This window comes from Streptomyces sp. NPDC001351 (genome assembly GCF_042896045.1).
GTDB lineage: Bacteria > Actinomycetota > Actinomycetes > Streptomycetales > Streptomycetaceae > Streptomyces.
Genome location: NZ_JBIAWS010000001.1, coordinates 1,051,057 through 1,106,241 on the forward strand (window position 1 = coordinate 1,051,057; position 55,185 = coordinate 1,106,241).

The 55,185-nt window shown below is 70.3% G+C and carries 52 protein-coding genes and 2 pseudogenes (2 of these 54 cut by a window edge); 28 read left to right on the plus strand and 26 right to left on the minus strand.

Annotated features, from left to right (window positions below):
- Positions 1–383, plus strand: partial view of an SRPBCC domain-containing protein gene (locus ACFY1U_RS04840; RefSeq protein ID WP_390692689.1) — the 3' portion only. The gene continues 352 nt to the left of window position 1, outside the view; only the last 383 of its 735 coding nucleotides appear in the window; its start codon lies off the left edge, out of view; the stop codon is at positions 381–383.
- Positions 384–397: 14 nt separating this feature from the next.
- Here ACFY1U_RS04840 and ACFY1U_RS04845 read toward each other — a convergent pair whose 3' ends face one another.
- Positions 398–2,224, minus strand: a complete 1,827-nt coding sequence (locus tag ACFY1U_RS04845) for an endonuclease/exonuclease/phosphatase family protein (protein ID WP_390692690.1) — start codon at positions 2,222–2,224, stop codon at positions 398–400.
- A gap of 278 nt (positions 2,225–2,502) precedes the next feature.
- On the opposite strand from ACFY1U_RS04845, the gene ACFY1U_RS04850 reads away from it, so the two are divergent.
- The gene (locus ACFY1U_RS04850; RefSeq protein ID WP_390692691.1) at positions 2,503–3,939 is read left to right on the plus strand and encodes a hypothetical protein; all 1,437 of its coding nucleotides are present in this window, start codon (positions 2,503–2,505) and stop codon (positions 3,937–3,939) included.
- Between the two features lie 108 nt (positions 3,940–4,047).
- On the opposite strand, the gene ACFY1U_RS04855 is transcribed toward ACFY1U_RS04850, so the two are convergent.
- The 3 genes from ACFY1U_RS04855 to ACFY1U_RS04865 are packed head-to-tail and all read right to left on the minus strand — an operon-like array spanning position 4,048 to position 5,971.
- On the minus strand, positions 4,048–4,488 hold the full coding sequence (locus tag ACFY1U_RS04855) for a hypothetical protein (RefSeq protein WP_390692692.1): 441 nt from the start codon (positions 4,486–4,488) through the stop codon (positions 4,048–4,050).
- 37 nt (positions 4,489–4,525) lie between these two features.
- The gene (locus ACFY1U_RS04860) at positions 4,526–5,683 is read right to left on the minus strand and encodes a hypothetical protein (RefSeq protein WP_390692693.1); all 1,158 of its coding nucleotides are present in this window, start codon (positions 5,681–5,683) and stop codon (positions 4,526–4,528) included.
- Positions 5,684–5,740: 57 nt separating this feature from the next.
- Positions 5,741–5,971, minus strand: coding sequence for a hypothetical protein (locus tag ACFY1U_RS04865; RefSeq protein ID WP_390692694.1), 231 nt, complete (start codon positions 5,969–5,971; stop codon positions 5,741–5,743).
- Positions 5,972–6,285: 314 nt separating this feature from the next.
- On the opposite strand from ACFY1U_RS04865, the gene ACFY1U_RS04870 reads away from it, so the two are divergent.
- From ACFY1U_RS04870 to ACFY1U_RS04885, 4 genes are all read left to right on the plus strand, one after another.
- Entirely contained in the window at positions 6,286–7,731 is a 1,446-nt protein-coding gene (locus ACFY1U_RS04870) for an alkaline phosphatase PhoX (RefSeq protein WP_390692695.1), read from the plus strand.
- Between the two features lie 455 nt (positions 7,732–8,186).
- Positions 8,187–9,767, plus strand: a complete 1,581-nt coding sequence (locus ACFY1U_RS04875) for a TROVE domain-containing protein (RefSeq protein WP_390692696.1) — start codon at positions 8,187–8,189, stop codon at positions 9,765–9,767.
- 83 nt (positions 9,768–9,850) lie between these two features.
- Positions 9,851–10,498 (plus strand): GntR family transcriptional regulator, encoded by a 648-nt coding sequence (locus ACFY1U_RS04880; protein WP_390692697.1) that lies wholly within the window; start codon positions 9,851–9,853, stop codon positions 10,496–10,498.
- Positions 10,499–10,518: 20 nt separating this feature from the next.
- Positions 10,519–11,535 carry a 1-aminocyclopropane-1-carboxylate deaminase gene (locus ACFY1U_RS04885; protein WP_390692698.1) on the plus strand — a complete coding sequence of 339 codons (1,017 nt, stop codon included), beginning with the start codon at positions 10,519–10,521 and terminating at the stop codon, positions 11,533–11,535.
- Here ACFY1U_RS04885 and ACFY1U_RS04890 read toward each other — a convergent pair.
- Positions 11,532–12,980, minus strand: coding sequence for an MFS transporter (locus ACFY1U_RS04890; RefSeq protein WP_390692699.1), 1,449 nt, complete (start codon positions 12,978–12,980; stop codon positions 11,532–11,534). The two genes, ACFY1U_RS04885 and ACFY1U_RS04890, sit on opposite strands and share 4 nt — an antisense overlap.
- A gap of 161 nt (positions 12,981–13,141) precedes the next feature.
- On the opposite strand from ACFY1U_RS04890, the gene ACFY1U_RS04895 reads away from it, so the two are divergent.
- Positions 13,142–13,708 carry a TetR/AcrR family transcriptional regulator gene (locus ACFY1U_RS04895; RefSeq protein ID WP_390692700.1) on the plus strand — a complete coding sequence of 189 codons (567 nt, stop codon included), beginning with the start codon at positions 13,142–13,144 and terminating at the stop codon, positions 13,706–13,708.
- Between the two features lie 9 nt (positions 13,709–13,717).
- Here the strand turns inward: ACFY1U_RS04895 and ACFY1U_RS04900 are convergent, their stop codons facing one another.
- The 7 genes from ACFY1U_RS04900 to ACFY1U_RS04930 all read right to left on the minus strand — a co-directional run bounded on the left by ACFY1U_RS04900 (position 13,718) and on the right by ACFY1U_RS04930 (position 21,296).
- Positions 13,718–14,902, minus strand: coding sequence for a TerD family protein (locus ACFY1U_RS04900; protein WP_390692701.1), 1,185 nt, complete (start codon positions 14,900–14,902; stop codon positions 13,718–13,720).
- A 257-nt stretch (positions 14,903–15,159) separates the two neighbouring features.
- On the minus strand, positions 15,160–16,149 hold the full coding sequence (locus ACFY1U_RS04905) for a zinc-dependent alcohol dehydrogenase family protein (protein WP_390692702.1): 990 nt from the start codon (positions 16,147–16,149) through the stop codon (positions 15,160–15,162).
- A complete protein-coding gene (locus ACFY1U_RS04910) occupies positions 16,146–16,994 on the minus strand; it encodes a carbohydrate ABC transporter permease (RefSeq protein WP_390692703.1) in 849 nt (282 codons plus the stop codon). Before ACFY1U_RS04910 ends, ACFY1U_RS04905 begins: the two co-directional genes overlap by 4 nt.
- Positions 16,991–17,929: a carbohydrate ABC transporter permease gene (locus ACFY1U_RS04915; protein ID WP_390692704.1), complete on the minus strand. Its 939-nt coding sequence runs from the start codon at positions 17,927–17,929 to the stop codon at positions 16,991–16,993. Before ACFY1U_RS04915 ends, ACFY1U_RS04910 begins: the two co-directional genes overlap by 4 nt.
- The gene (locus ACFY1U_RS04920) at positions 17,926–19,299 is read right to left on the minus strand and encodes an ABC transporter substrate-binding protein (protein ID WP_390692705.1); all 1,374 of its coding nucleotides are present in this window, start codon (positions 19,297–19,299) and stop codon (positions 17,926–17,928) included. Before ACFY1U_RS04920 ends, ACFY1U_RS04915 begins: the two co-directional genes overlap by 4 nt.
- 113 nt (positions 19,300–19,412) lie before the next feature.
- The gene (locus ACFY1U_RS04925) at positions 19,413–20,192 is read right to left on the minus strand and encodes a DeoR/GlpR family DNA-binding transcription regulator (RefSeq protein ID WP_390692706.1); all 780 of its coding nucleotides are present in this window, start codon (positions 20,190–20,192) and stop codon (positions 19,413–19,415) included.
- A gap of 294 nt (positions 20,193–20,486) precedes the next feature.
- A complete protein-coding gene (locus ACFY1U_RS04930) occupies positions 20,487–21,296 on the minus strand; it encodes an NAD-dependent epimerase/dehydratase family protein (protein WP_390692707.1) in 810 nt (269 codons plus the stop codon).
- A 242-nt stretch (positions 21,297–21,538) separates the two neighbouring features.
- Here ACFY1U_RS04930 and ACFY1U_RS04935 point away from each other — a divergent pair, with 242 nt between their 5' ends.
- Complete coding sequence (locus ACFY1U_RS04935; protein ID WP_390692708.1) at positions 21,539–22,480, plus strand: 5-dehydro-4-deoxyglucarate dehydratase; 942 nt, start codon at positions 21,539–21,541, stop codon at positions 22,478–22,480.
- A 30-nt stretch (positions 22,481–22,510) separates the two neighbouring features.
- Positions 22,511–23,674 (plus strand): hypothetical protein, encoded by a 1,164-nt coding sequence (locus ACFY1U_RS04940; protein WP_390692709.1) that lies wholly within the window; start codon positions 22,511–22,513, stop codon positions 23,672–23,674.
- Positions 23,675–23,745: 71 nt separating this feature from the next.
- Here the strand turns inward: ACFY1U_RS04940 and ACFY1U_RS04945 are convergent, their stop codons facing one another.
- Positions 23,746–24,981: an MFS transporter gene (locus tag ACFY1U_RS04945; RefSeq protein WP_390692710.1), complete on the minus strand. Its 1,236-nt coding sequence runs from the start codon at positions 24,979–24,981 to the stop codon at positions 23,746–23,748.
- A gap of 155 nt (positions 24,982–25,136) precedes the next feature.
- Between ACFY1U_RS04945 and ACFY1U_RS04950 the strand changes: the two genes are divergently transcribed.
- From ACFY1U_RS04950 to ACFY1U_RS04985, 8 genes and pseudogenes are all read left to right on the plus strand, one after another.
- On the plus strand, positions 25,137–25,730 hold the full coding sequence (locus ACFY1U_RS04950) for a TIGR03086 family metal-binding protein (protein ID WP_390692711.1): 594 nt from the start codon (positions 25,137–25,139) through the stop codon (positions 25,728–25,730).
- Between the two features lie 69 nt (positions 25,731–25,799).
- The gene (locus ACFY1U_RS04955; protein ID WP_390692712.1) at positions 25,800–26,552 is read left to right on the plus strand and encodes an MBL fold metallo-hydrolase; all 753 of its coding nucleotides are present in this window, start codon (positions 25,800–25,802) and stop codon (positions 26,550–26,552) included.
- A 173-nt stretch (positions 26,553–26,725) separates the two neighbouring features.
- Complete coding sequence (locus tag ACFY1U_RS04960; RefSeq protein WP_390692713.1) at positions 26,726–27,406, plus strand: GntR family transcriptional regulator; 681 nt, start codon at positions 26,726–26,728, stop codon at positions 27,404–27,406.
- Positions 27,403–28,314: a dihydrodipicolinate synthase family protein gene (locus ACFY1U_RS04965; RefSeq protein WP_390692714.1), complete on the plus strand. Its 912-nt coding sequence runs from the start codon at positions 27,403–27,405 to the stop codon at positions 28,312–28,314. The genes ACFY1U_RS04960 and ACFY1U_RS04965 overlap by 4 nt, the downstream gene beginning before the upstream one ends.
- Positions 28,311–30,041: an L-arabinonate dehydratase gene (gene araD, locus ACFY1U_RS04970; RefSeq protein ID WP_390692715.1), complete on the plus strand. Its 1,731-nt coding sequence runs from the start codon at positions 28,311–28,313 to the stop codon at positions 30,039–30,041. Before ACFY1U_RS04965 ends, araD begins: the two co-directional genes overlap by 4 nt.
- A gap of 15 nt (positions 30,042–30,056) precedes the next feature.
- A pseudogene (locus ACFY1U_RS04975) lies at positions 30,057–30,254 on the plus strand (pectate lyase); the annotation flags it as partial.
- Positions 30,251–31,396 carry a Gfo/Idh/MocA family protein gene (locus tag ACFY1U_RS04980; RefSeq protein ID WP_390692716.1) on the plus strand — a complete coding sequence of 382 codons (1,146 nt, stop codon included), beginning with the start codon at positions 30,251–30,253 and terminating at the stop codon, positions 31,394–31,396. The pseudogene ACFY1U_RS04975 and the gene ACFY1U_RS04980, both read left to right, overlap by 4 nt.
- A gap of 265 nt (positions 31,397–31,661) precedes the next feature.
- Positions 31,662–32,459 carry an HAD family acid phosphatase gene (locus tag ACFY1U_RS04985; RefSeq protein WP_390692717.1) on the plus strand — a complete coding sequence of 266 codons (798 nt, stop codon included), beginning with the start codon at positions 31,662–31,664 and terminating at the stop codon, positions 32,457–32,459.
- Between the two features lie 242 nt (positions 32,460–32,701).
- Here the strand turns inward: ACFY1U_RS04985 and ACFY1U_RS04990 are convergent.
- The 3 genes and pseudogenes from ACFY1U_RS04990 to ACFY1U_RS05000 form a co-directional block, all read right to left on the minus strand.
- A pseudogene (locus tag ACFY1U_RS04990) lies at positions 32,702–33,248 on the minus strand (polysaccharide lyase family protein).
- 322 nt (positions 33,249–33,570) lie between these two features.
- Positions 33,571–34,404: a hypothetical protein gene (locus ACFY1U_RS04995; protein ID WP_390692718.1), complete on the minus strand. Its 834-nt coding sequence runs from the start codon at positions 34,402–34,404 to the stop codon at positions 33,571–33,573.
- On the minus strand, positions 34,401–34,967 hold the full coding sequence (locus ACFY1U_RS05000; protein WP_390692719.1) for a SigE family RNA polymerase sigma factor: 567 nt from the start codon (positions 34,965–34,967) through the stop codon (positions 34,401–34,403). Before ACFY1U_RS05000 ends, ACFY1U_RS04995 begins: the two co-directional genes overlap by 4 nt.
- 239 nt (positions 34,968–35,206) lie before the next feature.
- Between ACFY1U_RS05000 and ACFY1U_RS05005 the strand changes: the two genes are divergently transcribed.
- Entirely contained in the window at positions 35,207–36,658 is a 1,452-nt protein-coding gene (locus tag ACFY1U_RS05005) for an NCS2 family permease (protein WP_390692720.1), read from the plus strand.
- 14 nt (positions 36,659–36,672) lie between these two features.
- Here ACFY1U_RS05005 and ACFY1U_RS05010 read toward each other — a convergent pair whose 3' ends face one another.
- From ACFY1U_RS05010 to ACFY1U_RS05020, 3 genes are all read right to left on the minus strand, one after another.
- Positions 36,673–38,124: a peptidoglycan D,D-transpeptidase FtsI family protein gene (locus ACFY1U_RS05010; RefSeq protein ID WP_390692721.1), complete on the minus strand. Its 1,452-nt coding sequence runs from the start codon at positions 38,122–38,124 to the stop codon at positions 36,673–36,675.
- Between the two features lie 93 nt (positions 38,125–38,217).
- A complete protein-coding gene (locus ACFY1U_RS05015) occupies positions 38,218–38,688 on the minus strand; it encodes a GNAT family N-acetyltransferase (RefSeq protein ID WP_390692722.1) in 471 nt (156 codons plus the stop codon).
- 18 nt (positions 38,689–38,706) lie between these two features.
- Positions 38,707–39,480 carry an IclR family transcriptional regulator gene (locus tag ACFY1U_RS05020; protein ID WP_390692723.1) on the minus strand — a complete coding sequence of 258 codons (774 nt, stop codon included), beginning with the start codon at positions 39,478–39,480 and terminating at the stop codon, positions 38,707–38,709.
- A 163-nt stretch (positions 39,481–39,643) separates the two neighbouring features.
- Here ACFY1U_RS05020 and ACFY1U_RS05025 point away from each other — a divergent pair, with 163 nt between their 5' ends.
- Both ACFY1U_RS05025 and ACFY1U_RS05030 read left to right on the plus strand, forming a co-directional pair.
- Entirely contained in the window at positions 39,644–41,173 is a 1,530-nt protein-coding gene (locus ACFY1U_RS05025; protein ID WP_390692724.1) for an aldehyde dehydrogenase (NADP(+)), read from the plus strand.
- Between the two features lie 40 nt (positions 41,174–41,213).
- Entirely contained in the window at positions 41,214–41,822 is a 609-nt protein-coding gene (locus tag ACFY1U_RS05030; RefSeq protein ID WP_390692725.1) for a DUF1349 domain-containing protein, read from the plus strand.
- An 80-nt stretch (positions 41,823–41,902) separates the two neighbouring features.
- On the opposite strand, the gene ACFY1U_RS05035 is transcribed toward ACFY1U_RS05030, so the two are convergent.
- Entirely contained in the window at positions 41,903–43,270 is a 1,368-nt protein-coding gene (locus tag ACFY1U_RS05035; RefSeq protein WP_390692726.1) for an MFS transporter, read from the minus strand.
- A gap of 70 nt (positions 43,271–43,340) precedes the next feature.
- Between ACFY1U_RS05035 and ACFY1U_RS05040 the strand changes: the two genes are divergently transcribed.
- The 4 genes from ACFY1U_RS05040 (at position 43,341) to ACFY1U_RS05055 (ending at position 46,802) form a co-directional block, all read left to right on the plus strand.
- Complete coding sequence (locus ACFY1U_RS05040; protein WP_390692727.1) at positions 43,341–44,336, plus strand: GlxA family transcriptional regulator; 996 nt, start codon at positions 43,341–43,343, stop codon at positions 44,334–44,336.
- The gene (locus ACFY1U_RS05045) at positions 44,333–44,857 is read left to right on the plus strand and encodes a GNAT family N-acetyltransferase (protein ID WP_390692728.1); all 525 of its coding nucleotides are present in this window, start codon (positions 44,333–44,335) and stop codon (positions 44,855–44,857) included. Before ACFY1U_RS05040 ends, ACFY1U_RS05045 begins: the two co-directional genes overlap by 4 nt.
- Positions 44,858–44,936: 79 nt before the next feature.
- The gene (locus ACFY1U_RS05050; RefSeq protein WP_390692729.1) at positions 44,937–45,653 is read left to right on the plus strand and encodes a DsbA family oxidoreductase; all 717 of its coding nucleotides are present in this window, start codon (positions 44,937–44,939) and stop codon (positions 45,651–45,653) included.
- Between the two features lie 99 nt (positions 45,654–45,752).
- Positions 45,753–46,802 (plus strand): aminotransferase class V-fold PLP-dependent enzyme, encoded by a 1,050-nt coding sequence (locus ACFY1U_RS05055; protein WP_390692730.1) that lies wholly within the window; start codon positions 45,753–45,755, stop codon positions 46,800–46,802.
- Positions 46,803–46,883: 81 nt separating this feature from the next.
- Here the strand turns inward: ACFY1U_RS05055 and thpD are convergent, their stop codons facing one another.
- The 6 genes from thpD to ACFY1U_RS05085 all read right to left on the minus strand — a co-directional run bounded on the left by thpD (position 46,884) and on the right by ACFY1U_RS05085 (position 52,098).
- The gene (thpD, locus tag ACFY1U_RS05060; RefSeq protein ID WP_390692731.1) at positions 46,884–47,771 is read right to left on the minus strand and encodes an ectoine hydroxylase; all 888 of its coding nucleotides are present in this window, start codon (positions 47,769–47,771) and stop codon (positions 46,884–46,886) included.
- 7 nt (positions 47,772–47,778) lie between these two features.
- Positions 47,779–48,189: an ectoine synthase gene (locus ACFY1U_RS05065; protein ID WP_030933607.1), complete on the minus strand. Its 411-nt coding sequence runs from the start codon at positions 48,187–48,189 to the stop codon at positions 47,779–47,781.
- A 30-nt stretch (positions 48,190–48,219) separates the two neighbouring features.
- Positions 48,220–49,491 carry a diaminobutyrate--2-oxoglutarate transaminase gene (gene ectB / locus ACFY1U_RS05070; protein ID WP_390692732.1) on the minus strand — a complete coding sequence of 424 codons (1,272 nt, stop codon included), beginning with the start codon at positions 49,489–49,491 and terminating at the stop codon, positions 48,220–48,222.
- A gap of 92 nt (positions 49,492–49,583) precedes the next feature.
- Positions 49,584–50,090 carry a diaminobutyrate acetyltransferase gene (gene ectA, locus ACFY1U_RS05075; protein WP_390692733.1) on the minus strand — a complete coding sequence of 169 codons (507 nt, stop codon included), beginning with the start codon at positions 50,088–50,090 and terminating at the stop codon, positions 49,584–49,586.
- A 318-nt stretch (positions 50,091–50,408) separates the two neighbouring features.
- Positions 50,409–50,927: a DinB family protein gene (locus ACFY1U_RS05080; protein WP_390692734.1), complete on the minus strand. Its 519-nt coding sequence runs from the start codon at positions 50,925–50,927 to the stop codon at positions 50,409–50,411.
- Positions 50,928–51,021: 94 nt separating this feature from the next.
- The gene (locus tag ACFY1U_RS05085; RefSeq protein WP_390692850.1) at positions 51,022–52,098 is read right to left on the minus strand and encodes a pyridoxal-phosphate-dependent aminotransferase family protein; all 1,077 of its coding nucleotides are present in this window, start codon (positions 52,096–52,098) and stop codon (positions 51,022–51,024) included.
- A 189-nt stretch (positions 52,099–52,287) separates the two neighbouring features.
- On the opposite strand from ACFY1U_RS05085, the gene ACFY1U_RS05090 reads away from it, so the two are divergent.
- The 4 genes from ACFY1U_RS05090 to ACFY1U_RS05105 all read left to right on the plus strand — a co-directional run.
- Complete coding sequence (locus ACFY1U_RS05090; protein WP_390692735.1) at positions 52,288–53,145, plus strand: transporter substrate-binding domain-containing protein; 858 nt, start codon at positions 52,288–52,290, stop codon at positions 53,143–53,145.
- 3 nt (positions 53,146–53,148) lie between these two features.
- The gene (locus tag ACFY1U_RS05095) at positions 53,149–53,985 is read left to right on the plus strand and encodes an amino acid ABC transporter permease (protein WP_390692736.1); all 837 of its coding nucleotides are present in this window, start codon (positions 53,149–53,151) and stop codon (positions 53,983–53,985) included.
- Positions 53,982–54,773, plus strand: coding sequence for an amino acid ABC transporter ATP-binding protein (locus ACFY1U_RS05100; protein WP_390692737.1), 792 nt, complete (start codon positions 53,982–53,984; stop codon positions 54,771–54,773). Before ACFY1U_RS05095 ends, ACFY1U_RS05100 begins: the two co-directional genes overlap by 4 nt.
- 81 nt (positions 54,774–54,854) lie before the next feature.
- Positions 54,855–55,185, plus strand: partial view of an amidohydrolase family protein gene (locus ACFY1U_RS05105; protein WP_390692738.1) — the start only. Its footprint extends 761 nt past the window's final position; the window shows 331 of its 1,092 coding nt (coding positions 1–331); the start codon lies at positions 54,855–54,857; its stop codon lies beyond the right edge, outside the window.

The following is a 55,185-nucleotide window of genomic DNA, read 5'->3' on the forward strand; positions in this document are numbered from 1 at the left end:
ACTTCTATCTGCACACCCTGCGCGAGTACCTGGTCCACTTCGCGCCTCGGCCGGCCGCGTTCGCCACCTTCGACGGGCCCGAGGCCTCGCAGGCCGCCGACGCCCTCGCCGTCGTCGGGCGGGCGCTCGGTGTCGGCGAGGACGTGGCCGCCGGCACCCGGGTGACGGTCCATGGGCCCGACGAGTTCGACGCCGTGGTCGACTTCCGCAACCCGTACTTCATCGGGCTGCGCACGGACCGGGGCCTCACCCGTTTCTTCGGGCGCAACCACTGGGGTCACCGGGTCGGCATCTCCCTGCACGACTTCACACCGGGCGCCGACATCAAGGAGTGCGAGGCCGCCTGGCAGGACTGGCTGAACGGCGTGTTCGGCCAGTCCTGAGCAGGACCCGCCCGTTACGGGCGGAAGCGCAGCACCTGCGGGTCGTGGTCGCTGATCTGGTCGTTGAACTCCGAGTTGACGTGCACGCTGTCGTACTCGAACTTGCAGGACTTCCGGATCGACGGGCTGATCAGGATCTGGTCCAGGACCTGCTGGTTGCCCTGGTAGTCGTAGGTGTAACGCTCGTTCTTCGGCAGCGACTTGATCGCCGACCAGAGCTCGCCGTCACCCTCGAGGATCTTCGCGGTGTCGGAGAACTCGAAGTCGTTCATGTCGCCGAGCGCGATCACGTCCGCGTTCTTCTGGACGTCCAGGATGCTCTTGACGAACGCGTTGACCAGTGTCGCCTGGGCGTGGCGCTGGGTCTCCGAGCTGCGCGTCGGGGGCTGGTACTGCGAGGTCAGCCCCTGGTCGCCGCCCTTGGAGTTCAGGTGGTTGGCGATCACGAAGACCGTGCGGCCGCGGAAGACGAACTCGGCGGCCAGCGGCTTGCGGCTGGACTTCCAGGCCTCGTTCGCCGGGTCGATGCGGCCGGGGGAGGCCGTCAGCTGCGCCTTGCCGTGCACCTTGGTGACGCCGACCGCGGTGGTGGAGTCGCCGCCCGCGCGGTCCACGAAGGACACCCGCTCCGGGTTGAACAGGAGCACCTGGCGGATGTTGCCGCCGGGCTCGCCGCCGTCCTGGTCGTTGACCGGGTTGATCGAGCGCCAGTCGTACTTCGGGCCGCCCGCCGCGACGATCGCGTCGATCAGCTTGTTCACCGTCTGGCTCGCGTCGACCGTGCCGTCGTCCGTCGCGCCGTTGTTGTCCTGGATCTCCTCCAGGGACACGATGTCGGGCGACTGCAGGTTGTTCACGATCGCGGCGGCGTGCGCGTCGAAGGTCTTGTCGGACGGGTCGAGGTTCTCGACGTTGTACGTCGCGACCGCCAGCTCGCCGCGCGACTGCTTCTGCGTCGTCTCCCGCTGCAGACCGCCGCTCTTCAGCGTGCCCAGCTGATTCGCGACCAGGGTGTAGCCGCCGAACTGGTTGAAGTCCAGCGGGCCTGTCGTGGTGCCGGTCAGCGAGTCGCCGACGTTCGCCTTCGGGAAGTCGGCCGTCGCACCCAGCGACTGGATCTGCAGCCGGCCGGTGTTCTGCGACTCGTAGGAGCCGTAGAGCGTGCCGCCGCTGGGGGTCCGGTGCTCGTGCGGCTTCACCGTGACCCACAGCTCGGAGTACGGATCGGTGGCCGTGACCACGCGGGCGTCGGCGACCTGGACGTTCATGCCCTCCAGGGACTCGTAGTAGTCCAGGGCGTACGTCGACGGCTCCAGCGTCAGACCGTTGATCGAGCCGTTCGCGGCGGGGTCGCCCGCCGGGGTGTAGAGCGCGGGCACCGACTTCGCGTCGATCACCGTCGGGGCCGGGACAGCGTTGCCCGTGGAGACGGTGGTGACGGTCGGCTTGGTGATCTCGGTGACCGACTGGTTGCCGGACGAGGCGCCGCCCGGGACGTACTCGGAGACCGTGCCGGTGACCGTGACGGAGTCACCGACGGCGGCCTTCGGGGTGGAGCTGGTGAAGACGAATATGCCCTCACTGGTGGCCGGGTTGTCGTCCGGATTCGGATCCTGGATCCAGAAGCCTCTGGAAGAGCCGTAGGTGCGCACGCCGGTGACAATTCCGGCCACGTCGGTGACCTTCTGGCCGGCGTACGGAGAAATGCGCGTAGTGCCCTGGATGTCATGGATGCGCACGGAGTCGGCGTGCGCCGGCGAGGTCAGGGCTACGGCGGACGCCGCGGAACAGACGGCGGCGACGGTGAGCGCGGCGAGACGCGCGGAAGACTTGCTCGGCAACGGGATCCCTCCGGGGACATGCGTGGGTGCCGGGACGAGGGTGGTGCGTGGGACGGTCCGAGGCCGCGACCTGTGGGGCGGTGGCGACGCGCGTAGAAAATACAGTGAACATGTGTCCGCTTCGTTTCTACGCGCGTCAATCTCCTGTGTGCGCACGCCAGTTGTCAAGGTTTCGGCCATGTACGGACAGGGTCCGGGAGATGAACCGGGCGGCATGGGTGGAAATCCGTCTAGGCTGAGCGTTTGAGTGGTACGACACGCCCGAGGAGAACCAGCCGATGTCAGACAGCTCCCCCCTGCCGCCGGTGCGGCTGCATCCCGAAGCGGAGCTGGCGCGGGACGCGTTGGCCACACCGCTGCTCTCCCGGGCCGCCCGGCTCGCCCGCTGGGCCGGACCGGACACCCGGATCGACGCCGGGGGCGGGCTCGTCGAGGAACAGCTGCCGGCCGCCGCCGAACTGCTCGGGCTGAGCGGGGACGACGCGGCGGCCTTCGCGAGCGAGGCCTGGCGGGTCGCCGTGGACACCGGGCTGGTCGAGATCGTCGACTCCGAGGACGAGGACGAGGGCACCGTCACCGCCGGGCAGGACCTGGCACTGCTCACCCAGGGCTCGCCGCACGAGGTGCTGGCCGTGTGGCAGGAGGCCCTGGAGACGGTGCTCGCCGACGCGAGCGTCCCCGACCTGGACGACCTGGAAGGCGCCCTCGACGAGAGCGGCGAGATCGACTTCTCCCGGCTTGAGTGGGACCCGGAGGCGGAGGCCGAGTTCCTCGACGGCGTCCTCGGCAACCTCTATCTGCTCACCGTCAGCGAGGACGGCCCCGGCGACGGGCCCGTGCCGCTGCCCGCCCTCGCCGCGTCGATGATCGTGCCCAGCGACATGGGGGAGCCCACCAACGACGTCCTGGAGCAGGTCTCCGACGCGATGATGCGGCTCGACGACCAGTTCCGGCTGCTGGAGCCGGTGGGACTCGTCGAATACCAGCCGGTCGACGAAGCCCTGATGGCGGACACCGAGGAGGAACCCGCCGCCCGCGCCGACGACACCGACGTCTCCCGCTACGGCATGGTGCGGCTGACCCCGCTCGGCCTGTACGGGCTGCGGGCCCGGCTGCTGGAGGCCGGGGTCACGGCGCCCGCGGTCGGCGACCTCGTGGACAAGGGGGCCGACGCGCTGCTCGACGGCACGGCCACCTTCCCCCAGGCCGCGGCGCAGGCCGAGACCGAACAGTGGCTGGCCCGGCGAGAACCCCTCGCCGCCGCACGGGAGTTGCTGGCCGCGGCGCGTGGCGCGGACGCCGGCGCACCGCTGCGCCGGCTGCGCTGCCAGCAGGCGCTGTCCCTCGTCGGCACCGAGGCCGAACCCGCACTGCGCGAGGTCCTCGACGACCCGGAGCTGGGCGGCCTCGCCCGGGTCTGGCTGACCGAGCACGGCGCCTCGGACGTGCCGGCCCCGTCCGAGACGATGATCTTCTGGCTGACCATCGACACGATTGCCGCGCAGCTGGCTGCGGAGGGCAACTCCGAGGAGTTGCGGGCGCTGGTGCAAGGGTTGGCCGCCCAGCACGGCGGCTTCTTCGCGGCGGCTTGGCGGGTGGACCACCCTGCCACGGCGGACGTGCTGGAGGCGATGGGGCGGTTGCATCCGGACAAGCGGATCGCCAAGGAGGCCCGGAAGGCGGCGTTCAAGGCGCGGTCGCAGCACGGGGGGTGAGCGGCGCGCCCCGCTGGGTGTGCCGCGAAGCATCGATCGTCTGCGGGTCCGTCGTGGCTGGTCGCGCAGTTCCCCGCGCCCCTTTGGGGGCGCGGCGAACCGCATTGCTTAACAGTGATAGACCGTCGTGTGCTTGAACGACGACGTCGCTCCGTTGAAGCCGTACGTCCCCCGGTACGCCGGCGGGTTCTGGTACTCGCCCACGATGGTGACCGTCGTGGTGCCGTTGTGCTGCTTGGCGTCCAGTCGGATCGTGTCGCCGATGTAGCCGCCCGTGATGTCCCAGGGCGGACTGGCGATGGTGCCCGTGATCTGGCCGCCGAGAACGACGTACGGGTGGGTGTTCGGGTTGTACCGCACCTCCAGCTCCCAGGTCACCGTCGCCCCGTTGTGCAGCTCCAGCCTCGCGGTGGCGGCCACCGCCTCCGGCGACACCTCCTGTTGCGCAGCGAACGCCTCGTCGCGCGTCTTGACCTCGGCGCCCTGAGCGTTGTGGAAGCGGTGCTCCACCGACGCCGGGGTCCTCTGCCTGCGTGCCTGCGTGGTCATGGGATGAGCCTCCCCTCGTACGGAAATCGGTCGACCGTCAGGCCAGCTGCTCGGCGATCTCGATGCGCAGCAGCGCGCGGACGTTCTCGACGTGGTTGGCGATCGTGACGGTAGACGAGCCCGCGAACAGCAGGCCCACCGCGACGTTGTCCAGCGAGGTGACCAGGGAGCCCGAGTCGCCGCCCGCCGAGATGTTCGTCGTGAGGATCTGGTCCTTGAAGCGGGCCGTGCCCGCCGTGCCGTAGTTGACGTCGATCGTCGCGTCGACCGCCATGATCCGGCCGAAGCTGATGTTGGTCGTCCGGCCGGTCTTCTTCACCAGGTCGCCGACCGCGACATTGGCCTTGCGCCGCCAGGCGCGCGGCGCGCCGCTGAAGTACTGCTCACGGGTGGCGTCCTGGAACTCCACCGCGCCGAGCGCACAGTCCACCACGTTGTTCTGCCGCTCCAGCGGGATCTGCGGAGCGAACTGGATCGTGATGAAGCGGTCCAGCGTCGCGATCCGGTCCGCCGGGTCGCTGCCGCCGTCGAACACACCCGGCTGCACGATCGGACTGCCCAGCTGCGCCCGGTTGGAGTCCGCCAGCACATGGTTGTTGGACAGCACGTAGAACTTCGCGGGCGTGCCGAGGCCGGGGCCCGGCGGGTCGACCGTCGCGCCCGGCAGGAAGTCGTACACCACGCTGCCCAGCGTGCCCGCGGTCACCCGGACGTTGCCCACCGAGAAGCCCGAAGGGCACGGCCGCATACGGCGCTTGAGGATCTGCGGCTCGAACGCGGCCGGGGCGCCGCTCAGCTCCTCGAGCAACGGCTGGGTCAGCCGCGCCAGTTGCTCCTCGACGCTGCCGTCCGGCCCGTACGCCGTCCCGCGCCGCTCCTCACGGCGCGAGGCCGTCTGCCGCTGGGCGGCCACATGGCCGACCGCCACCACGTCCGTGGGCGTCCCGTCGTCCATCCGGTACGGCACCACGTCCCGCTCCGGCAGCATCGACTCCGGAACCTTCTGCGTCACGAACACCAACACGGCCTCCCTGCCGGTGGGTTCACCGCCGCTCCACTTCACGCCGTGGCCGAAGCCGACCACGTTCGCCAGCGGCTGCTCCCGGCGCAGGAAGTCCGACAGCGCCTGCTGCCGTGAACTGTCGCTGAGCTGTCCGCCGGTGGGTCCTCGCATCAGTTCGGGCTGGCTCGTCACGGCCAGACCACCTACTTCCCCGGTGTCGTCGCGGTTCCGGGGCCCGACAGCGCGGCGCTACTCCTGCGCGGAGACCTCGCCGATCGCGAGTACGCGCACGGGTACGCCCTCGAGTTCCTCCGGAACCACTTCCTCGTCCCTGAGCCGGTCCCGGGGCACCTTGCGGGTCACGAAGACGATGATGACGTCCCGGCCCGTGGCCTCGTCCTTCCCGGTTCCGACCCCCGTCACGTTGGGCAGGCCCATCAGCCGGCCCTCATGGAGGCTGCGCGCACGACGTGCGTCCACTTCGGCTCGCCTCCCCCGGGTTCTCCAGGCATCTGGGTGTCTATTGCCGTGCACACCGGCGGTCAAGGTGTCCTGCCTTAAATCATCGGATCGGTGACGACAAGCGGCATTCGACCTTCCTTACGAAGATTCGTCCGACCAATTACCCGGACACAAGGGTTTTTTGAATCCCGTGGTGCTGTGCGTACGGATTCATGGAAGAGAGCCCGTAGGTGTCGTCCGGTGTTCAACTCCCGTTCAGGCACGGGCGAAACGGTGGCGCCGACCCGAGGTCCGCCACCCTCCACGGCACACCCACCGTCACAGGAGACACCATGTCGCTCACCCGCAGGGACTTCGCCAGAAAATCCGCGATCACCGGTGCCGGTGTCGCGCTGGCGGGCAGCGTCGGCGCCCTGGCCACCGCCCCGGGCGCCCTTGCGTCCACCGACACCGAGGAGGCGGGCGAGGAGTCGGCCGGCACGCACACGGGCGTCGGCTACGGACCGCTGATCCCCGACCCGGACGGCATCCTCGCCCTCCCCGCCGGCTTCACGTACCGGATCATCACCTACAGCGGCAGGACCAAGCTGGAGTCGGGCGAGTTCACCCCCTCCAACCACGACGGCACATCCACCTTCGCCGGCCCCCGCGGCGCCACCCTCCTCGTCAACAACCACGAGCTGAAGGGCCCCCGCGCCAACTGGCCGCACCCCGTGCCCCTCACCGAGGGCCTCGTCTACGACCCCGCCGCATCCGGCGGCTGCACGGTCGTCGAGGTGCGCCGCGACCACGTCGCCGAGTGGGTCGGCATCGCCGGCACCTCCACCAACTGCGCGGGTGGCAACACCCCTTGGGGCACCTGGCTCACCTGCGAGGAGACCGAGGACAAGGCCGGCCAGAACGGCATGACCAAGGACCACGGGTACGTCTTCGAGGTCGACCCCGCCGACCGCCGCGCCAACCGCGACCCGAAGCCCATCAAGGCCCTGGGCCGTTACGCCCACGAGGCGGTCGTGGTCGACCCCAGGCGCGGCCACCTCTACCTCACCGAGGACGCGTCGACCCCCAACGGCCTCCTGTACCGCTGGACCCCGCCCGAGGGCTTCCGCCACGGCCGCGGCAAGCTCCGCACCCTCGCCGACGACGCCGGTGTCCTCCAGGCCTTCAAGTGCTTCGACTCCGGCGGCAAGTTCGTCGACGACCTCTCCCGCGCCACGAAGATCGGCACCGTGTACGGCGTCGACTGGGTGGACGTCCCCGACCGCGACGCCAGGACGACCCCCGTCCGCAAGCAGTTCACCACCGGCCAGGTCACCCGCGCCCGCAAGCTCGAGGGCATGTGGTGGGGCGACGGCGGCGCCTACGTCGTCTCCTCGTACGCCCGTGACGAGAGCCCCGTGCAGCACGACGGCGCCGTCTGGTTCTACGACCCGAAGCGCCGCACCCTCACCCTGAAGGTCCTGCTCGGCGTCAACCCCGACCCGTCCGCCGAGGGCAGCTTCGACGGCCCGGACAACATCACCGTCTCCCCATACGGCGGCCTCGTCATCGCCGAGGACGGCGAGGGCCTGCAGCACCTGTTCGGCGCGACCGACAGCGGCCGCACGTACCCGATCGCCCGCAACGAACTCAACATCGGCACCGAAGAGGAGCCCGAATACAGCGAGTTCACCGGCGTCACCTTCTCACCCGACGGCAGCACGCTGTTCGCGAACATCCAGGAGCCAGGGATCATGCTGGCGATCACCGGACCCTGGAAGCGCCAGAAGCGCGGGTAATTAATTCGGTCGCTCCTCCCGCGGCACGCCTCTTAGAGTGATGAACGTCCAGGTGCGAAGGCAGGACCTACTTCCACTCATAATGGGGCGGCCGCGGGTTCGAGTCCCGCCACCGGTACAACGCGCCGGTGTAGCTCAGGGGTTAGAGCACCTATGTCGGTTCCGCCGACCTCGATCTCTGGACACCACAACTTCATTGCACCTCCCGGTGCGAAGCATGTGATCTCGGGGAGGCGCAGCTCAAGGTGGGTGCCCGGTGCGCAGGCGGCGGATACTTCAGGGGACTGGTGGGGGAAAAGCCCTCATGCGGGTTCGAATCCCGTCATCGACCCGGGGTCGGTGTGGCGGAACGGAAGACGCGCCAGTTTATAAGCACCGCAACCGACTTCGACCTCGGACACCCTCCTTCTGCTGCGCCTCCCTCCGAAACGGAAACGAATTCGGGGGAATTCACCATGGCACGATTCAACACCAAGGCGGCGCGAGCGCAGCCCACTTCGCGCGTCACCTCGACGGGGCGCGTGCTCCGTACCTACGAGGGCGGCCGCGGCCGTGAGCGAGACGAGCGCTCCGAGCTTTTTCTGCTCGCGGTCGCCAACTTCGTGTCGCAGCAGACGTTTTACGAGAGCGGCGCCGACCGTGACGACCGGTTCGCGCGCCTCGTACGGCGCCTCGCCGTCGAGGACCCGGCCTGGACCGCCGGTCTGCTCGGCTGGCTGCGCGGCGAGGGCAACATCCGTACGGCCTCGCTCGTCGGCGCCGCCGAGTACGTGAAGGCGCGCCTCGACGCGGGCGCCACCGACGGCCCCTCGAACCGCCAGGTCATCGCCTCCGTACTGCAGCGCCCGGACGAGCCCGGTGAACTGCTCGCGTACTGGACCGCGACGTACGGCCGCAGCGTCCCCAAGCCCGTCAAGCGCGGGATCGCCGACGCCGTGCGCCGCCTCTACAGCGGCAAGTCGCTGCTGAAGTACGACACCGCCTCCAAGGGCTACCGCTTCGGCGACATCCTCAACCTGGTGCACGCCGCGCCGGATCCGGACAAGCCGTGGCAGGGCGAGCTGTTCCAGTACGCCCTCGACCGCCGGCACAACCCGGACACCGCGGTGCCGCCCGCCTCGAACCGCGTCCTGACCGCGCACCGTGAGCTGATGGCGCTGCCGGTGGCCGAGCGGCGCGCGGTCGTGACCTCGCGCCGCGGAGCGGAGCGGCTCGCGGCGGCCGGGTTGACCTGGGAGGCGCTGGCCGGGTGGCTGCAGGGCCCGATGGACAAGGCGGCCTGGGAGGCCGTGATCCCGTCCATGGGGGTCATGGCGCTCGTGCGGAACCTGCGGAACTTCGACCAGGCCGGGGTGTCCGACAAGGTGGCAGCCCAGGTGGCCGCGCGCATCAGCGACCCGGCTCAGGTCGCGCGCTCGCGGCAGTTCCCCTTCCGGTATCTCGCCGCGTACCAGCACGCGCCCTCGCTGCGCTGGTCGTACCCGCTGGAGCAGGCGCTCGGCCACTCGCTGGCCAACGTGCCGGCGCTGCCGGGCCGCACGCTGATCCTGGTGGACCGCTCCGGCTCGATGTGGGCGCGGCTGTCGGACCGCTCGGAACTCAACCGGGCCGACGCGGCGGCGATCTTCGGCACGGCGCTCGCACTGCGGGCGCAGGACGCCGACCTCGTCGAGTTCGGCACCACCAGCCGGCGGCTGTCGTTCGACGAGGGCGAGTCGGTGCTCAAGATCCTCGGCCGCTTCGGCGACCTCGGCGGCACCGACACCACCTCGGCGATCCGCGCGCACTACAGGGGGCAGGACCGCGTCCTGATCGTCACCGACGAGCAGTACGCCTACAGCCGCCACGGCCACCCGACCGAGCAGGTCCCGGCGAACGTGCCGGTCTACACCTGGAACCTCGCCGGGTACCGCGCGGGCCACGGCCCGTCGGGGACGGGGAACAGGCACACCTTCGGGGGACTTTCGGATGCGGCTTTCCGGATGGTGCCCCTGCTTGAGAGTGCTCGGGACGCCGACTGGCCCTGGGCCGCCTGAGCCGCACGATCGTGGCCCGCACCTCACGGGGGTGCGGGCCACACCCTTGCTCGCGCGGACGATTGACATCTAACATTTCAGTCGTGGAGGCCATACGACCCGTCGAGCGCACCCTCCTCAGGGACCGCGCCTACGCATCCATCCGCGACGCCATCGTGGCCGGGGAACTCGAACCAGGCGCAGTGGTGCGGGACGCCGAGCTCGCCGAGCGGCTCGGGCTGTCCCGGGCGCCGGTACGGCAGGCCTTCTCCCGGCTGGTGGACGAGGGGCTGCTGGAGAGCAAGCCGCAGAGCTATACGCGGGTCACCCCGCTCGTCACGGCCGAGGTGCGGGACGCCGCCGCCGTGGTCGGCTCCCTGCACGAGCTGGCCACACGGGTTGCCGTGCCCCGGCTGTTCGCCGCCGACGTCCAGGCGATGCGCGCGGCCAACGAGCGGTTCGCCGCGGCCGTCGGCTCGGGCGACGTCGACGGTGCCCTGCGCGCCGACGACGAACTCCACGACGTACTGGTCCGCGTCGCCGGCAACCAGGCGGCAGCCGCCACCATCGCCCGCTACACCCCCCTCATCCGCCGGCTGGAGCGCCGCCGTTTCGGCGAGAGCACCTGCCGTTCGCCCGGCCTGCACGAGCAGCTGATCGACGCCTGTGCGCACGGCAGCGTGGCTGAGGCCGTCCGCGTCACCGCGGAGATCTGGCGCACGCTCGCCGACGACCTCGCCGACGGCGACTGATCCCGACCCCGGGAGGACCCATGTCCCTTTCCTCGTACGAGCGTTACCCGCTCCTCTTCGGCCCTTCGCCCGTACACCCGCTGGAGCGCCTGACCGCCCACCTCGGCGGCGCCTCCCTGTGGGCCAAGCGCGAGGACTGCAACTCCGGTGTCGCCTACGGCGGCAACAAGACCCGCAAACTGGAGTACCTGGTCGCCGACGCCCTCGCCAAGGGCTGCGACACGCTCGTGTCGATCGGCGGAGTCCAGTCCAACCACACCCGCCAGGTCGCCGCCTGCGCGGCCCGCGCCGGGCTCAAGTGCGTCCTGATCCAGGAGAGCTGGGTGGAGTGGCCGGACTCCGTGTACGACAAGGTCGGCAACATTCTGATCAGCCGGCTCGCGGGCGCGGACGTACGGCTGGTGCGGGCCGGCTTCGGCATCGGGTTCAAGGAAAGCTGGGAGCAGGCGCTCAGGGAGGTCGAGGAGTCGGGCGGGAAGCCCTACGCCATTCCGGCCGGGGCCTCCGACCATCCGCTCGGCGGGCTCGGCTTCGCCGGATGGGCGTACGAAGTCGCCGAGCAGGAGCGGCAGTTGGGGGTCTTCTTCGACACGGTGGTGGTGTGTTCCGTCACCGGCTCGACGCAGGCCGGCATGGTCGCCGGGTTCGCCGCCCTGGAGGAGGCGGGCGGACGGCCGCGCCGCGTGCTCGGCATCGACGCCTCGGCCAAGCCCGCCACCACCCGGGAGCAGATCGCCCGGATCGCCCGGAACACCGGCCAACTCATCGGCGTCAAGAGGGAGTTGACCGAGGCGGATGTCGAACTGGACGAGCGGTACCACGCGGGCGTCTACGGCATCCCCGACGAGACCACCCTGGCCGCGATGCGCCTCGCGGCCCGCACCGAGGGGATGGTCACCGACCCCGTGTACGAGGGGAAGTCCATGGCCGGGACGATCGACCTGGTCGAGCGCGGGGAGATCGGCCCGCAGTCGACGGTGCTCTACGCCCATCTGGGCGGGCAGCCCGCCCTCAACGCGTACAGCGCCCTGTTCTAGGCGGCTTCACGCCGGGCGGCTTCCCGTCGTTGCCCCGTGATCACGAACGCCGACACCAGCAGGGCGGCGAGCGCGATCAGCGCGCCGACGCCGAACGCGCGCGCCGACCCCTCGGTGAGGATCTCGGCCGGGGTGCCCGACGCGTGCCGGGTCGCCGTGCCGAACACCGTGACCAGGACGGACAGTCCGAGGGTGCCGCCGAGCCACTGCAGGGTCTGCAGGAGCCCGGAGGCGGCGCCCGCCTCCCGCGGCTCGATCCGGGCGAGGATCGTCGCGTTGAGCGGCATGAAGCTCAGGCCGACGCCGATGCCCATCAGCAGCAGCGGCCCGAGCAGACCGGCCGGATAGCCCTCGCCGGGTTCGAGCCGCCACAGCCAGGCGGCCGCGGCGACGAGCAGGCCCATACCGGTGAGCAGGACCGGCTTGGCGCCGAACCGGGCCAGCAGCCGCGGCACGAAGCGAACGGTGGTGAACATCGCCAGGGTCATCGGCAGAAAGGCGAATCCGGCGCGCAACGGGCTGTACTCCAGGACCTGTTGGCTGATCAGCGTGAGGAAGTAGAACGCGCCGAACATGCCGGCCGGCAGCAACAGCACACCCGCGTAGCCGCCCGCACGGTTGCGGTCCGAGAAGAGCCTCAGCGGCATGATCGGCTGGGCGGCCCGGGACTCGGTGATCGTGAACCCGGCGAGCAGGGCGGCGGCCGTACTGAATCCGAGCAGCGCCTGGGTGTCGCTCCAGCCCGCCTCGGAGACCCGGATGAACGCGTACACGAGTGAGGTCATGCCCGCCGTGCCGGTCAGGGCGCCGCCCGCGTCGAACCGGCCCGCGTGGCGCGGGGTTTCGCCGACGAAGCGGGGCAGGGCCAGGGCCACCCCGATGCCTATGGGGACGTTGATCAGCAGGGCCCAGCGCCAGGACGCCCAGGAGGTGAGCATGCCGCCGAGGACCAGTCCGATGGAGGCGCCGATGCCCGCCATGGAGGAGTAGATGCCGAGGGCGTGGTGGCGGCGCGGGCCCTCCGGGAAGTTGGTGGTGATCAGCGCGAGGGTGCTGGGGGCGGTGAGCGCGGCGCCCGCGCCCTGCAGTGCGCGGGCCGCGAGCAGCCAGGCGCTGTCGGTGGCGAGCCCGCCGAGCAGGGAGGAGCCGGCGAAGAGCAGGACGCCGGTGGCGAGGGTGCGGCGGCGGCCGACGATGTCCCCGACGCGCCCGCCGAGCAGCAGCAGACCGCCGAAGGCGAGCGTGTAGGCGTTCAGGACCCAGGACAGGCCGGTGCGGCTGAAGCCGAGGTCCTGCTGGATGTCGGGCAGGGCGACATTGACGACGGTGGAGTCGACGCCGACCATCAGGTAGGCGGTGACGATGACGAAGAGGACGGTGCCGAGCCTGGCGGGGTGTGGTGGTGCGGAGAGCGTTTCGGTGGTGGTGCCGGACGGGCTGGACATGGAGTTCTCCCGTTGCGAAGCCCCGGGGCGGATGTGCGCGGGCAGCACGAAGTGATGGAGGACGGGCAGGCGAGGGCGGCCCACGGAGATAACCGGGGACTGTCTCCGTTTAACTCTCGCTAAGATACGGAGAGGGTCCCCGGTTCGCAAGGAGTATCTGGATGACGCAGGTCAGGCCCATGCGCGCGGACGCTCGGCGCAACTACGAACGGCTGCTGAAGGTGGCGGCGGAGGCCTTCGCCGAGCATGGGGAGCAGGCGTCCCTCGACGACATCGCCAAGCGGGCGGGCGTCGGGTCGGGCACGCTGTACCGGCACTTCCCGACGCGGCAGGCGCTGCTGGAGGCGGTGTACGTCGACACGATCGAGGCGCTCGGAAGCCGCGCCGACGAGATCGCGAAGGAGCTGCCGCCGGGCGAGGCGCTGGCGGAGTGGCTGTACGAGGTGTGCATCGGCACCATCGAGGTCCGCGGGCTGAAGGCCCTGCTGGGCTCGGCCGTCACGGACGGGAGCAACGCGGCGCTCACGGCTTGTGGGACCCATATGAAGGGGGCGGCGGAGCGGTTGGTCGCGGCGGCTCAGCAGGAGGGCACGCTGCGGCCGGACATCGAGCCGATCGAGGTGCTGAGGCTGGCCCACGGAGTGTCTCACGCCTCCGAGTTGGCGAACGGCGGGACGCAGCACCTCCGCCGGTATCTGTCGCTGCTGACGGAGGGGCTGCGCGCGTAGCCGCGGCGGCTAGAGAGCTTGCGCGGCCGGCTTCACCATGTTCCGGACCGTGCGCGCCTTCACGAACTCGCCCATCGCCGTCATCTCCCACTCACCGGAGAACTGGCGGATCAGCTTCGCCATCATCACGCCCGTCTGGGGTTCGGCGTTGGTCAGGTCGAAGCGGACGAGTTCCTCGTCGGTGGTCGCGTCCAGGAGGCGGCAGTAGGCCTTGGCGACCTCGGTGAACTTCTGGCCGGAGAAGGAGTTGACCGTGAAGACCAGGCCGGTGGCCTCCTGCGGGATGCGGCCGAGGTCGACCACGATGACCTCGTCGTCGCCTCCGCCCTCACCCGTGAGGTTGTCGCCGGAGTGCTTGATCGCGCCATTGAGGATCGACAGCTTGCCGAAGTAGCAGCTGTCGATGTGGTTGCGCTGCGGGCCGTAGGCGATGACCGACGCGTCCAGGTCGATGTCCTTGCCGCCGTAGGCGGGCTCCCAGCCGAGGCCCATCTTGACCTGGGAGAGCAGCGGGCGGCCGCCCTTGACGAGGGAGACCGTCTGGTTCTTCTGGAGGCTGACCCGGCCCTTGTCGAGGTTGATCTTTCCGGTGCCCGGAGCGGGCGGCGGTGTGGTGGACAGGGACGGGGCCGGCGGGGCCACCGGGGGCTGCATCGTGGGCGTCGGCGGAGCGACCGGCTGGGGCGGGGCGGCCGCGGCCGGTTCCTCCACGGTGACGCCGAAGTCGGTGGCGATGCCCGCCAGGCCGTTGGCGTATCCCTGGCCGACCGCGCGGGCCTTCCACTGGCCGCCCCGCAGATAGATCTCGACGACCACCAGTGCCGTCTCGGTGCCCAGCTGCGGGGGCGTGAACGTGGCCAGGACGGTGTTGTCGTCCGCATTGCGGATCGTGGCCGTCGGTTCGATGCCCTGGAAGGTCTGGCCCTGGGCGTCCGGGCTTGCGGTGACCACGATCTTCTCGATGCCCGGCGGGACGGCGGCGGTGTCGACGGTGATCGCGTCGGGAGCGGTGCCTCCGCCCGACCGGTAGGTCACGCCCGGGCCGGCCGGCTGGTTGTAGAAGATGAAGTCGTCGTCGGAGCGCACCTTGCCGTCGCCCGTGAGCAGCAGGCCCGATACGTCGAGCCGCACGGGGGCGGTGACGTCCACCGTCACGCGGGCGGTGGAGAGAGGGATGTTCGAGCCAGGGGTCATAGCTGTCATGCCGGGTGAACGAGCGAGACTGCTTTACCGTTCCCTTACTCTCCCCCCGATCGACCGCCTTTTACCTCGCCCCCGCCGCCCCTTCCCGTCCCTGGGGGCTGCCGCCCCCAGACCCCCGCTTCGGCCTGAACGGCCTCGTCCTCAAACGCCGGACGGGCTGAAAAACCAGCCCCTCCGGCGTTTGAGGAGCGGGGGTCCGGGGGCCGGCCCCCGGGTCGGGACGGGTAGGGGCGGCGGGGGCGAAAAACCTACGGCACCACCACGATCTTGCGGCCCACCCCCGCCGCGAACTGCTCCAGCGCCTCCGGATACCGCTCCAGCGGAATCCGGTCGCTGATGAAGACCTCCGGATCCAGCACCCCGTTCGCGAAGAGCTCCGCCGCCCGCTCAAAGCTGTGCAGAACCGCCATCGAGCCGGTGATCGTGATCTCCTGGTTGTAGATCCGGTACGGATCGATCGTCACCCGCGTCGCATAGTCCGCCACCCCGAACTGCAGGAACGTACCCGCCTTGGCGACCCGGTCCAGGCCGTCCTGGATCGCTGCCGCGTTACCCGTCGCGTCCACCACCAGGTCCCAGCCCTGGGGACGGTCTAGCTCGTCCGGGTTCGCAGCGGATGCCGAGACTCCGAGCCGCCGTGCCGTCTCCAGCCGCGCCGGGTTCAGGTCGACGACGTCCACGCTCGCCGCCCCCGTGCGCTTGGCGAGCTGCAGCATCATCAGGCCCATCGTCCCCGAGCCGTAGATCAGGACGTGCGCGCCCAGGCGGGACTGCAGCACGTCGTAGCCGCGGACGGCACAGGAAAGAGGCTCCACCAGGGCCGCGTCCTCGGTGCGTACGTGCTCGGGCAGTTTCACGCAGTTCGCCACCGGCGCCACCGCGAACTGCGCCGCGCCTCCGGCCGTCGTGACGCCGATCGCGGCCCAGCGTTCGCAGAGGTTGTTGTGGCCCGTACGGCAGTAGCGGCACTCGTAGCAGTAGAGGGACGGGTCGACCGCCACCCGGTCGTCGACCGCGACCTCCGTGACCTGGGTGCCCACCCCGACGACCCGGCCCGCGAACTCGTGTCCGGGCACGATCGGCAGCTTGGGTGCGAACTCGCCCTGGAGGATGTGCAGGTCCGTGCCGCACAGGCCGCAGGCGGCGACCTCGACGACGACCTCGCGCGGGCCGGGTGTCGGGTCGGGGACCTCGGTGACGACGGCGCGGCCCACGGACTCGATGACGGCGGCCTTCATTTGACGGCTCCCAGTGACAGGCCCTGGACCAGCTTGTCCTGGGCGGCGAACCCCGCGGCGAGCACCGGCAGGGAGATGACGAGCGACGCGGCGCACACCTTCGCCAGGAACAGGCCCTGGCTGGTGATGAAGCCGGTCAGGAAGACGGGGGCCGTCTCGGCCACCACGCCGGTCAGGACTCGGGCGAAGAGAAGTTCGTTCCAGCTGAAGATGAAGCAGATCAGGGCCGTTGCGGCGATGCCGGGCAGGGCGATGGGGGCCACCACGCGCGCGAGGATCGTCGGCAGCCGGGCGCCGTCGATCTGCGCCGCCTCGATCACCGCCACCGGCACCTCGGCGAGGAAGGACTGCATCATCCACACCGCGATCGGCAGGTTCATGGAGGTGTAGAGGATGACCAGCAGCCAGATGTTGTCCAGCATGTCGGTGTTCTTGGCGAACAGGTAGATCGGGAGCAGGCCCGCCACGATCGGCAGCATCTTCGTGGACAGGAAGAAGAACAGGACGTCCGTCCACTTCCTCACCGGGCGGATCGAGAGGGCGTACGCGGCCGGCAGGGCCAGCAGCAGGACCAGGACCGTCGAAGCCACCGACGCCACCGCGGAGTTGACCAGCGCCGGCCAGGGGCTCGCGCCGCCGCCCGTGCCGAAGAACTCGCGGTAGCCGTCGAGGGTGAGGGCGGCGCCGAAGGACGGCGGGTTGGTCGCCGCGTCCGACTCCGAGTGGAAGGACGTCAGCGCCATCCAGGCGATGGGCAGGAAGAAGACGACGCCGAGCAGCCAGGCCATCAGGCCCAGGCCGACTCCCTTGCGGCGGGGGCTCGTTCGTACGGCGACCGTGCTCATGCGCGGGACACCTCCTCGCGGAACAGGGACGACACGACGCGCAGGGCGAAGGTCGCGATGATGATCGAGCCGATGACCACCAGGACGCCCGCGGCCGAGGCGAGGCCGTTCTCGTGGGCCTGGTAGAAGCTCTGGTAGACGGTGTAGGGGAGGTTGGCGGTGCCCAGGCCGCCGGAGGTGATGGTGAAGACCGCGTCGAAGTTCTGGACGATGTAGATCGAGCCGAGCAGGGCGCCCAGCTCCAGATACCGGCGCAGGTGCGGGAGCGTGAGGTGGCGGAAGATCTGCCAGTCGTTCGCACCGTCCACGCGTGCGGCTTCGAGTTGCTGGCTGTCGCGGCTCTGCAGGCCCGCCAGCAGGATCAGCATCATGAACGGCGTCCACTGCCAGATCAGGGAGGCCTCGACCGCGAGCAGCGGGGTGTTTGATATCCAGTCCGGCTGCGGGCCGCCCACGTAGTGCAACAGCCCGTTGAGCAGGCCGTATTCGGGGTTGTAGAGGACGTGCTTCCACAGCAGGGCCGCGGCGACCGGGACCACCAGGAAGGGCGCGATCAGCAGGGTGCGGACCACTCCGCGGCCCCGGAACCTCCGGTCGAGCAGCAGGGCGAGGACCAGGCCCAGGACCAGGCTGACCAGGACCACCGTCACCGTCAGCAGGATCGTCGTCCACACCGAGTGGCGCAGGTCGGCGTCGGTCAGGACCTGCTGGTAGTTGTCGAAGCCGGTGAAGTGGCGGGCCTTGGGATACAGGGCGTTCCAGTCGAAGAACGAGATCACCAGGGTGGCCACGAACGGCAGCTGGGTCACCACGATCATGAAGACCAGGGCGGGCAGCAGTGGGGCCCGGGTGGACCAGGCCTTCAGCCGGGCGGAGTGCCGGCGTGTGCTGCGTACGGGAGTTGCGGCCAGGGGAGCCGTTGTCGTGGCGGTCATCGTCCCTCGTACTCCTTCGAGATCTTCTCGGCGAGCTGCTGGGACTTCCTCAGCGCCGAGTCGACGGACTGGCGTCCGGCGATCGCCGCGCTGATCTCCTGGGAGACCTTGGTGCCGAGATCGGTGAACTCGGGGATGCCGACGAACTGGATGCCGGGCGCGGGGCGCGGCTGCACCCCCGGGTTGTCGGGCTTCGCGCCCTCGATGGCCTCCCTGGTCATCTCCTGGAAGGCGCCGGCCTCCTTGCGGTAGTCGGCGTTGGTGTACGTCGACGCGCGCTTGCCGGCGGGGACGTCGGACCAGCCGCTGGTGTCGCCGACCAGCTGCTCGTACTGCTTGCTGGAGGCCCAGGAGACGAACTTCCAGGCCTTGTCGGGGTTGCGGGAGGCCTTCTGGATGCCCCAGGCCCAGGTGTAGAGCCAGCCGGAGGAGTCGGTCTTCTCGACGGGGGCGGGGGCGTAGCCGAGCTTGCCCTTGACGGGGGAGCCCTTGGCCTCCAGGGATCCGGCCGCGGAGGTGGCGTCGTACCACATGGCGACCTTGCCCTGGGTCATGTTGTTGAGGCACTCGGCGAAGCCGGACTGGGCGGCGCCGGACTCGCCGTGCTTGCGTACCAGGTCGACGTAGAACTTCGTCGCCTGCTCGAAGGCGGGGGAGTCGAGTTCGGCCTTCCAGTTCTTGTCGAACCAGGTGCCGCCGAAGGTGTTCACGACGGTGGTGAGGGGTGCCATCAGTTCGCCCCAGCCGGGCAGGCCGCGCAGACAGATGCCGCGCATCCCGGACTTCGCCCCGTCGACCTCGGCGGCGAGCTTCGCCACCTGGTCCCAGGTGGGGTGGGCCGGCATCGTCAGGCCCTTCTCGGCGAAGATGTCCTTGCGGTACATCAGGAAGGACGACTCGCCGTAGAAGGGCTGGCCGTAGAGCTTTCCGTCGTCGGCGGTCAGCGACTGGCGCATCGGCTTGAGGACGTCCTGCTCGTCGTAGCCGGGGTCCTTGGCGACGTACGAGTTCATCTCGTGCAGCCAGCTGTTCTTGGCGTAGATCGGGATCTCGTAGTTGCTGAGCGTCGCCACGTCGTACTGGCCGGCCTGGTTGGCGAAGTCCTGGCTGATCTTGTCGCGGACGTCGTTCTCCGGCAGCACGGTGAAGTTCACCTTGATGCCGGTCTCCTTGGCGAAGTGCGCGGCGGTGAGTTTCTGCAGCTCCACCATCTGCGGGTTGTTGACCATCAGGACGTTGATGGAATTGCCGCCGGAACCGGACCCGCCCGCCCCGACCCAACAGCCGGAGAGCAGCGGGGCGAGCAGCGTCCCTGCGGCGGCCATGGCGAGCGTGGCTCGCGGTGGCCGTCGTCGGCTCTGGGTGCGCATGGATCGCTCCTGAACATATGGGGAGATAAGGGGGTGCTTGCGGGCATGGAAGTGCCCTGGGGGAAGGTGAGTTGGGTTGTCAGACGCGCAAGGTGCGGGCGCGGACGGGTTCTCTAGACGCGGATGACCTGCGGGCCCAGCAGTGAGTAGCGGTGGGCCTCGGCCGAGGGGAGCAGGGTGCTCGTGACGATCGTCTCCAGTGCGCCGATCTCCGCGAACCGGCAGAAGCTGACCGCCCCGAACTTGGTGTGCACTCCCGCGAACACCGTGCGGCGCGCGGCCCGGATCGCCTGTGCCTTGACCTCGCCGACCGCGGGGTCGGGGGTGGTCAGGCCGTGCTCGCGGGAGATGCCGTTGGCGCCGATGTAGGCGAGGTCGAGGACGAAACCGGCCAGCATCTTCGTCGTCCAGTGGTCGACGGTGGCCAGGGTCCCGGAGCGGACCCGGCCGCCGAGCAGCAGAACGGAGACGGCGTCGGCCTCGGCGAGTGCGCCCGCGACCGGCAGGGACGCGGTGACCACGGTCAGCGGCCGGTCCCTGGGCAGTGCCTCGGCGATGAGCTGCGGGGTGAAGCCCTCGTCGACGAAGACCGTCTCGGCGTCCCCGAGCAGCTCGGCCGCTGCGGCCGCGATCCGGCGCTTCTCGGGTACGTGGCTGGTGGCGCGGAACTCGAGCGTCGTCTCGAAGCCCGCGCTCTCCACGGGGTAGGCGCCGCCGTGGGTGCGGCGGACGAGGCCGTGGTCCTCCAGGGCGCGCAGATCCCGTCGTACGGTCTCCTTGGCCACGCCCAGTGCGGCGGCGAGCCCGGTGACGTCGACCGAGCCGGTGGCGCGCGCGGCCCGCACGATCTCCCGCTGGCGCTCTTCCGCCGTCTTCGCGTAGTTCGCCGTCATCGCCGTCACCTGCCCTCGTGCCGTGCTGCCCGTTCGGGCCCGGTGGGGCCCTCGCAGGAAGTTCTACCCCTGGTGTGCGGCACTGACCAGGCCTGTTGCAGGGCCGATGCTGCCCGTGTGTGCCCGTTTGCCGAGCGGAGTGCCCGCCTCGGACCTGCGGGGCTGTGAGTGGGGGCGTGGGATCGGGCAGGTGCGGTGACCGAATGCGGGGGCGGGCGGGCCCGTTCCGTGCCCGGGCGCCTCCGCGCGGCGGAGCCGCATATGGATGCGGCCCCGCGCCCCTTGGAGGCGCTGTCAGTGCGGCCAGATCGGCGGGTCGCTCACGAAGTGGCCGCCCAGATAGGCGTGGGCGATGTTGTCGGGGTCCAGTTCGCCCTGGTCGGCGATCAGCTTTTCCGCGTACGGCTCGGAGTCGTCCTGCGGCTCGTAGCCGAGCGCCCGTGCCGTGGACAGGTCCCACCACAGGCGGGTGTTGGCCGAGGAACCGTAGACGACGGTGTGGCCGACGTTCTCGGCGGTCAGGGCCGCATGGAAGAGGCGGGCGCCGTCGGCCGGGCTCATCCAGATGGACAGCATGCGCACGCTGGTGGGCTCGGGGAAGCAGGAGCCGATGCGTACCGAGACCGTCTCCAGGCCGTGCTTGTCCCAGTAGAGCTGCGCGAGGTCCTCGCCGAAGGACTTGGACAGGCCGTAGAAGGTGTCCGGGCGGCGCGGGGTGTCGATGGGGATCAGCGGGTCGTCTGCCCTGGGGCGCGGGGTGAAGCCCACCGCGTGGTTGGAGGACGCGAAGACGATACGGCCGACGCCCTCCTCCCGCGCCGCTTCGTACAGGTTGTACATGCCCTCGATGTTCGCCGCGAGGATCTTCTCGAAGGGGGCTTCCAGGGAGATGCCGGCCAGGTGGATGATCGCGTCGACGCCCCGCACGGCCTCGCGCAGGGCCTTCTTGTCGGCGAGATCCGCGGTGACGGCGTCCGGGTCGCCCTCGATCGGGCGTACGTCGAGGAGGCGCAGCTCGTAGCCGAAGGCCGGCAGCAGGTTCCGCATCAGGGTGCCGAGCCCGCCGGCGGCGCCGGTGAGCAGAACGGTGCGGGGGGCTGGCATCCTCGCTCCTCCTTCGGTTGGCGGGGCGCATGCGTGCACGCTATTCACATCCATGGACACGCTAAGGAGCCGCGCCGTACCCCGTCAAGTGCTCTGCGAAATGCGGAAATCCGCTCATGTGATGCCGGCGGGCGCGCTTGACCGGCCGCAAAGGGGCGGCTTAGCGTGGTGGCGTTCAGAAATGTAGACGCAGATCATGAACGTGGAATCGGTATCGGAATGCATCGAAATCGGGAGTGCCCGTGACGTCAGTCCCTCTCGCCGCTCGCCTCAGCATCCCCAGCGGGCCGCTGTTCTTCCCGGTCACCGCCTACGGGCCCGACGGCTCGGTCGACCTCGACGTGTACCGCGCCCATGTGCGCCGCGGGGTCGAGGGCGGGGCCGCTGCGGTCTTCGCGTGCTGCGGCACCGGTGAGTTCCATGCGCTCACGCCGGAGGAGTTCGAGGCGTGTGTGCGGGTGGCGGTGGAGGCGGCGGACGGCCGGGTGCCGGTGCTGGCCGGCGCCGGGTACGGCACCGCGCTCGCCGTCCGGTACGCGCGCGTGGCGGAGGCCGCGGGGGCGGACGGGCTCCTCGCCATGCCTCCGTACCTCGTAGTCGCCGGTCAGGAGGGGCTGCTGCGGCACTACCGGGAGGTGGCCGCCGCGACCGCACTGCCCGTGATCGTCTACCAGCGTGACAACGCCGTGTTCACCCCGGAGTCCGTCGTCGAGCTGGCCCGCACGGACGGGATCATCGGCTTCAAGGACGGCCTCGGCGACCTGGACCTCATGCAGCGCATCGTCAGCGCCGTCCGCACCGAGGCTCCCGGGGACTTCCTCTACTTCAACGGCCTGCCCACCGCCGAGCAGACCCAGCTCGCCTACCGTGCCATCGGCGTCCCGCTGTACTCCTCCGCCGTGTTCTGCTTCGCCCCGGAGATCGCGCTCGCCTTCCACCGGGCGCTGGAGTCCGGCGACATCGCCACCGCGCACCGGCTCCTCGACGGCTTCTACCGGCCGTTCGTCGAGCTGCGCGCCCAGGGGCGCGGTTACGCCGTCGCCCTGGTCAAGGCGGGTGTACGGCTGCGTGGGCTCGACGTCGGGGAAGTGCGGCCGCCGCTGCACGAGCCGACCGAGGACCATCTCAAACAGCTCGCCGAGCTGATCGAGCGCGGGTATGCGCTGTTGGAAGAGAACAAGTGAAGGCGGAGAGCACGTGAAGGCGGAGACCAAGTGAAGGCGTCGACTTTCGTCTACCCCTGGGACGTCAACGGCGATCCGGAGGCCGCGGGCCGCATCGCCGCGCTCGGTGTGCAGCAGGTGACACTCGCCTCCGCGTACCACTCCACGCGTGCGCTGACACCCCGCCACCCGCGCCACCGCATCGTCACCGCCGAGCACGCGGCCGTGCTGTACCCCACCGACGGCCGCTGGGAGGGACGTGCGCTGCGCCCCTGCCCGGCCGGGGACTGGGCGCCGGGAGACGCCTACGGCGAGGCGGCCGCGGCCCTCGCGGACGCCGGCCTGGAGGTGCACACCTGGGTCGTCCTCGCCCACAACTCCCGCCTGGGCAGCGAGCACCCGGACACCTCCGTCGTCAACGCCTACGGCGACCGCTACCCCTGGGCCCCCTGCATCGCGCAGTCCGCCACGCGCGCGTACCTCGTCGACCTGGCCGTCGAGGCGGCCGTACGCCCCGGCGCGCGCGGCACCGAGCTGGAGTCGCTCGGCTGGTACGGCCTCCAGCATCTGCACGCGCACGACAAGACCGGCGGGGTGGGGCTCGGGGACGCCGGGATGTACCTGATGGCGCTCTGCTTCTGCCCGGCCTGCCGGACCGGCTACGGCGAACAGGGCCTGGACGCCGACGAGTTGGCAGCCTCCGTACGCGCCGCTCTGGAGCCACTGTGGCGGGGTGTGCCCGACGACGGCGGATGGGCCGGAGTCGAGAAGCTGCTCGGCGAGGCGAAGGCGGCGGCCACGCGCGCGTGGCGCGACGAGACCGCCCGCACACTCCAGGAGACCGCGGTGCGGGCGGTGCGCGCGGCGGCCCCCGACACCTTCCAGGTCCTGCTGCACGCCGACCCCGTGACCTACCACGTCGGCGCCAATCCCGGCGTGGACCCCGCCCACATCCTCTCCGTCGCGAACGGGGTGGTCGTCCCGTGCGCGGGCGGCCCGGACCTGCTGACACCCTTCGCCGAACAGCGCCGGGACGGGGCGGTCATCGCCGCCAACTTCCCCGTGGTCTCTGGAATGGGCGGCAGCCCGGCCACGCTGACCACGGACGCGGCGGCGGCCCGCGACCGGGGCGCCACCGAACTACGCCTGTATCACGCCGGGTTGGCGTCGGACGCCGACCTGGAGTCGGTGCGCTCGGCCCTCGCCGCGCTCTGAGGCAGCCGGCCCTCGGTGGGCCGGCAGCGCTGCCCCATGGGTGCTTCGGGGGCGCCCGAACTGCGGTTGTGTCACGCCTGGTTGGCGTCGGAGGGTGGCCTGGTGGCGGTGCGGTCGGGGCTCGTCGGGTGTTGAAGGAGTGCGGCCGTCGGTACGGTCAGGGCAAGTCCCAGGGCGAGCAACACCACCCGGTAGTCGGTGAGTTCGACCAGGGCCGCTCCCGCGGCCAGCCCGCACACGTTCGGGGTGAACAGGAGAGTGTTGGCCGCGGCGGCCGTACGGCCCAGCAGCGCGTCCGGTGTCTCGCGCTGCAGGGCGGTCAGCGCGGCGATCAGCACACAGGGCAGCCCCGCGCCGCTCGCCGCGCAGCAGGCCAGGACCACGGGGTCCGAGGGGATCGCTCGCGCGGCGATCGCTACGGCCGTGAGGGCGATGCCCGACGCGGCGAACCGGCGTTCGCCCAGCCATCGCAGCGCGGGCCCCGAGACCAGTCCGACCGCGACCGATCCGGCGCCCTGGACGGCGTACAGGACACCCGCGTAGGCAGGGGAGTGCCCGAGGCCGTCGATGACGGCGTAGAGCTGCGCCCCGCCGACGCCCGCGCAGAGCATCGTCGTGCCGCCGGCCAGGACCAGGGGCCGCAGGCGTGCGTCGGCCCACAGGAACCGGGTGCCCTCCGCGGTCCGCTCCCGCCGGCCGCGCGTGGGCGGCGGCGGCTTCTCCTCGCGGACCCGCAGCAGGGCGTACAGGCCCGTGGCCAGCACGAATGTGACGGCGTCCAGCAGGGCGACGCCCGGGCCGCCGTATGCCGCGAAGAGGGCCGCGCCCGCGAGTGGGGCGACCAGCTTCATGCCCTCGGTCGCCGTCATGCGCAGCCCGTTGAAGTCGCCCAGCAGCGACCGGTCGATCGCCGCCGCGACGAGGGCGGACTCGGCCGCGTCATGGACGACGCCCGCGGCGCCGTACACGAACAGGACCGTGTACAACAGCCACAGCCGGCTCGGGGAGTCGACGGCGAAGAGGGTGAGCAGGAGGGCGGCCAGGAGGAGGTTCACGCCGATGAGAAGGGGTTTGCGGCGGAGCCGGTCGGCGAGGGTGCCGAGCAGGGGGCCGGCGAGCGTGGGCGCCCACATGGCGAGCAGGCACAGCGCGGCCGGCCCGTCCGAGCCGGTCAGCTCCTTGACCCATACGCCGGACGCCAGCCACAGCGCCGACGTCCCGAAGCCGGAGATCACCACGCCGGCGAGATACAGGCCCGCATCGCGGTCCCGCACGACCCGCACGACTGCCCATGTCGATGTCGTCATGCCTGGCCATGGTGGATCCAAGGCCCCCGGCCAGGGATGGGGCAGCTGCCCTATGAGCGAGCCCGGCCGAGCCGTACGGGTGGAGACCGGGCTGCGATGAGTTTCGGGGGCGCGGTCGGTCTACATCGACGAGACACGACTGTGAGGAGCGGTGCATGACTGACACGACCCTCGACCTCGGACCCCAGACCCGCGTCATCGCGCGGCTCGCGGAGGACGTGAGCGACGAGCAGCTGGCGGAGGCGACGCCCTGCCCGGACTGCGCGGTACGCAACATGCTGGGCCATCTGCTCGGACTGTCCGTCGCCTTCCGCGACGCGGCCCGCAAGGACCTGGGCGTCACGACCGACACCAACCCCGGCGCCGCCGCCCCGGACCTCGCCCCCGACTGGCGCGAGGCCCTGCCCAAGGTCCTCGACGAACTGGCCGCCGCCTGGCGCGACCCGGCCGCCCGGACCGGTATGACCAGGGCCGGCGGCGTCGACCTGCCCGGCGAGGTCGCCCTTGCCGTCGCCGTCGACGAACTGGTCATCCACGGCTGGGACCTGGCCCGTGCCACCGGCCAGGACTACGCCCCCGACCCGGCCGCACTCCAGGCCTCCCACGACTTCCTGCTGGCCGCGGCCAACGACCCGAGCCGGGGCGGCGGCATCTTCGGCCCCGTGGTGCCCGTACCGCCGGATGCTCCGCTGCTCGACCGGGCGGTGGGGCTCAGCGGCCGGGACCCGGGGTGGACGCGCACGCGGTGACCGGCGGGGCGACGGCGTCCGGTACCGGGACGGTCGCGCGGGCCGGGGGGCGGACCGTAGGCTCCCCGCATGCCCCTCGCCCTCACCGTCCTCGGCACCGCCTCCCCGCACCCGCGGCCCGGCCGCCCCTGCTCCGGGTATCTCCTGCGCGGTGGGGACGCCGAGGTATGGGTGGACGCCGGACCCGGCAGCTTCGCGGAGTTGCAGCGGCACACGGATCCTGCGCGACTGAGCGCCATCTGGATCTCGCACCTGCACGCCGACCACAGTGCCGATCTGCTGTCCGCGGTGTACGGACTGGCCTACGGGGGACTCACCCCGCCCTCGCCCGTCCCGGTCTACGCACCCGGCGACTGTGCCGTGCGCCTCGCCGGGTTCTTCGGGCGCCCCGATGCCGGATTCCTGAGCGGCATCCTCGACTTCCGGACCTTGCACGACGGCCACACCGCCCGGCACGGCGACCTGCTTCTCACCTCCCGCGCCGTCAGGCACGACATCGAGGCCTACGGGCTGCGCGCGGAAACCGAGGGGCGAGTGCTCGCCTACTCCGGGGACAGCGGCCCCTGCGAGGCGCTCGGCCGACTCGCCGCCGACGCCGACCTGTTCCTGTGCGAGGCCGACATCGACGCCCATCACGAAGGCGAACAGGTGCACCTGACCCCCGAGGACGCCGGCGCCACGGCCCGCGCGGCCACCGCGGGCCGACTGCTCGTCACCCACGTCGGACCCACCCTCACCGGGGAGTCGGCGACGAAACGGGCCGCCGCGGCCTTCGGCGGCCGCACCGCCACAGCCCGCGAGGGCGAGACCACGACCGTCTGAACGGCCCGACCCCGCAGCCCCAACTCCCTTTGTCGGAAGCATTGACGAAACATGCGCCCCCTCCTACCTTCAACGCGTCGTACTTCATACGTCATATATGAGACGCGATACACGAGATCAGATACCCGAGATCAGATACCCGAGATCTGACACGTGACTTCCGAGAGGCGCGCATGACCTCTGTGCCCACGCCGATCCCGTCCCGCACGCAGTACGTGCTGGACGCGATCAAACACCGCATCCTCACCGGGCAGTTGACGCCGGGCCAGGCCCTGGTGGAGACCGAGCTCGCCGCACAGTTCGGGGTGTCCAAGACGCCCGTGCGCGAGGCGCTCAAGACCCTGGCGGGCACCGGGCTCGTCGTGATGAGCCAGTACAAGGGCGTCACGGTGCGCATGGTGGACGCGGACATGGCGCGCGAGGTCTACGACGTGCGGATGCTGCTGGAGCCCGAGGCACTCAGGCGTGCGGTGCGGCGCGGGGCCTCACTCGACGCCGCACGCACCGCGCTGACCAGGGCCGACGACGCCACCGACACCGCCGAACGGTCCCTCGCCAACCGGGAGTTCCACCGCGCCCTGTATCTGCCCTGCGGCAACCCGCTGCTCGGCCGCATGCTCGACGAGGTCCGCGACCAGGCGGCCCTCGTCTCCGCGGTGGCCTGGGCGGCCTCGCCCTCCTGGGAGCGGGAGGCCGGTGAGCACCGGGAGATCCTGCGGCTCGCCCTGGCGGGCGACGCCGACGGCGCGGCCCGCGCTCTGCACGCCCATATCGCGTCCTTCGTCGAGCGAGCGTTCCCCCAGGCGACCGACCAGGTCACGGACCAGGCGGCGAACCAGGAAGGCACCGCATGAGCAGCGTGGCGTTCGAGACCCAACGGACGGCCCTGGCCGACGTGGTGGCGATCCCGGTGACCCCGTTCGCCGAGGACGGCACCGTCGACCAGGACGCCCACCGGGCCCTGCTGCGTCGGCTGATCGAGGGCGGGATCCGCATCCTCACCCCCAACGGAAACACCGGCGAGTTCTACGCGCTCTCCCCCGAAGAGCGCCGTCTCGTCACGGAGTTGACCATCGACGAGACCGGCGACCGCGCCGCGATCCTCGTCGGCGTCGGCCATGACCTGTCCACCGCCGTCGCCTCCGCCCGGCACGCCCGTGAGCACGGCGCCCAGATGGTGATGGTCCATCAGCCCGTCCATCCGTATGTCTCCCAGGGCGGCTGGGTCGACTACCACCGCGCCATCGCCGAGGCCGTCCCCGAGCTGGGCGTCGTCCCCTACATCCGTAACGCCCAACTGGCCGGCGCCCGCCTCGCCGAGCTCGCCGACGCCTGCCCGAACGTCATCGGCGTCAAGTACGCCGTCCCCGACGCCGCCACGTTCGCCGCCTTCGCACGGGACGCGGGACTCGACCGCTTCGTGTGGGTCGCCGGTCTCGCCGAGCCCTACGCGCCCTCGTACTTCTCCGCGGGCGCCACCGGCTTCACCTCCGGACTAGTGAACGTCGCCCCGTCCGTCTCGCTGAACATGATCGAAGCGCTTCGATCCGGCGACTACCCGGGCGCCATGAAGGTCTGGGAGCAGATCCGCCGCTTCGAGGAACTCCGTGCGGCGAACGGCTCCGCCAACAACGTCACCGTGGTCAAGGAGGCCCTCGCCTCCCTCGGCCTGTGCCGCCGCGACGTCCGCCCGCCGAGCAAGGAGCTGCCGCAGGGCGAGCGTGCGGAGGTCGCCGCCATCGCCGCCGGATGGTCGACATGACCGACAGAATGCGTCCCGAGGAACTCAGAAGCCATCAGTGGTACGGCACCGAGGGCAGGCTGCGCACCTGGTCGCACAACGCCCGGATGCGGCAGCTCGGTTACGAGGCGGAGGAGTACCGGGGCCGCCCGGTGATCGCCGTCCTCAACACCTGGTCCGACATCAACCCCTGCCACGTCCATCTGCGCGAACGCGCCGAAGCGGTCAAGCGGGGCGTGTGGCAGGCCGGGGGCTTCCCCCTCGAATTCCCCGTCGCCACGCTCTCGGAGACGTACCAGAAGCCGACCCCCATGCTCTACCGCAACCTGCTCGCGATGGAAACGGAGGAACTGCTGCGGTCGTATCCGGTCGACGCGGCGGTGCTGCTGGGTGGCTGCGACAAGTCGACCCCCGCGCTGCTCATGGGCGCCGCCTCGGCCGACGTACCGTCGATCTTCGTGCCCGCCGGGCCGATGCTGCCGGGGCACTGGCGCGGTGAGACCCTCGGCTCCGGCACCGACATGTGGAAGTACTGGGACGAGCACCGTGCGGGCAACCTGACGGACTGCGAACTGCGGGAGCTGCAGGGCGGGCTGGCGCGTTCCCCCGGTCACTGCATGACCATGGGGACCGCCTCCACGATGACCGCGGCCGCCGAAGCCCTCGGCATGACGCTGCCGGGCGCCTCCTCGATCCCCGCCGTCGACTCCGGACACGAGCGGATGGCAGCGGCCTCCGGGCGCCGAGCCGTGGAGCTCGCCTGGAGGGGGCTCAAGCCGTCCGGGATCCTCACCCGCGAGGCCTTCGAGGACGCCGTCACCACGGTGCTCGGGCTCGGCGGCTCCACCAACGCGGTGATCCATCTGACCGCGATGGCGGGACGCTCCCAAGTCCCGCTCACTCTCGACGACTTCGACCGCATCGCACGGACCGTGCCGGTGCTGGCCAACGTCCGTCCCGGCGGACAGACGTACCTCATGGAGGACTTCTACTTCGCCGGCGGCCTGCCCGCCTTCCTCTCCCGGATCGCCGATCTGCTGCACCTGGACCGCCCGACGGTGAACGGCACCCTGGGCGAGCAGATCGAGGGCGCGGTCGTCCACGACGACGACGTCATCCGCACCCGCGAGAACCCGGTCGCCGCCGACGGCGGAGTCGCCGTCCTGCGCGGCAACCTCTGCCCCGACGGCGCCGTCATCAAGCACATCGCCGCCGAACCCCACCTGCTCAAGCACACCGGTCCCGCGGTCGTCTTCGACGACTACAGGACCATGCAACGCACCCTGAACGACCCGGAGCTGAACATCACCGCCGACAGCGTGCTGGTGCTGCGCAACGCCGGACCCAAGGGCGGCCCCGGCATGCCCGAGTACGGCATGCTGCCGATCCCGGACCACCTCCTGAAGCAGGGGGTACGGGACATGGTCCGCATCTCCGACGCCCGGATGAGCGGCACGAGTTACGGCGCGTGCGCACTGCATGTGGCGCCGGAGTCGTACATCGGCGGCCCGCTCGCCCTCGTCCGCTCCGGCGACCTCATCACCCTCGACGTCGAGACACGCACCCTCCATCTCCACGTGGGCGACGAGGAGTTGGAGCAACGCAGGGCCAACTGGACACCCCCGCCGACCCGCTACGAACGCGGCTACGGCGCCCTCTACAACGACCAGATCACCCAGGCGGACACAGGCTGCGACTTCGAGTTCCTGTCCCGGCCGGGCAAGGTCACCGACCCGTACGCGGGCTGACCTCGCCGCAGCTGTCATGTCGAGGCCGCCGACCTCGTGAGGAGCTGGAACACCACCCTCCACCGGACCGGCACCCTCTTCAACGGCTACCCGGTGGACCTGCCGGCGATCTGCAACGCCTACGACTCGGGCAGGGAACGCGACCTCACGGCCGACGTCGGCCGGACGCCTACCCTGCACACAGAGATCGACAGCGCCGAGAGGATCCCATGACCACCGTAGACATCGTCCTGGCGGGCGCGCGCGGCCACGGCCGCTGGCACCTGGACAACATCCGCCGGCTCCAGGACAAGGGGATCGTACGGCTGGCAGGCATCTGTGAGCTGACCCCGCTGACCGGCGACGAGATCCCGGACGGTCTCGGCAGTCCCGAGCAGTCCGCCGACTTCGGCGCGCTCCTGGACTCCACCGGCGCCCGGATCGCCGTCGTCTGCACTCCGATCCCCACCCACACCGACCTGGCGCTCACGGCCGCCCGCAGGGGTGTGCACCTGCTCCTTGAGAAGCCGCCCGCGCCGTCGTACGCCGAGTTCCGGCGGATGGCCGACGGGGTCGCCGAGGCGGGCGTGGTCTGCCAGATCGGCTTCCAGTCGCTGGGCTCGCACGCCGTCCCCGCGATCGTCGGGATGATCGCCGAGGGCGCCGTCGGCGAACTCGTCGGCGTCGGCGGGGCCGGAGCCTGGGTGCGCCCCGAGGCCTACTACCGGCGGGCACCCTGGGCGGGTAAACGGCGCCTGAACGGCACCGACGTCATCGACGGCGTGCTCACCAACCCCCTCGCGCACGCCGTGGCCACCGCGCTCGCCGTCAACGGCACCACACGCGCCGAGGACGTCACCGGCATCGAGCTCGAGCTGCTGCGCGCCAACGACATCGAGTCCGACGACACCTCCTGCGTCCGCATCACCACCGCACCGGGCCGCAAGGTCACCGTCGCCGCGACTCTGTGCGCCGAGCGGGACGACGAGCCGTATGTCGTCGTGCACGGCACCCGCGGCCGGATCACCTACTGGTACAAGCAGGACCGCGTCCTGCTCCAGCGCGCCGACCACGGCCCCGAGGAGTACGAGTACGGCCGCACCGACCTGCTGGAGAACCTGGTCGACCACCTCACCGACGGCGCCGATCTCCTGGTCACCCCGGACGCGACCGGCGCCTTCATGAAGGTCGTTGAAGCGATTCGCCAGGCCCCCGACCCGGCCCCGCTGCCGGCCGGGGCCTGGCACCTGGTCCCCGGTGAGGGCCGCAGGGTCGTGGACGGCATCGACGGACTCGTCGCGGCCGCCGCCGACACCCTCTCCCTCTACTCCGAACTCGGCGCCGCCTGGGCCCCACCGAAAGAGGTGAGCACCTGATGACGACCAACGACTCGCCGGTACCGCGCGTCGCGGGCCGCCCGGTCGGCCGCTACGTCACCCGGTGACCAAGGGCTCCGCGGTCACCTCGTCCGGCACCAACGGGGACTCCGGGATCTCCGCCCCGGCCTTCAAGCCGACGGACGCGAGCACCGATCCGGAACCGTCCCGTCCAGGGCGCTTTACCCGTTTTTTGCCTTCCGAAGAGATATCGATCGGGCAACGGGTCTCGCGCCCGCCGGGGTGACGCGCGTAGAAACCTGTCATGCATAAGTCACTGCGTATCGCGGCGATCGCCGCAGCGTGCGCCCTCGCCGGCGGCACCCTCTACGGCGCCGGCGCGGCCACGGCCGGCCAGTCCACGGCCAACTCCACCCACGAGCCGTACAACATCGGGCTCCTGGTGAAGGACATCGACACGTACTACGGCACCACGGCCGATGCGAGCGGCGTGTACCAGGCGTCCCCGGACAGCCCGTACGCCCAGGATCTGGCGCACATCGACGCCGCCGCCAGGAAGTACATAGACCGGGCCGCCCGCAAGGCGCACCACCGGGGCGAGAAGCCCGCGGTCGTCTTCGACATCGACGACACGCTGCTGCTCAGCCTCGACTACGAGAAGCGCTACAACTACACGTACAACCCGACCACGTGGGCCGACTACGTGAACAAGGCGGACCGCCCGGGCGTGTTCGGCAGCGCCGAGCTGGTCCAGTACGCCGAGTCCAAGGGCGTCGAGGTCTTCTACAACTCGGGTCTGAGCGAGGCGCAGCGCACCGCCGCCGTCGCGAACCTGAAGAAGATCGGCGCCGATGTGAACCTCGACGCCGACCACATGTTCCTCAAGGACAAGGCGAACCCGCCGGCCTATCTGAGCGCCTGCGCCACGCCGGGCACCTGGACCTGCACGACCGTGCAGTACAAGTCCGGCACCCGCAAGCACATCGAGGACGACCTCGGCTACGAGATCGTCGCCAACTTCGGCGACCAGTACTCGGACCTGGACGGCGGCTACGCCGACCGCACCTACAAGCTGCCGAACCCGACGTACTTCGTCAGCTGAGCCCCGCGAGGTTCCCGGATCCCGTCGCCCGGGCGGCGGGACACGCGGCCGGCGGCCGGTCGTACTCGGCCCGCGTCACCGGCATCACCGGGGGCCACCTTCACCAGGCGCCGGCTGGTCCAGTGGACCAGGTCGGTGGCGATGAGGTGGAACTCAACAGAACGCCCCGCCGGTCGTCACCGGCGGGGCGTTCTCATCGCCGACGAGGGGGGCTCAGTCGGCGGCTGCTGACCGAGGGGGGCTCAGGTCAGCAGGTCCAGGCAGTCGAACGACGTGCCGGCGCTGAGATACGCCGTGCCGCCCGAACCGCTCACGATGTTGATCTTCAGAACGTTGTACTGGGAGGAGTCCGTCTTCCACGCACTAGTAGGGACGTTGAAACTGAAGGTGTGGTTGATTCCACGGTACGAACCCGTGGTGAGGGAGCGAGTCGCGGGCTGTGTGGGTGCTGTGGGAATGGCCGAGACCCAGTCGTTCACGGTCACCCGCGTCCTGTGCCTTGGTCAGCTTGAAGTGGACCAGGATGCCGTCGTTGACGTCCTTCCACATGTACGCCGGGAAGGACGCGGCCTCGCCGTCGCCGATGGTGACGTTGCCGGTCCACTTGGCCGCGCGGCCGTCGGAGGGGTGCGCGTACGTCATCAGCTTGGCGTTCTTGAACTCGCCGGGCGTGCCGTCCCAGTCGCCGAGCCGCCAGACGGTGGACGCGACGGACGGGTCGCGGGTGATGCTCAGGGTGTGCAGGGACGTCGTACCGCCCGCCGTCACCTTCACCGACTCGGAGTGCACGGCGAGTTCGCCCTTGTAGACGGTCAGCGTGTACGTCGCCGTCGTCCTGGTAGCCGAAGGCCGCGGCGGACGCGGACGACAGCAGACCGGCGCCTCCCGCCACGGCGGCGCCGGTGGCGGCGACGCCCAGCGCGGAGGCCCCGAGCACCCGGCGGCGGGTGAGGTGTCTCTTGTGCGTGCTCAAGGGGCGAAATCCCGTCGTACTTGAATGTTCACTCAGCTGCAGGTGGAGAGGACTCCTGTGCTTCCTGGTTGCCGCCGCCGAGGAACAGGTTGCCGCCTCCTTCAAGATTTTTTGCGCGAGGTTCCGCGCAGGATGTGCCTAGGAGTTGCCCGCGTCGTTGGTGCGGGCCGCGAAGTCGCCGCCGACCGCCCGCTGCGTGCCGCCCGCCGTGGCCGTGATCGCGTAGGTGTCGTCCTTGGCGTCCCGGCCGCCGGTCTGGTGGTTGTACTGCCCGGCGAACACCCACTCGCCCTTGGGGACCGTACGGCCCGCCTTGAGCGTCCAGGTGTAGACGAGGAAGCCGTTCTGCTCGCCGACCGTGAGGTCGAAGTCCTGCTCCGGCAGCGAGCGCCAGGCCCCGGTTGAGCTGACCCCGCCGGTCTGCGCGACCTTCAACTGCACGGTCAGGGCGGTGAGCTGCTCGCTCGTCCTGAGCGTGATGTTGCTCTGCGCCCAGAAGTCGTTGCTGTGCAGGTCTATCGAGCCTTCCGACCACAGCGGACCGTCGCTCGCGCCGGGCGCCGGCGCCGAGGCGGAGGGCTTGGCGGCAGGGGTGCCGCTCGGCTTGTGGGACGGCCGGGGGGTGCCCGGCGTCCGGTCCACCGGCGGGACGGGCGCCCGGCTCGTCGCATCGGGCGACGGCGTGGGTGTCGGGGAGACCGAGACCGTCTGCCGCTGCGGGGGAGTGTCGTCCTTCACCGCGGACGCCACCGCGTAACCGCCGACCGCGAGCATGCCCGCGACCGCGGCCGTCGCACCCACCACCCGGGCCCAGCCCCACACCGGCGGACGGGTCGCCCGGTGGTCGGGGCGGCCGTGCTCGCTCATGCCCCGCTCGATCCGGGCCAGGATCCTGGCCCGGTCCGGCTGGTGCGCCTCGGCCGTCTCATGCAGCCGGGCGCGCAGCTCGTCGTGCACGTCCTGCTGCCTCATCGGTCCGTTCCTTCACTCTCGCCGCCGCGCGCCATCGCCGCGTGCACCCTCTGCGGTACGCCCTGGGAGCCGAGGATCTTCTGCAGCTCGGCCATCCCCTTGGACGTCTGGGACTTAACCGTACCCACGGAAACACCCAGAGCGAGAGCGGTGTCCTTCTCCGACAGGTCGAACGCGTGCCGGAGCACCACACACGCCCGTTTCCTGAACGGCAGCCTGCGCAGCGCCTCCTGGACGTCGACAACGCCTGCTATGTCCGGATTCTCGGTCTTCTCCTCGCGCTGCGACCAGAAAAGCGAGATCCGCCGGCGCTCGCGCACGGCGCTGCGGATCCGGGTGCGGGCCAGGTTGGCGACGACCCCGCGGGCGTAGGCGGCCGGGTGGTCCGCGGCGCGCACCCGGTCCCAGCGGTGCCACAGGGCGAGCAGCGCGTCGGCGGCCAGATCGTCAGCGGCGTCCGCCTCGCCGGTCAACAGATGGGCGAGCCGGGACAGTTCGGCGTAGTGCCGCTCGAAGAAGGCATGAAACTCCACGGAGGCTGCATCGTCGACGACAGTGCCCACGGGCGACCTCTCTGTGTGTGGCATGTAGATGACCTGTGAGGCATGTGATCATCCGGGGGAGGCTTGGACGAGATCCGGAAGCGTAGCAGCGATGAACACTCGACTCGCACGGGGCTTCGAACGCAGTCTGGCGGGCCGACCGATTCCGTAACCCGGGGAAAACCTGAAAAGGGTTCACCGCGGGAACAATGCGGCCAGCATCCGCACACTGATCCATCAGGCACCTAGGAGCACCCGCCATGTCCGACACCAGGAAGACGGCCGACCGGTCAAGTGCCGCGCCACCAGCGGCGAACGGCGTCGACCGGTTCTTCAGGATCTCCGAGCGGGGATCCACCTTCGGCCGGGAGATACGCGGCGGCTTCGCCACGTTCTTCACGATGGCCTACATCCTTGTCCTGAATCCCATCATCCTCGGCAGCGCGAAGGACAAGTTCGGCCACAGCCTCGACACCGGCCAACTCGTCACCGCCACCGCCCTGGTGGCCTGTGTGATGACGATCATCATGGGCGTCGGCGGCAACCTCCCGCTCGCCATCGCCGCGGGCCTCGGCCTCAACGCCGTGGTCGCCTTCCAGCTCGCCCCGCTGATGAGCTGGTCCGACGCGATGGGCCTCGTGGTTCTCGAGGGCATCCTGATCTGCGTCCTGGTCCTCACCGGACTGCGCGAGGCGATCATGAACGCCATTCCGCAGCAGCTCAAGCAGGCGATCGGCGTCGGCATCGGTCTGTTCATCGCCTTCATCGGCTTTGTCGACGCCGGGTTCGTCAGCCGTATCCCGGACGCGGCGCAGACCACCGTGCCCGTGCAGCTGGGGGCCGTGGGCCGGCTGACCGGCTGGCCCGTCCTCGTCTTCTGTCTCGGCGTGCTGCTCACCATCGCGCTGCTCGCGCGCAAGGTGAAGGGCGCGATCCTGATCAGCATCGTGACCATGACGATCGTCGCGATCATCATCGACGCGGTGGCGGACATCAAGAGCTGGGGCCTGACCACCCCGCATGTGCCCGACAAGATCGTCTCCACGCCGGACTTCGGACTCATCGGTCACTTCAGCCTGTTCGGCGGCTTCGCCAAGGCCGGCATCCTCACGGCCGTCCTGCTGGTGTTCACCCTGATCCTGTCGGACTTCTTCGACGCCATGGGCACCATCGTCGGCATCAGCGCGGAGGCCGGACTGCTCGACGAGAAGGGGCAGGTGCCGGGGATCGGCCGCGTGCTGTTCATCGACGGCGCGGCGGCCGTGGCCGGAGGTCTGGGATCCGCCTCCTCCAACACCGCTTACATCGAGTCGGCGGCGGGTGTCGGTGAAGGGGCGCGCACCGGCTTTGCGAACCTGATCACCGGTGGGCTGTTCGGACTCGCGCTGTTCCTGACGCCCTTGCTGACGATCGTGCCGCTGCAGGCGGCTGCGCCTGCGCTGATCGCGGTCGGGTTCCTGATGATGACCCACGTCAAGCACATCGACTGGGACCGGTACGAGATCGCCATTCCGGCGTTCCTGACCATCGCCGCGATGCCGTTCACGTACTCGATCACCGACGGCATCGGGGCGGGCTTCCTGGCCTACGTCGTCATCAAGGCGGTGCTCGGCAAGGCGAAGGAGGTGCACTGGCTGCTGTGGGGGGTTTCGGCGCTGTTCCTGGTGTACTTCGCCATCGACCCCGTGGAGCAGATCCTGGGTGTGAAGTAGGCACGAACCGGGACTCAGTTCTTCAGTGCCGCCTCCATCACGGCCTTGGCCACGGGGGCGGCCAGCCCGTTGCCGCTGACCTCCGAGCGGGCCGCGTCCGACTGCTCCACCATCACCGCCACGGCGATCTCCTTGCCGCCCTCCTTGCCGTAGGACGTGAACCAGGCGTACGGCGTCTTGCTGTTGTTCTCGCCGTGCTGGGCCGTGCCGGTCTTGCCGCCCACGGTGGCGCCTGATATCCGGGCGTTCGTGCCGGTGCCCTTCTCCACCACCGTCTGCATCGCGGACTGCAGTTGCCCGGCGGTCGAGGAGCTGACGATCTCCTTGGTGCTCGCGCTGTCGTCGTAGTTCTTCAGCACGTCACCGCCGCTGTCGGTGATCTGCGAGACCATGTGCGGCGAGACCAGCTTGCCGCCGTTGGCTATGGCGGCGGACACCATGGCCATCTGGAGCGGGGTCGCGGTGACGTTGTACTGGCCGATGCCCGTCAGGCCCGTGGAGGACCGGTCCATGTTCGAGGGGTAGACGCTGGTGTAGGCCCGCACCGGCACGTCCTGCTGCGTGTCGTTGAAGCCGAACTTCTCGGCCATCGCCCTCACCTTGTCCTGGCCCAGGTCGACGGCCATCTTCGCGAAGACGTTGTTGCAGGAGTACTGCAGTGCGGTGCGGATCGTGGCGTCCTCGCAGGGCGCGTTCGGGTTCTCGTTGGACAGGTCGTGGGTGGTGCCCGGCAGCGTGTACGGGTCCGGGCTCTTCGTCCTCTCGTCCACCGACGAGTACAGCCCATCCTCCAACGCCGCGGCCGCCACGACCAGTTTGAACGTCGAGCCCGGCGGCAGCGGCTGGCGCAGCGCGCGGTTGGTCAGCGGCTTGCCGGAGTCCGCGTTGAGCGTCTTCCAGGCCGTGCCCGCGGTGTTGGCGTCCGTCAGCGTCGACGGGTCGTACGACGGCGTCGACACGACCGCCAGGATCCTGCCTGTCTTCGGATCGATCGCGACGGCCGCGCCCTTCTTGCCGCCGAGCGCGTCGTACGCCGCCTTCTGCACGTCCGGGTCGATCGTCGTGACCACGTTGCCCGGGTCGGCCCGCTTGCCGGTGATCGTGTCCATCACGGTCTTGAGGCGGTTGTCCGTCCCGTCCAGGAGGTCCTGGTAGATGCCCTCCAGCTGGGTCGGCGCATACGCCTGCGAGGCGTAGCCCGTCACCGCCGCGTACAGCTTGCCGTCCTTGTACGTGCGCTTGTACTTGAGGTCGCTGTTCTTCGTCACCGCGGAACCGGTGATCGCATTGCCGCCCACGATGATGTTCCCGAGCGGGTCCGCGTACGTCTGGATCGCGTTGCGCCGGTTGTACTTGTCGTCCGCGAGGGCCTTGCCGTCGTAGAACTGCACCCAGGTCGCCCTGACCAGCAGAGCGATCACCAGCAGCAGTGTGAAGACGGCGGCCCGCCTGATCGTCTTGTTCATCCCACTCGGAAGACGACCAGAAGCGGGTCGAGCGTTCCCGTGCGCCCGTCTTTCTCATCGGACGCTCATCCACGGCGGTGTCACATGGCGGTGTCAGGCGTCCAGCGCGAGCACGAACTCGTCGATCTCCTCGCCGCGCGCGTTGGCGAACCCGGAGGCCCGCGCGGTCACCCGGAATCCGCACTTGCCCAGGACCCGCAGGGAGCCGGTGTTGTCGGCGGCCGCACGGGCGTACAGCGGACGCTCGGGCACCTCGGCCACCAGCTCCCGCAGCGCGGCCGTGGCGATGCCCCGGCCCCAGTGCATGCGGTCGATCCAGTAGGTGACCTCGCGCTCGCCCGGCTCGCCGTACACCGCGGCGCTGCCCACCACGTCACCGTCGACCAGGACCGTGCGCAGGACGTCCTCGGAGGCCCGCATCCGTTTCCAGTGGGCCTCGAAGGCGTCCCGGTCGGCCGGGTCCTTCGGGGTGAACGCGGCCATGCGCAGCGCCTCGGGATCGTTCATCTGCCGGAAGAAGACCGGCAGATCACTGTCGTGCACTTCACGGAGTACGACGTCCATGACGCCGAAGCCTAGGAGTCACAGCCTCCGTGTCGCCAGGGTCAGCCGGTCGCGCGCGTCGAACAGGGCGTCCTTGACCATCTGTTCATGGGCCGGGGTGAGCCGCGCCACCGGCACCGAGCAGCTGATCGCGTCGCGCGCCGGAGTGCGGTAGGGGATGGCGACGCCGAAGCAGCGCAGGCCCACCGTGTTCTCCTCGCGGTCCACGGCGAAGCCCTGCTCCCGCACCTGGTGCAGCTCCTCGATGAGCTTCTCCCGGTCGGTGATGGTGTTCTCGGTCAGCGCCGGCAGGGTCTCCGGGAGCATCTTGCGGACCTGCTCGTCCGTGTACGTGCTCAGCAGTGCCTTGCCCAGCGAGGTGGAGTGCGCGGGCAGCCGGCGCCCCACCCGGGTGAACGGGCGCAGATAGTGCTGCGACTGCCGGGTGGCCAGGTACACCACGTTCGTGCCGTCCAGGCGGGCCAGGTGAATGGTCTCCGTGGTGTCGTCCGACAGCCGGTCCAGGGTCGGGCGGGCCGCCGCCACCACCTCGTCGCCGTCGATGTACGAGGTACCGACCAGCAGCGCCCGCACCCCGATGCCGTACCGCGTGCCCGTCGCGTCCGTCTCCACCCAGCCCAGCTCCACCAGGGTGCGCAGCAGCATGTAGAGACTGGACTTGGGATACCCGACAGCCTCCTGGACCGATGCGAGGGAGTGCATACCGGGCCGGCCGGCGAAGTATTCGAGCAGCTCGACCGTCCGCACCGCGGACTTGACCTGTGCCCCGCCGCCTGTCTCGGCTACCGACATCGCCCTTGACCCCTTCGTTCGACGGGAAACCGAAGATATAGTCTCCGACAGCATATTCATCATCAGAGACAGCGTTCAGTATATCGAACGACCCTGGTGGATGACCCAGATACTGCGGCAATACAGCAGGACATACCGCAAGACATACGTGGAGGGACCCGCGGTGGCAGCAGCACCAGTCTGGAGTGTCGACCCCCGTACCGGGAAGCAGCGTGAACAGGTTGCGGTGGAGGCCACAGCCCAGGAGGTGGACGCCGCCGTCCGCGCCGCGCACGCCGCCCGCGGCGCCCTCGCCGACCGCGCGGTCCGCTCGGCCTTCCTGCGCACCGCCGCCGAGCAGCTCCAGGCGGCGAAGGACGGGCTCGTCGAGACCGCCGACGCCGAGACCGCGCTCGGCCCGGTCCGCCTCACCGGCGAACTCGCCCGCACCTGCTACCAGTTGCGGGCCTTCGCGGACATCGTCGACGAGGGCGCCTTCCTCGACGTGATCATCAACCACCCCGACGACACCGCGACCCCGCCCATCCCGGACCTGCGCCGCTACAAGGTGCCCCTGGGTGTCGTCGCCGTCTACTCGGCCTCCAACTTCCCCTTCGCCTTCTCGGTAGCCGGCGGCGACACCGCGAGCGCGCTGGCCGCGGGCTGCCCGGTCGTCGTCAAGGCCCACCCCGACCACCCGGCCCTGTCCGAGCTGGTCGCCAAGGTGCTGCGCCGGGCCGCCGCCGCGCACGGCATCCCCGACGGCGTCGTCGGCCTGGTCCACGGCTTCGAGGCCGGCGTGGAGCTGGTCAAGCACCCCCTCGTCTCGGCGGCCGGCTTCACCGGTTCGGTACGGGGCGGCCGCGCCCTCTTCGACGCCGCCGCGGCACGCCCGACCCCGATCCCCTTCCACGGCGAGCTGGGCTCCCTGAACCCGGTGGTCATCACCGAGGCCGCGGCGGCCGAGCGCGCCGAGGCGATCGGCGCGGGCCTCGCCGGGTCGATGACGCTGGGCGTGGGCCAGTTCTGCGTGAAGCCGGGCCTGGTGCTCGCGCCGAGCGGGGCGGCGGGCGACCGCCTGGTCAAGTCCCTCACGGACGCCGTCAGCGACACCGACGCCGGAGTCCTGCTGGACCACCGCATGCGCGACAACTTCATCGCCGGGGTCGCCGAGCGTGCGGAGCTTCCCGAGGTCGAGTCCCCGGTGACGCCGGGCGCGGGCGGCGAGCACACGGTGAGCGCCGGGTTCCTGACGGTCCCGGCGGACAAGCTGGCCGAGGAGGGCCAGTACGACCTGCTCCTGGAGGAGTGCTTCGGGCCGGTCACCGTGGTGGCCCGCTACGAGGACGAGGCCCAGGTGCACGGGGTCCTGTCACGGCTGCCCGGCAATCTCACCGCGACGGTCCATCTGTCGGCGGAGGAGGCGGCCGGGGAGGGCCGCGGCGCGGAGCTGCTGGCCGAGCTGACGCCGCTCGCGGGCCGTGTCCTGGTGAACGGCTGGCCGACGGGCGTTGCGGTGGCCCCCGCCCAGCACCACGGCGGCCCGTACCCGGCGACCACGTCCACGTCGACGTCGGTCGGCGGCACCGCCATCGAGCGGTGGATGCGGCCGGTGACGTACCAGACGGCACCGGAGGCGATCCTTCCCCCGGAGCTTCGGGACGACAACCCGCTGGGGTTGCCTCGGCGGTTCAACGGGCGGCTCGAGCGTTAGCCCCTCAGGGCGGCTTCGCCGGGCCTGCGACAATCAGCTGATGGACGTGGAACTTCCCGAACTGCCTTTCGCCCTCCGTACCTACGGCCCCGACGGGCACTGGTTGTACGAGGACGGGATCCTCAGCGGATGGGCGGGCCCCCGGCAGGACCGGTTCGTGCCGCCCACCGGGGAGGCGCTGGAGCCCGCCTCCGACGCGCCCCGGTTGCTCGGGGCGCCCGAGGGGGACTTCCAGCTGATCGCGCGCGTCACGGTCGGGTTCGCCTCGGCCTTCGACGCGGGGGTTCTGTACGTCCATGTCGGCGAGCGGGCCTGGGCCAAGCTGTGCCTGGAGTACTCCCCGGACGTGCCCACCGTCTGCACGGTGGTCACCCGGGGACACTCCGACGACGCCAACTCCTTCACCGTGGACGGCAGTTCGGTCTGGCTCCGGGTCAGCCGCACCGGCCGCGCCTTCGCCTTCCACGCCTCCCGCGACGGCAGGCGCTGGACCTTCGTCCGCCTTTTCACCCTGGGCGACGAGAAGGAGACCGGCGACGCCCTCGTCGGCTTCATGACCCAGTCACCGATGGGGGAGGGGTGTGTGGTCACGTACGACCACCTGGAGTTCCGCCCCCACTGGCCCGCAGACCTGCGAGACGGTAGCTGACAAATTTTCAGCCCGTCCGGCGTTTGAGGACGAGGCCCCTTAAGGGCCGAACGGGGGTCTGGGGGCGGAGCCCCCAGCGCCTACCGCAAGCGAGATGTAGCCGCACCCGTCAGCGCGAGCAACCCCGCACTGATGACCAGGCTGAGCCGCATTCCCCCGGTGAACCCGTGGGACACCAGCGTCCCGAACACGGCGATCCCCAGCCCTCCCGCCACCTGCCGCGCGGCATTGAGCACACCCGCCGCGAGCCCGGCCCGCTCCGCCGGCACCGCGTCCATCATCGCGGCCGTCAGCGGCGGCACCGTCAGCGCGCACCCCAGGGCCAGCGGTACGAGGAGCGCGGCCGTAAGGACCGAGGACGTGCCGGCGTCGACGTACAGCAGGACCAGCAGTCCGACGACGGCCAGCGCCTGCCCCACCAGCATCGGCAGCCGCGGCCCGTACCGCCCCGCGAGCTTGCCCGCCACCACGTTCGTCACTGCGATGAGGCCGGTCATGGGCAGGAACGCCAGCCCGGCGCGCAGCGCCGAAAGGCCCTGGACCTGCTGGAAGAAGAGGGAGAAGACGAACACCACGCTGTAGAAGGCCACGCTCACCGCCGCGCCCGCCGCGACCGCCACGGCCACCGTCCGGTTGCGGAAGAGCCCGAGGGGGACGACCGGGTGCGGGCTGCGTGCCTCCACGCGGAAGAAGACCACGGCCGCCAGGACGGCGACGGCCAGGGCCGCCCACCCCGCCGTACCGCCCTCGATCGCCGCGAACGTCAGGGCCGTGAGCGCCACCACCGCCGTGGCCTGCCCCGGCAGGTCCAGCGGTGAGGGGCGGCGTTCGGAGCGCGGGGCCCGTACGAGCAGAGCCACGATCAGCGCCCCCACCGGCAGATTGACGAAGAAGATCCCGCGCCAGTCCCACGCGGTGGTCAGCAGACCGCCCGCAACCGGGCCGAGCGCCACCGCCGCCGAACCGCCGGCGGCCCAGGTCGCCACCGCACGCGCACGCCGCTTCGGCTCCGGGTACGCCTGCCGCACCAGGGCCAGCGAGGCCGGGAGCACGACGGCCGCCGCCGCGCCCTGCAGCACCCGAGCGCTGATCAGGGACGGCAGGTTCGGCGCCAGTCCGCAGGCCGCCGAGGCGAGCGTGAAGACCGTCGTGCCGAGTGCGAACGCGCGGCTCGCCCCGGCCCGGTCCGCGAAGGCTCCGGTGGACAGCATCAGCGCGGCGAAGGGAAGGGTGTAGGCGTCCACCACCCACTGCAGGCCGGACATCCCCGCGCCGAGCGAGGAGCCGATCGCGGGCAGCGCCACGTTCACCACGGACGCGTCGAGGCAGATCAGCGCGAAGCCGAGGAGAGCGGCGGTGAGGGTGAGCCCTGGGGAGGGTCGCTTGGGCGTCAACTCCCGTTCGATGACGGCGGGTTGTACGTCCTTGAGGATCCGGTCGGTCGACATGGCTCCATGCTGCGGATCCGGGCCGTCGTACAGTAGTGGCCCGAATGCCATGCACCCGGAGGTTCTGGCCATGTCCGACCGGCTCGTCCCGCACCGCATCGCCGTGATCGCGCCGTCGCCCGTCTCGATGTTCAACCTGGCCATCCCCGAGCTGCTGTTCGGCAAGGTCGAGGTGGCCGGGCGGCCCGGCTACGACGTGGTCATCTGCGCCGCCGAGCCCGGGCCCGTCCCCACCAGCGGAGGGCTCGACCTGTATGTGCGCGACGGGCTGGAGGCCGTGCGGGAGGCGGACACGGTGGTCGTGGCCGGCACGGGCGCGCCCTATGAGCCGGACCCGCGGATCGTGGCCGCCGTCCGCGAGGCCGCCGACGCCGGCAAGCGGATCGCCTCCCTGTGCACCGGCGCCTTCCAACTCGCCGAGGCGGGCCTGCTGCAGGGCCGCCGGGCGACCACGTACTGGGCGCACGCCGAGGAACTGCGGCGTCGCTACCCCCAGGTCGACCTCCAGGGAGACGTGCTGTACGTCCAGGACGGCCCGTATGTCACGGCGTCCGGCTACGCCGCCGGTATCGACCTCTGTCTGCACGTCATCCGCACCGACTACGGCGCCGCCGTCGCCAACGAGGTCGCCCGGCTGGCCCTCGTCGCCCCCGTACGGCCGGGCGGCCAGACCCAGTTCGCGCACACCCCGCTGCCGCCCGAGCGCGGCACCGTCTGCGCCGACACCCGCGGCTGGGCCATGCGCAACCTCGACAAGCCGCTCACCCTGACCGACCTGGCCCGCCACGCGGGCGTCTCCGTCCGCACCCTCACCCGCCGCTTCCACGCAGAGAGCGGCGTCAGCCCCCTGCAGTGGCTGCTGCACCAGCGCATCGAGCGCGCCAAGGAGCTCCTGGAGACCACCACCCTGCCCATGGACCAGGTGGCCCGCGCCTGCGGCCTGGGCACCGCCGACTCACTGCGCGCCCACGTGGTCCGTCGTACCGGTCTGACACCCAGCGCCTACCGGACGCAGTTCACCCGCCTGGGAACCGAGACCGCCGCGGCCACGTCCTCCGCTGCATGATCAGAGCGAACCGGACCGTCGACTCCCTGGTGATCAGAACCGCACTGCCTGCCGAGGCCGCGGCCGTCGCCGCCCTGCATGAGCGGGCCCGATCCACGTACTACCCGGACGGCCTCCCGGACGACGGCATCGACTGGCAGGCCGCCTGGACCCAGGCCATCGAGCGCCCCGATGGCCAGGTGCTGTGCGCGGTCCGCGACGCCCGTCTGGTCGGCATCGCCTCCTTCCGCACCCCGGAGGGCGCCCGGGCAGATACGGTCAAGCTCTTCCAGTTCCACATCGACCCCGATCACTGGCGCTCCGGCTTCGGTGCGGCCCTGCACACCGCCTGCGTCGAGCAGTGGCGGGCCGACGGCAGGCAGACGGCCGTTCTCGACGTGCATGCCGACAACCATCGCGCCCAGGCCTTCTACGCCCGTCAGGGCTGGGTCCCGGACCCGGCGAACCCGCCCGCCGAGGGTGACCACCACCTCTTCCTGCGGTATGCGGTGACCCGGGATCGAAGCGCGACCGGGGAATGATCCCCCCTGCTTGAACGTTCATCTACTCGGCGGAGGGTGTCTCCGTCTCCGTACCCGTACGAGCTGGAGAGCCGAGAACATGAAGGTCGAGATCTGGTCGGACATCGCGTGCCCCTGGTGCTATGTCGGGAAAGCCCGATTCGAGAAGGCGCTCGACGCCTTCCCGCACCGCGACCAGGTCGAGGTCGTGCACCGCTCCTTCGAACTGGACCCCGGGCGCGCCAAGGGTGATGTCCAGCCGGTGATCAGGATGCTCACCAAGAAGTACGGCATGAGCGAGGCGCAGGCGCAGGCCGGCGAGGAGAACCTGGGTGCGCAGGCCGCGGCCGAGGGTCTTGAGTACCGCACCCGGGACCGCGACCACGGCAACACCTTCGACATGCACCGCCTGCTGCACTTCGCCAAGGAGCAGGGCAGGCAGGACGAGCTGATCCAGCTCCTCTACAAGGCGAACTTCGCCGAGGAGCGGTCCGTCTTCACCGAGGGCGACGAGCGGCTGGTGGAGCTGGCCGTCGCCGCCGGTCTGGAGGCCGAGGACGCCCGCAAGGTGCTCGCCGACCCGGCCGCCTACGCCGACGAGGTCCGCGCCGACGAGCGCGAGGCCGCGCAGCTCGGCGCGGGCGGTGTGCCGTTCTTCGTGCTCGACCGCAAGTTCGGCGTCTCCGGCGCCCAGCCCGCCGAGGTCTTCACCCAGGCGCTGACCCAGGCCTGGGGCGAGCGCTCGCCGCTGCAGCTGATCGACCAGGGGGACGCGGACGCCTGCGGTCCCGACGGGTGCGCGGTGCCGCAGCACTGAGGAAGTGTGCAGGCCGGGGCGGACATATAAGCGTTGCTTAGTGAAACCACGTAAGAATCGGCAATGGACTATGGGTTCCCTGAGGCTCACAGTGGATCCATGGAGACCTTCGAGAGCCTCGTCCGTGCCGAGTTCGCCCCGAAGAACACCTATCTGAACACCGCGAGCACCGGACTGCTGCCGGCGCGCACCGTGGCCGCCATGCGCGTCGCCGTGGAGGCGGCCGCGGCCGGTGATCCGACCGACATGTTCGGGGACGTCGAGGCGAGCCGCGACTGTTTCGCGCGGCTCGTCGGGGTGCCCGGGCGCCGGGTGGCGGCCGGGGCCTCGGTCGCCGTCTACAGCGGGCTGATCGCTGCCTCTCTTCCGGACGGCGCCGAAGTCCTCACCGCCGAGGGCGACTTCAGCTCCGTGGTGAACCCCTTCCACGTCCGCTCCGACCTCAAGGTGCGCAGCGTGCCCCTGGAGGGCGTCGCCGAGTCCGTGCGGCCCGGCACCGCCCTGGTCGCGGTCAGCGCCGCGCAGTCCGCCGACGGGCGGGTGGCCGACCTGCCCGCGATCCGGCAGGCGGCGCGCGAGCACGGAGCACGTACGTACATCGACGCGTCCCAGGCCGCCGGCTGGCTGGACTTCGACGCGGACGCCTACGACTACTCCGCCGCCGTCGGCTTCAAGTGGCTCGTCTGCCCGCGGGGTGTGGCCTTCCTCGTCGTACCGGAGGACCTCGGCCACATCACCCCGCTGTTCGCCGGCTGGGTGGCGGGGGAGCGCCCCTGGGACGCCTGTTACGGCCCCATCGACGAACTCGCCCACTCCGCACGGCGGTTCGACGAGAGTCCGGCCCTCTTCTCCTACGCCGGCGCCCGCCGCTCCCTCGAACTCCTGGAGGAACTCGGCACGGACACCGTACGCGCCCACGACCTCGCCCTCGCCGACCGCTTCCGCGCGGGCCTGGCCTCCCTCGGCCACGAACCCGTCCCGTCACCCGGTTCCCCGATCGTCTCGGTCCCCGGACTCGGACGCCGCCAGGGCGAGTTGAGCGGCGCCGGAGTGGAGGTCTCCGACCGCGCGGGCAACCTGCGTGCCGCCTTCCACCTGTACAACACGGCGGCCGATGTCGACCGCCTGCTGGACGCCCTGTCCGACTGAACCCCGGCGCGCAGCGCACTGGAGCGGGCGGCGTCACCGTCCTGGCTGTGAAGCCTGTGACGCCGCCCGCTCCGGAACGAGTCACCGGACGGGAGTGAAGTCCCTCGCGCCAATGAACTCAGGCCGCCGAATCGGCGCCGCGAACGGCTCGACCGCCGCGTTCTCCACGCTGTTGAACACGATGAACACGTTGCTGCGCGGGAACGGCGTGATGTTGTCGCCCGAGCCGTGCATGCAGTTGCAGTCGAACCAGGTCGCCGAGCCGGCCCTGCCCGTGAACAGCTTGATGCCGTACTCGCTCGCCATGGCGGTCAGCGCCTCGTCCGAGGGCGTGCCCGCGTCCTGCATCTGCAGCGACTGCTTGTAGTTGTCCTTGGGCGTGGCTCCCGCGCACCCGAGGAACGTCTTGTGCGACCCCGGCATGATCATGAGGCCGCCGTTGGTGTCGTAGTTCTCGGTCAGCGCGATCGAGACGGACACCGTGCGCATGTTCGGCAGACCGTCCTCGGCGTGCCAGGTCTCGAAGTCCGAGTGCCAGTAGAAGCCGCTGGCCCCGAAGCCCGGCTTGACGTTGATCCGCGACTGGTGGACGTACACGTCCGAGCCGAGGATCTGCCGCGCCCGGCCCACGACCCGCTCGTCGCGCACGAGGTTCGCGAACACCTCACTGATCCTGTGCACTTCGAAGACGGAGCGGATCTCCTTGGACTTCGGCTCGATGATCGAGCGCTCGTCGGCCCGGATCGCCGGGTCGGTGACGAGGCGCTCCAGCTCCTGCCGGTAGACGGCGACTTCGTCGTCGGCGATGAGCTGGTCGACGGCCAGGAAGCCGTCGCGCTCGAAGGACTGGAGGTCGCCGGACGTGATCGGGCCCGGTGTGTCGGGGGAGCCCCACACGACGGGGTCCTGGCGCGGGGTCGACACCTCGGTGGTGCCGCGGCTGGGATAGAGATCGGTGACGGTGGTCATGGTGATGTCACACCTCCTCGGGCTCGGGCTCGGTGAGCAGCGGGTAGACGCCGTTCTCGTCGTGGTCCTCCCGGCCGGTCACGGGCGGGTTGAAGACACAGATGCAGCGGAAGTCCTCCTTGATCCGCATCGTGTGCCGCTCGTGCCCGTCCAGGAGGTACATGGTGCCGGGCGTGATGGTGTACTTCTGCCCGGTCTCGTCGTCGGTGAGCTCGGCCTCGCCCTCGACGCACACGACGGCCTCGATGTGGTTCGCGTACCACATCGACGTCTCCGTACCCGCGTACAGAATCGTCTCGTGCAGGGAGAAGCCGACCCTCTCCTTGGCGAGGACGATGCGTTTGCTCTCCCACGTGCCGGACGCGGCCTTCACATGCCGGTCGGTGCCTTCGATGTCCTTGAACGAACGGACGATCACGGTGCTTGCACTACTCCTTGCTGGTCGTGACTAATTGGTTTCGCGTACGGCGCGGGCGAGGATGCTGAGCCCCTCGTCCATCTCGTCGGCCGTGACGGTGAGCGCCGGGAGGAGCTTGACGACCTCGCTCTCGGGGCCCGACGTCTCGATGAGCAGCCCGAGTTCGAAGGCGCGCTTCGCGATCCGGCCGGCCCGGCCCTTGTCGTGGAACTCCAGGCCCCACACGAGCCCGCGTCCGCGGTACTCCTTGACGTCGGCGCGGTTCTCCTCGGTGATGGCGGCCAGTGCCTGCTCGACCTGCTCGCCGCGTGCCCGGGTCTGCTTCTCCATCGCGGACCCGTCCGCCCAGTACGCCTCCAGGGCGGCGGTGGCCGTGACGAAGGCGGGGTTGTTGCCGCGGAAGGTGCCGTTGTGCTCGCCCGGCTCCCAGATGTCCAGCTCCGGCTTGAACAGGCACAGCGACATGGGCAGTCCGTAGCCGCTGATGGACTTGGAGACGGTGACGATGTCCGGGGTGATCCCGGCCTCCTCGAACGAGAAGAAGGCACCGGTACGCCCGCAGCCCATCTGGATGTCGTCGACGATGAGCAGCATGTCCTGGCGCTCGCACAGCTCGGACAGCGCCCGCAGCCACTCGGGCCGCGCGACGTTGATGCCGCCCTCGCCCTGCACGGTCTCGACGATCACGGCCGCGGGCTTGTTGAGCCCGGACCCCTGGTCCTCCAGGAGCCGCTCGAACCACAGGAAGTCCGGCACCTTGCCGTCGAAGTAGTTGTCGAACGGCATGGGCGTGCCGTGGACGAGCGGGATGCCGGCCCCGGCCCGCTTGAAGGCGTTCCCGGTCACGGCGAGGGAGCCGAGGGACATGCCGTGGAAGGCGTTGGTGAACGAGACGATGGCCTCGCGCCCCTTGACCTTCCGCGCCAGCTTCAGGGCCGACTCCACGGCATTCGTACCCGTCGGGCCCGGGAACATGACCTTGTACGGCAGGTCGCGCGGCCGCAGCACCAGGTCCTGGAAGGTCTGCAGGAAGGAACGCTTGGCGGTGGTCGACATGTCGAGCCCGTGCGTGACGCCGTCCCGCTCCAGGTAGTCGATCAACGCCCGTTTCAGGACGGGGTTGTTGTGGCCGTAGTTCAGCGAGCCCGCTCCGGCGAAGAAGTCCAGGTACTCATGGCCGTCCTCGTCGTACATACGGCTGCCGTGCGCACGGTCGAAGACGGTGGGCCAGCCGCGGCAGTAGCTGCGCACCTCGGACTCGAGTGTCTCGAAGACGCTGAGGTCGGGCTGGGTGATGGTCACGACGAATCGCTCCTCGTTGCGTGGGGGGAGTGCGTGTGGGTCGTCAGTGGGTGGGGCATCGGTGCCGTCATCGGTGGTGTCGTCCGTGTCGGTCAGAGGGAGAGGGGACCGATGCGGTACAGGACTTCGGGGTCGTGCGGCCCGTCGGGGAACAGGCCCTCGTCGAACAGCACCTCGCGCTCCACGAGGGCGCCGTGCCGCTCGGCGAACGAGGTGAACAGGCGCTCGGAGCCGGTGTTGCCGGGTGTGATGGTGGTCTCGACGGCGGTGATCCGGTGCGCGGCACCGACCCGCGCGACGAGCCCGTCGAGCAGTGCGCCGGCCAGGCCGCGCCCGCGGTACGCCTCGTCCACGGCCACCTGCCACACCAGCAGGGTGCGCGGGCGGTCCGGCCGTACGTACGCGGTGACGAAGCCGACCGGCTCCCCGCGCCCGTCGCGGGCCACCGCCGAGGTGGCCGCGAAGTCGCGACACCACAGCAGATAGCTGTACGACGAGTTCAGGTCGAGGGCCTTCGAGTCCTTGGCAATCCGCCACAACGCGGCTCCGTCCGCGACCTGCGGACGGTCGATGTGCAGATCTGCTTGAACGGCAGTCATGCGGATTTAATTTACCCAGGGAAATTCGAAATTGCATCGCCGGTGAGGGTTACGCACGGCGGCCTCGTGTGTTATCACGCGGGCGCGAGTGGTCGCACGGGGCGGAGGTGATACCGGGGGTATTGTCCGGAAAATACGGGGCAAATCGGTCGCGATGTGTAACGCGTCACAAGCATGTAACCCCCACGAGATCTGCCCGAATTCCCCCGGTTGGTGTTCGCGAAATCTTTGCGTTTAGGCCGGGGAAAAGCGGGCAGAAGAGCACGGGAAGCTGTGCAGAAGTGAATTCCTGAATTACACCCGGAGTTCGGCCTGGAATTAGAAGCCGGTTACTCCGTCGATCCGTTCCCGCAAGATATCGGCGTGCCCGTTGTGCCGGGCGTACTCCTCGATCATATGAACGAGCACCCACCGCAGACTGACCTCCAGCCCCGCCATGGGGCCGTCGACGAGCCGCCCGGTGGAGTCCAGCGACAGCCCGGCGCACAGCTCCCGCCCGTGTGCGATCTCCCGGCGCCACACGTCCAGCGCCTCGTCGAGCCCGCGCGCCGGGTCGAGCACGTACCCGGTCTCCTCCCCGAAGACCGGTGGTACGTCGAGCCCGCCGACCACCCGCTGGAACCAGTTCCGCTCGACCTCGGCGAGGTGCTGCACCAGCCCGAGCAGCGTGAGCGCCGACGGCTCGGCGGACGCCGTCCGCACCTGCGCGTCGTCCAACTCCGCGCACTTCAGGGCCAGGGTGCCCCGGTGAAAGTCGAGCCAGCCTTCGAGCATGGGGCGCTCATCGCCGGTGAGGTGGGGGACGGTGCGGCCGTCGGGAAGCGTCTGGTTAGCCATGGGGCGAGCATGGCACCGCACTGGGGGCTGCCGCCCCCAGGCCCCCGCTGTCGGCCTGAACGGCCCCGTCCTCAAACGCCGGACGGGCTGAAAATCAGCGGCTCCGCCGCTGGCGGCCGGTCACCCCCAGCTCCGCCAGCGCACCGCCCAGCGCCGCCAGGCAGGACTGCACCACCTCCACCGAAGCATCCGGCCCATAGTGATTGACCCGAACCATCTCCTTGGCCAACGCACCCCCACCCGCCGCCAACGGCAGCGAGGGATCGCTCTCCAGCGCCCGAGCCACCACCTCCGACGCCACCACCCCGTCAGGAACCCTCAGTGTCGTGGCCACCGGCGCAGCCTCCCGCGCCTCGTACACATACGGCTCCAGCCCCCCACCCAGAGCCCCCGCCCCCGCCCGGGTCGCCGCCGCGGCCGCCGCATGCCGGGCCATGACGGCATCCAGCCCCACCGTCTCGATCCGCTCGACGCACGCCTCGAGCGCCAGCATCTCCAGCTGCGCCGGCGCATGCAGCAGTGCCTTCCGCCCGCCGTCGACCCACCGCTCCTTCCAGTCGAGGAGCGACAGATACGACCGGCGCGGCGCCCCCGGATTGGCGGCCATCCGCGCCCATGCCCGCTCGCTCACCGACACCGCCGACACCCCCGCAGGACCGCCCATCGCCTTCTGCGCCCCGATGACGCACAGATCCACACCCCACGCGTCCGGCAGCACCGGCTCGGCCCCGATGGAGGCGACGGCGTCCAGGTAGAACAGCGCCCCCTGCTCCCGTACGACCTCCCCGATCTCCGCGACGGGGTTGGTGTTTCCGGTCGCCGCCTCCGCGTGCACCAGCGACACGAAGTCGATCTCGGGACGCTCGGCGAACGCGGCCTGGATCTGCTCGGCGGTGACCGCCGTGTGGAAGGGCACGGCCAGGTCGATCACCGTCGCCCCGCAGTCCCGCAGCCAGTTCCCGAAGGTCTGCCCGTACGGGCCCGTGATGACGTTCAGCGCGACCGTCCCCGGCCCGGCGGCCGCGCGGATCGCCCCCTCCAGCGGCAGCAGCGCCTCACCCTGCATGATCACGACGTCCTGCTCGGTGCCGAGCAGCCGCGCCACCCGGTCCTCGACCGACGCGAAGTGCGCGGCGCTCATCGGGGGCAGATCGAGGTAAGGGTGGGTCACGGCGGTGCTCTCTTCGGTCACGAGTGGTCGGCTCGGTCGAGGGTATCCACCACCCATGACCCCACTCCCGCCCCTCCTGCCACTTGCGACTTCTTAGGCCGGACAGCCCCGCAACCATCGGTTTGATTTGAGAGACCCAAACATCTCCTTATAATCGGAACCCACAGTTCCCACACAGGAGGCCACCCCGTGAAGACGTTCTCCGGGCGCCGGACCCGCGTTCTGGCCGCCACCACCGCGACGGCCGGGCTGGTGCTCGTGGCTGCCTGCACGTCCACCGGCAACGGTGGCAGCGGGAGCAAGACCGCCGCCGGCGGCGTTCAGCTCGTCAAGGCCGGACAGCTCACCACCTGCACCCACCTGCCGTACCCGCCCTTCCAGTCGGAGATCAACGGCAAGGTGCAGGGCTTCGACGTGTCGCTGATCGACCTCGTGGCCAAGAACCTGGGTGTGAAGCAGCAGATCCTCGACACGCCCTTCGAGAACTTCAAGACCGGCGCGTTCCTCAACTCCGGTGAGTGCGACCTGGCCGCTGCCGGCATGACCATCACCGCCGAGCGCAAGAAGAACGTCGACTTCTCGGACCCCTACTTCGATGCCACCCAGGCCCTCCTGGTCGACAAGAACAGCGGCATCACCTCGCTCGCCGACGCGAAGGCCAAGAAGGTCAAGCTGGGCGCCCAGGCGCAGACCACCGGCGAGGACTACGCGAAGAAGCAGGGCTTCGACCCGGTCTCCTTCGAGTCCTCCGACGCCGTCCTCAACGGCCTGCGCACCGGCCAGGTCAAGGCCGTCATCATCGACTACCCGGTGGTCCAGGGCTGGCTCAAGGACAAGACCAACGCGGACAAGTTCAAGGTCGCCGACAACCTCAACACCGGTGAGCAGTACGGCTTCACGGTCAAGAAGGGCAACACCAAGCTCCTCGCCGCCATCAACAAGGCGATCAAGGACGCCAAGGCGGACGGCACGTACAAGAAGCTGTACGAGAAGTGGATCGGCCCGTACAACCCCTCCGCCGCCTCCCCGTCCCCCGCCGCGTCCTGACCCATGAGCACCGACACGGACGTACAACTCCAGCCCAGGAAAAAGGGTCTGACGCGCAGTCAGAAGCGCAGTCTGTCGCGCGGCGCGCAGTACGTCGTCTTCGTCGCCGCCGTGATCGCCTTCGCGGTCTCGGCGGACTGGGGGCGGCTGAAGAACCAGTTCGCGCAGGGCAGCATCGCCAAGCAGATGTTCCCGGACGTCATCACGCTGGCGCTGAAGAACACCGTGCTGTACACGCTGTCCGGCTTCGTCGTCGGCCTGGCGCTCGGCATGGTGATCGCGCTGATGCGGCTGTCGTCCGTCGGCCCCTACCGCTGGCTGGCCGGCGTCTACATCGAGATCTTCCGCGGCCTGCCCGCCCTGCTGATCTTCATCTTCATCGGGGTCGCCGTCCCGCTGGCCTTCCCCGGCACGGAGATCGTGGGCGGCACCTACGGCAAGGTGGCCCTGGCGCTCGGCCTGGTCGCCGCCGCCTACATGGCCGAGACGATCCGCGCGGGCATCCAGGCGGTGCCCAAGGGCCAGATGGAGGCGGCCCGTTCGCTGGGCTTCTCGCCGGGCCGCGCCATGGTCTCGATCATCATCCCGCAGGCGTTCCGCATCATCCTCCCGCCGCTGACCAACGAACTGGTCCTGCTCTTCAAGGACTCCTCGCTCGTGCTGTTCCTCGGCGTCACCCTGGAGGAGCGCGAACTGTCCAAGTACGGCCGTGACCTGGCCAGTACGACCGCCAACTCCACACCGATCCTGGTCGCGGGCCTGTGCTACCTGCTGATCACGATCCCGCTCGGCTTCGTCGTACGCCGTATGGAGGCGAAGGCCCAGGAGGCCGTCAAATGAGCCGTCCGGAAATCGAAGTACGCGGCCTGCACAAGTCCTTCGGCGCCAACGAGGTGCTGCGCGGCATCGACCTGGAGATCTGTCAGGGCGAGGTCGTCTGCGTCATCGGCCCGTCCGGCTCGGGCAAGTCGACCCTGCTGCGCTGTGTGAACCTGCTGGAGGAGCCCACCAAGGGCCAGGTCTTCGTGGGCGGCACCGAACTCACCGACCCCGACGTCGACATCGACGCCGTACGCCGCCGTATCGGCATGGTCTTCCAGCAGTTCAACCTCTTCCCGCACCTCACGGTGACCGAGAACCTCACGCTGCCGCAGCGCCGGGTGCTCAGGCGGGACAAGGCGAAGGCCGCGCAGGTGGCCGCCGAGAACCTGGCGCGCGTCGGCCTGTCGGAGAAGGCGGACGCCTACCCCGCCTCCCTCTCCGGCGGCCAGCAGCAGCGCGTGGCGATCGCCCGCTCGCTGTCCATGGGCCCTGAGGTGATGCTGTTCGACGAGCCGACGTCGGCGCTCGACCCCGAACTGGTGGGGGACGTACTGGCCGTGATGCGCATGCTCGCCGACGAGGGCATGACCATGATGGTCGTCACCCACGAGATGACCTTCGCCCGCGAGGTCGCCGACCGGGTCGTCTTCATGGACGGCGGCACGATCGTCGAGGACGGCACCCCCGACCAGGTCATCGGCGCCCCCGTCCACGAACGCACCCGCCACTTCCTGTCCCGGCTCCTCGACCCGGCGATGGCCCAGGTGGAGGAGGGGACCTCGGACCAGGTGGGCGGGGCCGGCTGACAGTGCCCTGTGCGAGGGTTCCGGCGGCCGGCCGCTGAGCCGGATCGGGGAGGGACCGCCCGTCGTCCTAGTCTGAGGCCCATGAGCGATCGCGCGGTGCTGCATGTGAAGGGCAGGGTCCTCGTCGGACCCGAGGACGTCCGGGACGAGCTGTGGGTGGTCGACGGCTGCGTCTCCTACGACCGTCCCGGCGGCGCGGACGACATCCGCACCGTCGAGGGCTGGGCGCTCCCCGGGCTCGTCGACGCCCACTGCCACGTGGGCCTCGGCCCGCACGGGCCGGTCGAACAGGACGTCGCCGAGAAGCAGGCGCTCACCGACCGCGAGGCGGGCACCCTGCTCATCCGCGACGCGGGCTCGCCCTCGGACACCCGCTGGATCGACGACCGCGAGGACCTCCCGAAGATCATCC

What these genes read in the sequence shown, in the direction of transcription:
- ACFY1U_RS05055 (WP_390692730.1), top strand. Translation starts at nt 45,753, where the DNA reads ATGGAGACCTTCGAGAGCCTCGTCCGTGCCGAGTTCGCCCCGAAGAAC.
- ACFY1U_RS04965 (WP_390692714.1), top strand. Translation starts at nt 27,403, where the DNA reads ATGAGCAGCGTGGCGTTCGAGACCCAACGGACGGCCCTGGCCGACGTG.
- ACFY1U_RS05020 (WP_390692723.1), bottom strand. Translation starts at nt 39,480, where the DNA reads ATGTCGGTAGCCGAGACAGGCGGCGGGGCACAGGTCAAGTCCGCGGTG.
- ACFY1U_RS04890 (WP_390692699.1), bottom strand. Translation starts at nt 12,980, where the DNA reads ATGTCCAGCCCGTCCGGCACCACCACCGAAACGCTCTCCGCACCACCA.
- ACFY1U_RS04985 (WP_390692717.1), top strand. Translation starts at nt 31,662, where the DNA reads ATGCATAAGTCACTGCGTATCGCGGCGATCGCCGCAGCGTGCGCCCTC.
- ACFY1U_RS04955 (WP_390692712.1), top strand. Translation starts at nt 25,800, where the DNA reads ATGCCCCTCGCCCTCACCGTCCTCGGCACCGCCTCCCCGCACCCGCGG.
- ACFY1U_RS04910 (WP_390692703.1), bottom strand. Translation starts at nt 16,994, where the DNA reads ATGAGCACGGTCGCCGTACGAACGAGCCCCCGCCGCAAGGGAGTCGGC.
- ACFY1U_RS04960 (WP_390692713.1), top strand. Translation starts at nt 26,726, where the DNA reads ATGACCTCTGTGCCCACGCCGATCCCGTCCCGCACGCAGTACGTGCTG.
- ACFY1U_RS05100 (WP_390692737.1), top strand. Translation starts at nt 53,982, where the DNA reads ATGAGCCGTCCGGAAATCGAAGTACGCGGCCTGCACAAGTCCTTCGGC.
- ACFY1U_RS05040 (WP_390692727.1), top strand. Translation starts at nt 43,341, where the DNA reads ATGTCCGACCGGCTCGTCCCGCACCGCATCGCCGTGATCGCGCCGTCG.
- araD (WP_390692715.1), top strand. Translation starts at nt 28,311, where the DNA reads ATGACCGACAGAATGCGTCCCGAGGAACTCAGAAGCCATCAGTGGTAC.
- ACFY1U_RS04870 (WP_390692695.1), top strand. Translation starts at nt 6,286, where the DNA reads ATGTCGCTCACCCGCAGGGACTTCGCCAGAAAATCCGCGATCACCGGT.
- ACFY1U_RS05005 (WP_390692720.1), top strand. Translation starts at nt 35,207, where the DNA reads ATGTCCGACACCAGGAAGACGGCCGACCGGTCAAGTGCCGCGCCACCA.
- ACFY1U_RS04945 (WP_390692710.1), bottom strand. Translation starts at nt 24,981, where the DNA reads ATGACGACATCGACATGGGCAGTCGTGCGGGTCGTGCGGGACCGCGAT.
- ACFY1U_RS04980 (WP_390692716.1), top strand. Translation starts at nt 30,251, where the DNA reads ATGACCACCGTAGACATCGTCCTGGCGGGCGCGCGCGGCCACGGCCGC.
- ACFY1U_RS04855 (WP_390692692.1), bottom strand. Translation starts at nt 4,488, where the DNA reads ATGACCACGCAGGCACGCAGGCAGAGGACCCCGGCGTCGGTGGAGCAC.
- ACFY1U_RS04900 (WP_390692701.1), bottom strand. Translation starts at nt 14,902, where the DNA reads ATGACCCCTGGCTCGAACATCCCTCTCTCCACCGCCCGCGTGACGGTG.
- ACFY1U_RS05095 (WP_390692736.1), top strand. Translation starts at nt 53,149, where the DNA reads ATGAGCACCGACACGGACGTACAACTCCAGCCCAGGAAAAAGGGTCTG.
- ACFY1U_RS05050 (WP_390692729.1), top strand. Translation starts at nt 44,937, where the DNA reads ATGAAGGTCGAGATCTGGTCGGACATCGCGTGCCCCTGGTGCTATGTC.
- ACFY1U_RS04930 (WP_390692707.1), bottom strand. Translation starts at nt 21,296, where the DNA reads ATGCCAGCCCCCCGCACCGTTCTGCTCACCGGCGCCGCCGGCGGGCTC.
- ACFY1U_RS04915 (WP_390692704.1), bottom strand. Translation starts at nt 17,929, where the DNA reads ATGACCGCCACGACAACGGCTCCCCTGGCCGCAACTCCCGTACGCAGC.
- ACFY1U_RS04895 (WP_390692700.1), top strand. Translation starts at nt 13,142, where the DNA reads ATGACGCAGGTCAGGCCCATGCGCGCGGACGCTCGGCGCAACTACGAA.
- ACFY1U_RS05015 (WP_390692722.1), bottom strand. Translation starts at nt 38,688, where the DNA reads ATGGACGTCGTACTCCGTGAAGTGCACGACAGTGATCTGCCGGTCTTC.
- ACFY1U_RS04905 (WP_390692702.1), bottom strand. Translation starts at nt 16,149, where the DNA reads ATGAAGGCCGCCGTCATCGAGTCCGTGGGCCGCGCCGTCGTCACCGAG.
- ACFY1U_RS05045 (WP_390692728.1), top strand. Translation starts at nt 44,333, where the DNA reads ATGATCAGAGCGAACCGGACCGTCGACTCCCTGGTGATCAGAACCGCA.
- ACFY1U_RS05030 (WP_390692725.1), top strand. Translation starts at nt 41,214, where the DNA reads ATGGACGTGGAACTTCCCGAACTGCCTTTCGCCCTCCGTACCTACGGC.
- ACFY1U_RS04995 (WP_390692718.1), bottom strand. Translation starts at nt 34,404, where the DNA reads ATGAGGCAGCAGGACGTGCACGACGAGCTGCGCGCCCGGCTGCATGAG.
- ACFY1U_RS04950 (WP_390692711.1), top strand. Translation starts at nt 25,137, where the DNA reads ATGACTGACACGACCCTCGACCTCGGACCCCAGACCCGCGTCATCGCG.
- ACFY1U_RS04920 (WP_390692705.1), bottom strand. Translation starts at nt 19,299, where the DNA reads ATGCGCACCCAGAGCCGACGACGGCCACCGCGAGCCACGCTCGCCATG.
- ACFY1U_RS05010 (WP_390692721.1), bottom strand. Translation starts at nt 38,124, where the DNA reads ATGAACAAGACGATCAGGCGGGCCGCCGTCTTCACACTGCTGCTGGTG.
- ACFY1U_RS04885 (WP_390692698.1), top strand. Translation starts at nt 10,519, where the DNA reads ATGTCCCTTTCCTCGTACGAGCGTTACCCGCTCCTCTTCGGCCCTTCG.
- ACFY1U_RS05035 (WP_390692726.1), bottom strand. Translation starts at nt 43,270, where the DNA reads ATGTCGACCGACCGGATCCTCAAGGACGTACAACCCGCCGTCATCGAA.
- ACFY1U_RS04850 (WP_390692691.1), top strand. Translation starts at nt 2,503, where the DNA reads ATGTCAGACAGCTCCCCCCTGCCGCCGGTGCGGCTGCATCCCGAAGCG.
- ectA (WP_390692733.1), bottom strand. Translation starts at nt 50,090, where the DNA reads ATGACTGCCGTTCAAGCAGATCTGCACATCGACCGTCCGCAGGTCGCG.
- ACFY1U_RS05080 (WP_390692734.1), bottom strand. Translation starts at nt 50,927, where the DNA reads ATGGCTAACCAGACGCTTCCCGACGGCCGCACCGTCCCCCACCTCACC.
- ACFY1U_RS04925 (WP_390692706.1), bottom strand. Translation starts at nt 20,192, where the DNA reads ATGACGGCGAACTACGCGAAGACGGCGGAAGAGCGCCAGCGGGAGATC.
- thpD (WP_390692731.1), bottom strand. Translation starts at nt 47,771, where the DNA reads ATGACCACCGTCACCGATCTCTATCCCAGCCGCGGCACCACCGAGGTG.
- ACFY1U_RS04875 (WP_390692696.1), top strand. Translation starts at nt 8,187, where the DNA reads ATGGCACGATTCAACACCAAGGCGGCGCGAGCGCAGCCCACTTCGCGC.